Origin of the sequence: Pseudoalteromonas phenolica (genome assembly GCF_044788725.1) — a bacterium.
GTDB lineage: Bacteria > Pseudomonadota > Gammaproteobacteria > Enterobacterales > Alteromonadaceae > Pseudoalteromonas > Pseudoalteromonas phenolica_C.
Genome location: NZ_CP173161.1, coordinates 1,037,370 through 1,095,040, shown reverse-complemented (window position 1 = coordinate 1,095,040; position 57,671 = coordinate 1,037,370). Strand labels below are relative to the sequence as shown.

The 57,671-nt window shown below is 42.5% G+C and carries 45 protein-coding genes (1 of these 45 only partly in view); 20 read left to right on the top strand and 25 right to left on the bottom strand.

Going from position 1 to position 57,671, the window contains the following annotated elements:
• Positions 1-15 precede the first annotated feature (15 nt).
• The 14 genes from ACH784_RS05075 to sbnA all read right to left on the bottom strand — a co-directional run bounded on the left by ACH784_RS05075 (position 16) and on the right by sbnA (position 21,135).
• Positions 16-1,254, bottom strand: a complete 1,239-nt coding sequence (locus tag ACH784_RS05075; RefSeq protein WP_404393903.1) for a hypothetical protein — start codon at positions 1,252-1,254, stop codon at positions 16-18.
• 491 nt (positions 1,255-1,745) lie between these two features.
• The gene (gene greA / locus ACH784_RS05070; protein ID WP_058030556.1) at positions 1,746-2,222 is read right to left on the bottom strand and encodes a transcription elongation factor GreA; all 477 of its coding nucleotides are present in this window, start codon (positions 2,220-2,222) and stop codon (positions 1,746-1,748) included.
• Between the two features lie 115 nt (positions 2,223-2,337).
• On the bottom strand, positions 2,338-5,556 hold the full coding sequence (gene carB / locus ACH784_RS05065) for a carbamoyl-phosphate synthase large subunit (protein WP_404393902.1): 3,219 nt from the start codon (positions 5,554-5,556) through the stop codon (positions 2,338-2,340).
• A 16-nt stretch (positions 5,557-5,572) separates the two neighbouring features.
• Entirely contained in the window at positions 5,573-6,706 is a 1,134-nt protein-coding gene (gene carA, locus ACH784_RS05060) for a glutamine-hydrolyzing carbamoyl-phosphate synthase small subunit (RefSeq protein ID WP_138568079.1), read from the bottom strand.
• Between the two features lie 211 nt (positions 6,707-6,917).
• The gene (gene dapB, locus ACH784_RS05055) at positions 6,918-7,724 is read right to left on the bottom strand and encodes a 4-hydroxy-tetrahydrodipicolinate reductase (protein ID WP_404393901.1); all 807 of its coding nucleotides are present in this window, start codon (positions 7,722-7,724) and stop codon (positions 6,918-6,920) included.
• A gap of 326 nt (positions 7,725-8,050) precedes the next feature.
• The gene (locus ACH784_RS05050) at positions 8,051-10,150 is read right to left on the bottom strand and encodes a TonB-dependent receptor (protein WP_404393900.1); all 2,100 of its coding nucleotides are present in this window, start codon (positions 10,148-10,150) and stop codon (positions 8,051-8,053) included.
• Between the two features lie 49 nt (positions 10,151-10,199).
• Positions 10,200-10,613, bottom strand: coding sequence for a ParB N-terminal domain-containing protein (locus tag ACH784_RS05045; RefSeq protein WP_404393899.1), 414 nt, complete (start codon positions 10,611-10,613; stop codon positions 10,200-10,202).
• 71 nt (positions 10,614-10,684) lie between these two features.
• On the bottom strand, positions 10,685-11,863 hold the full coding sequence (locus ACH784_RS05040; protein ID WP_404393898.1) for a type III PLP-dependent enzyme: 1,179 nt from the start codon (positions 11,861-11,863) through the stop codon (positions 10,685-10,687).
• Positions 11,860-12,633 carry an HpcH/HpaI aldolase/citrate lyase family protein gene (locus ACH784_RS05035; protein WP_404393897.1) on the bottom strand — a complete coding sequence of 258 codons (774 nt, stop codon included), beginning with the start codon at positions 12,631-12,633 and terminating at the stop codon, positions 11,860-11,862. Before ACH784_RS05035 ends, ACH784_RS05040 begins: the two co-directional genes overlap by 4 nt.
• Positions 12,626-16,042, bottom strand: a complete 3,417-nt coding sequence (locus ACH784_RS05030) for an IucA/IucC family protein (RefSeq protein ID WP_404393896.1) — start codon at positions 16,040-16,042, stop codon at positions 12,626-12,628. Before ACH784_RS05030 ends, ACH784_RS05035 begins: the two co-directional genes overlap by 8 nt.
• On the bottom strand, positions 16,039-17,232 hold the full coding sequence (locus ACH784_RS05025; RefSeq protein WP_404393895.1) for an MFS transporter: 1,194 nt from the start codon (positions 17,230-17,232) through the stop codon (positions 16,039-16,041). Before ACH784_RS05025 ends, ACH784_RS05030 begins: the two co-directional genes overlap by 4 nt.
• Positions 17,219-18,892 (bottom strand): IucA/IucC family protein, encoded by a 1,674-nt coding sequence (locus ACH784_RS05020; protein WP_404393894.1) that lies wholly within the window; start codon positions 18,890-18,892, stop codon positions 17,219-17,221. Before ACH784_RS05020 ends, ACH784_RS05025 begins: the two co-directional genes overlap by 14 nt.
• 231 nt (positions 18,893-19,123) lie before the next feature.
• Positions 19,124-20,137 carry a 2,3-diaminopropionate biosynthesis protein SbnB gene (gene sbnB / locus ACH784_RS05015; protein WP_404393893.1) on the bottom strand — a complete coding sequence of 338 codons (1,014 nt, stop codon included), beginning with the start codon at positions 20,135-20,137 and terminating at the stop codon, positions 19,124-19,126.
• 14 nt (positions 20,138-20,151) lie between these two features.
• The gene (sbnA, locus tag ACH784_RS05010) at positions 20,152-21,135 is read right to left on the bottom strand and encodes a 2,3-diaminopropionate biosynthesis protein SbnA (protein ID WP_404393892.1); all 984 of its coding nucleotides are present in this window, start codon (positions 21,133-21,135) and stop codon (positions 20,152-20,154) included.
• A 418-nt stretch (positions 21,136-21,553) separates the two neighbouring features.
• Here sbnA and ACH784_RS05005 point away from each other — a divergent pair, with 418 nt between their 5' ends.
• Both ACH784_RS05005 and ACH784_RS05000 read left to right on the top strand, forming a co-directional pair.
• Complete coding sequence (locus ACH784_RS05005; protein ID WP_138478064.1) at positions 21,554-22,867, top strand: Na+/H+ antiporter NhaC family protein; 1,314 nt, start codon at positions 21,554-21,556, stop codon at positions 22,865-22,867.
• 95 nt (positions 22,868-22,962) lie between these two features.
• Complete coding sequence (locus ACH784_RS05000) at positions 22,963-23,742, top strand: nucleoside-binding protein (protein WP_404393891.1); 780 nt, start codon at positions 22,963-22,965, stop codon at positions 23,740-23,742.
• Between the two features lie 45 nt (positions 23,743-23,787).
• Here the strand turns inward: ACH784_RS05000 and ACH784_RS04995 are convergent, their stop codons facing one another.
• Both ACH784_RS04995 and ACH784_RS04990 read right to left on the bottom strand, forming a co-directional pair.
• Complete coding sequence (locus ACH784_RS04995; RefSeq protein ID WP_404389461.1) at positions 23,788-25,119, bottom strand: IS4 family transposase; 1,332 nt, start codon at positions 25,117-25,119, stop codon at positions 23,788-23,790.
• 127 nt (positions 25,120-25,246) lie between these two features.
• Entirely contained in the window at positions 25,247-26,797 is a 1,551-nt protein-coding gene (locus ACH784_RS04990) for an AbgT family transporter (RefSeq protein ID WP_404393890.1), read from the bottom strand.
• 189 nt (positions 26,798-26,986) lie between these two features.
• Between ACH784_RS04990 and ACH784_RS04985 the strand changes: the two genes are divergently transcribed.
• Both ACH784_RS04985 and ACH784_RS04980 read left to right on the top strand, forming a co-directional pair.
• A complete protein-coding gene (locus tag ACH784_RS04985; protein ID WP_404393889.1) occupies positions 26,987-27,841 on the top strand; it encodes an HDOD domain-containing protein in 855 nt (284 codons plus the stop codon).
• Positions 27,842-28,018: 177 nt separating this feature from the next.
• Entirely contained in the window at positions 28,019-29,992 is a 1,974-nt protein-coding gene (locus ACH784_RS04980) for a collagenase (RefSeq protein WP_404393888.1), read from the top strand.
• 79 nt (positions 29,993-30,071) lie between these two features.
• Here the strand turns inward: ACH784_RS04980 and ACH784_RS04975 are convergent, their stop codons facing one another.
• The 6 genes from ACH784_RS04975 to fadI form a co-directional block, all read right to left on the bottom strand.
• A complete protein-coding gene (locus ACH784_RS04975) occupies positions 30,072-30,521 on the bottom strand; it encodes an MBOAT family O-acyltransferase (protein ID WP_404393887.1) in 450 nt (149 codons plus the stop codon).
• A gap of 267 nt (positions 30,522-30,788) precedes the next feature.
• On the bottom strand, positions 30,789-31,064 hold the full coding sequence (locus ACH784_RS04970) for a YfcL family protein (RefSeq protein ID WP_138478076.1): 276 nt from the start codon (positions 31,062-31,064) through the stop codon (positions 30,789-30,791).
• Positions 31,065-31,072: 8 nt separating this feature from the next.
• Complete coding sequence (locus ACH784_RS04965) at positions 31,073-32,200, bottom strand: ATP-NAD kinase family protein (RefSeq protein ID WP_404393886.1); 1,128 nt, start codon at positions 32,198-32,200, stop codon at positions 31,073-31,075.
• Positions 32,190-32,759, bottom strand: coding sequence for an elongation factor P hydroxylase (locus ACH784_RS04960; protein ID WP_404393885.1), 570 nt, complete (start codon positions 32,757-32,759; stop codon positions 32,190-32,192). Before ACH784_RS04960 ends, ACH784_RS04965 begins: the two co-directional genes overlap by 11 nt.
• Positions 32,760-32,951: 192 nt before the next feature.
• On the bottom strand, positions 32,952-35,189 hold the full coding sequence (gene fadJ / locus ACH784_RS04955) for a fatty acid oxidation complex subunit alpha FadJ (RefSeq protein ID WP_404393884.1): 2,238 nt from the start codon (positions 35,187-35,189) through the stop codon (positions 32,952-32,954).
• A complete protein-coding gene (gene fadI, locus ACH784_RS04950) occupies positions 35,189-36,499 on the bottom strand; it encodes an acetyl-CoA C-acyltransferase FadI (RefSeq protein WP_404393883.1) in 1,311 nt (436 codons plus the stop codon). Before fadI ends, fadJ begins: the two co-directional genes overlap by 1 nt.
• Before the next feature lie 302 nt (positions 36,500-36,801).
• Between fadI and ACH784_RS04945 the strand changes: the two genes are divergently transcribed.
• From ACH784_RS04945 to ACH784_RS04910, 8 genes are read left to right on the top strand one after another with little or no spacing between them, the layout of a single operon-like run.
• Positions 36,802-37,758, top strand: coding sequence for a MoxR family ATPase (locus tag ACH784_RS04945; protein WP_130255485.1), 957 nt, complete (start codon positions 36,802-36,804; stop codon positions 37,756-37,758).
• Between the two features lie 2 nt (positions 37,759-37,760).
• Positions 37,761-38,708 (top strand): DUF58 domain-containing protein, encoded by a 948-nt coding sequence (locus ACH784_RS04940; RefSeq protein ID WP_404395193.1) that lies wholly within the window; start codon positions 37,761-37,763, stop codon positions 38,706-38,708.
• 3 nt (positions 38,709-38,711) lie between these two features.
• Positions 38,712-39,146: a DUF4381 domain-containing protein gene (locus ACH784_RS04935; RefSeq protein WP_404393882.1), complete on the top strand. Its 435-nt coding sequence runs from the start codon at positions 38,712-38,714 to the stop codon at positions 39,144-39,146.
• Complete coding sequence (locus ACH784_RS04930) at positions 39,139-40,137, top strand: VWA domain-containing protein (RefSeq protein WP_404393881.1); 999 nt, start codon at positions 39,139-39,141, stop codon at positions 40,135-40,137. Before ACH784_RS04935 ends, ACH784_RS04930 begins: the two co-directional genes overlap by 8 nt.
• A 2-nt stretch (positions 40,138-40,139) precedes the next feature.
• Positions 40,140-42,026 (top strand): VWA domain-containing protein, encoded by a 1,887-nt coding sequence (locus ACH784_RS04925; protein WP_404395191.1) that lies wholly within the window; start codon positions 40,140-40,142, stop codon positions 42,024-42,026.
• A complete protein-coding gene (locus tag ACH784_RS04920) occupies positions 42,020-43,651 on the top strand; it encodes a BatD family protein (protein ID WP_404393880.1) in 1,632 nt (543 codons plus the stop codon). Before ACH784_RS04925 ends, ACH784_RS04920 begins: the two co-directional genes overlap by 7 nt.
• 53 nt (positions 43,652-43,704) lie before the next feature.
• Positions 43,705-44,220: a sigma-70 family RNA polymerase sigma factor gene (locus ACH784_RS04915; protein WP_058030590.1), complete on the top strand. Its 516-nt coding sequence runs from the start codon at positions 43,705-43,707 to the stop codon at positions 44,218-44,220.
• Positions 44,220-44,933 (top strand): DUF3379 family protein, encoded by a 714-nt coding sequence (locus ACH784_RS04910; protein ID WP_404393879.1) that lies wholly within the window; start codon positions 44,220-44,222, stop codon positions 44,931-44,933. Before ACH784_RS04915 ends, ACH784_RS04910 begins: the two co-directional genes overlap by 1 nt.
• Before the next feature lie 54 nt (positions 44,934-44,987).
• On the opposite strand, the gene ACH784_RS04905 is transcribed toward ACH784_RS04910, so the two are convergent.
• The 3 genes from ACH784_RS04905 to dinB all read right to left on the bottom strand — a co-directional run bounded on the left by ACH784_RS04905 (position 44,988) and on the right by dinB (position 49,855).
• Positions 44,988-46,520: a M17 family metallopeptidase gene (locus ACH784_RS04905; RefSeq protein ID WP_404393878.1), complete on the bottom strand. Its 1,533-nt coding sequence runs from the start codon at positions 46,518-46,520 to the stop codon at positions 44,988-44,990.
• A gap of 73 nt (positions 46,521-46,593) precedes the next feature.
• Positions 46,594-48,285 carry a carbon starvation protein A gene (locus ACH784_RS04900; protein WP_404393877.1) on the bottom strand — a complete coding sequence of 564 codons (1,692 nt, stop codon included), beginning with the start codon at positions 48,283-48,285 and terminating at the stop codon, positions 46,594-46,596.
• A 511-nt stretch (positions 48,286-48,796) separates the two neighbouring features.
• Positions 48,797-49,855, bottom strand: a complete 1,059-nt coding sequence (gene dinB, locus ACH784_RS04895) for a DNA polymerase IV (protein ID WP_404393876.1) — start codon at positions 49,853-49,855, stop codon at positions 48,797-48,799.
• A 156-nt stretch (positions 49,856-50,011) separates the two neighbouring features.
• On the opposite strand from dinB, the gene ACH784_RS04890 reads away from it, so the two are divergent.
• The 8 genes from ACH784_RS04890 to ACH784_RS04855 all read left to right on the top strand — a co-directional run.
• A complete protein-coding gene (locus tag ACH784_RS04890) occupies positions 50,012-51,064 on the top strand; it encodes an aldo/keto reductase (protein WP_404393875.1) in 1,053 nt (350 codons plus the stop codon).
• 128 nt (positions 51,065-51,192) lie between these two features.
• Positions 51,193-51,702, top strand: coding sequence for an NUDIX hydrolase (locus ACH784_RS04885; RefSeq protein ID WP_404393874.1), 510 nt, complete (start codon positions 51,193-51,195; stop codon positions 51,700-51,702).
• Positions 51,703-51,763: 61 nt separating this feature from the next.
• A complete protein-coding gene (locus ACH784_RS04880; protein ID WP_404393873.1) occupies positions 51,764-52,033 on the top strand; it encodes a hypothetical protein in 270 nt (89 codons plus the stop codon).
• A gap of 235 nt (positions 52,034-52,268) precedes the next feature.
• Positions 52,269-52,457, top strand: a complete 189-nt coding sequence (locus ACH784_RS04875; RefSeq protein WP_404393872.1) for a PA3496 family putative envelope integrity protein — start codon at positions 52,269-52,271, stop codon at positions 52,455-52,457.
• Positions 52,458-52,585: 128 nt separating this feature from the next.
• Positions 52,586-53,407, top strand: coding sequence for a hypothetical protein (locus tag ACH784_RS04870; RefSeq protein WP_404393871.1), 822 nt, complete (start codon positions 52,586-52,588; stop codon positions 53,405-53,407).
• 227 nt (positions 53,408-53,634) lie between these two features.
• Positions 53,635-54,396 (top strand): hypothetical protein, encoded by a 762-nt coding sequence (locus ACH784_RS04865; protein ID WP_404393870.1) that lies wholly within the window; start codon positions 53,635-53,637, stop codon positions 54,394-54,396.
• 306 nt (positions 54,397-54,702) lie between these two features.
• A complete protein-coding gene (locus ACH784_RS04860) occupies positions 54,703-57,384 on the top strand; it encodes a GNAT family N-acetyltransferase (RefSeq protein WP_404393869.1) in 2,682 nt (893 codons plus the stop codon).
• Positions 57,385-57,387: 3 nt separating this feature from the next.
• Positions 57,388-57,671, top strand: the start of a protein-coding gene (locus tag ACH784_RS04855; RefSeq protein WP_404393868.1) for an ion transporter. Its footprint extends 661 nt past the window's final position; the window shows 284 of its 945 coding nt (coding positions 1-284); it begins with the start codon at positions 57,388-57,390; its stop codon lies off the right edge, out of view.

Genomic DNA, 57,671 nt, shown 5'->3' with positions numbered 1-57,671 from the left:
CGAGTCATTTCAATTCTAGCTTATCTTTTTCAATACTTTGCAATGTAAAATATCTTCACTAGAAACGGTCATTGGGTCGTGACTAAGCAACAAGTATTCACTTGCTTTACTCTGTCTGAGCGTGTCATTTTCAAAATGACGACTAAGTTCGGTCACAGCCTCTTCCCTTTGCAAACAACTTTTACCAAATGAAGTTGAAAGGATGCGCATTGGAGACAAAGGCTCGAAAGGAAAGTTTACTTGTCGAGGCTTAGTTATTGAGTAATCAATACGGTCAAATTGTTGCTGTTCAATAGTTATTGGCAAAGACAAAGATTGGTAATAATCAATAATGCTTTGAGAAAATACGTGGTTGTCATTTAAAAACAGGTGAGTAATACCTAACTCGCAACATTTTTGCAAATTATCGTCAATGGTCTTCATGATCCGATAAGCATACTGTTGGATCTGCTCGCAAGGCAATGCTTCAACAAGCCAGAGTAACTGTTCATCAAATAAGCCACCCTGCTTTTTAAGTAATTTGTCGAAGGTTGCCCTATTTTTAAATGCACTTTGCTTACGTTTTGACATTACATCAAATATCAACTCAGCAGCAATATCATTAATATACGCAATCGGTGCATGGGCATCTAAAATCACAATTGGACGACATATGTCTAATTGGTTCACTAGACAATTTATAGAAGGCTCTGTATCTCCTTTTGGAATTAGCTTTGAATGAACCCCGTAGCCCAAAAGCCATTCATTAGTAGATAAACTTTTATCAATGTATAACAGCGCTTTAGCTATATAATTAGCATTGTAATTTGGCATTTCGGTTAACCACTCCACATGAAATCCAAATGGCCCAAAGTTAAACCATTGCTGTAAAAGTGCCGAAAGGACAATAGAGTAATCTCGTTTACAAAAACTTGGAAAAACAGCTTGCTGCTCATCTAATTGCACGAAAGATGCTGTTATTCCTTTTTCTTTTAAGTAAGCATTGATGTTTTCAAGCGACAAAAACCTCATGCCGCTCTCAGGACAAACAAGCAAAGCCTCAAATTTTTCATACTGCTCACCTACGCGCTGATAAATGTTAGCACCCAGATATACGACAGGACTTGCAGTTATTGTACTGTCATGCAATGAAAAACTGCGGGGCTGATGCGAAGAAGTCAGTGTCTCAGCAGAAATAGATCCCGATACTTTATCAAGTAATGCATCAAAAAAATGATGTTGTAACGAAAATTGAAGGTGAGTATTTGCAACCATAGTATACGTTCCCTGTTACACCAATTGTCTTAATAAAATGCGTTATCAGAAGCAAATAAAACTTATCTTTAACAAGCTGAATACTTGCTATTTAATTGTGCTTTTTTATTGCTTCTACATTGCTCTATCTACTGCATCCATACAGTGTTGGATAGGCAATTTCTAATACTGATTGTGACCGCTTTGATCCCTAAAAATGATTTAGTCTTTTATACCAATCCGCTTAAGTAAGTGATCTATTTTGAGGCAAGAAAACCTCGTTGATAGCAAGGCAAATATTTCGTTATTTAGTTGTTCTAAATGAGAAATCTTTAACGCCGCTATCATCAGGTTTAATCCCTCAAAATGATTAAGTGTTATTGCGGATTGGTATTAATTATTGATTTTTACGCTTTAACTTTAAATCATCTTGTAGATTTAGCAATTACACGTGATTACACATAAAAAAAGCCAAGCTAATGCTTGGCTTTCAGAGTATCTAGAGTAAGAAATTAGATGTACTGAACTTCAATAATTTCGAATTCAACATCACCGTTTGGTGTTTTGATGGTTACCGCATCATCTAACTCTTTACCAATCAAACCGCGTGCAATTGGCGAGTTAAATGAAATCAGATTGTTTTTGATGTCTGCTTCATCATCACCCACGATGCGGTAAGTTGTTTCTTCGTCTGTGTCACAATTCACGATTGTCACTGTTGAGCCGAAAATAACTTTGCCATTATTTTGCATCTTAGTAACGTCAATGATTTGTACAGTCGACAGTTTTGCTTCAATTTCTTGAATACGACCTTCACAGAACCCCTGCTCTTCACGTGCAGCATGGTATTCCGCGTTTTCTTTTAAGTCACCGTGTTCACGGGCTTCCGCAATGTCAGCCACGATCTTAGGACGACGAACTGTTTTTAATTCGTTTAGCTCTTCACGTAGTAATTGCTCACCACGTACTGTCATCGGAGTTTGTTGCATTGTCATTCTTTCCCAGAAGTACAAGAAGTAAAAGCCCGGTAAAACCGGGCTTTAATATTTCAATTAATTGACTAAGTCTATATCACGTTGCATAGACTAGGCAATGCCTCGACAATTAATTTACGCGCTTGTGTAGTTCTTGTACTGAAGAAACCGTTGCACGGTCATCTGCAGAGTTTGCTTTACAGTTAGCAAATGCAGCGTTAAGCGTTGTTGTGTAGTTCACTTTGCCTTGTAGTGCACCACGACGAAGTACTTTAGAATCTTCAATCGCTTGACGACCTTCAGTCGTGTTTACAATGTAGCTGTACTCGCCATTCTTGATACGGTCAAGAATATGAGGACGACCTTCGTAAACCTTGTTTACGCGACGTGCTTCAATACCCGCTTCTTCAAGTGCTTTAGCAGTACCACCAGTTGCATCTAGTTCGAAGCCTAATTCACGCATTGTACGAGCAAGCTCAACAATACGTTTCTTATCGCTGTTACGAACTGAAAGTAGCGCACGACCACCACGTGGCATTACGTTACCTGCACCAAGCTGTGCTTTAGCAAATGCTTCAGCGAATGTGTCACCCACACCCATTACTTCACCTGTTGAGCGCATTTCAGGACCACGCATTGGGTCAACGCCAGGGAACTTAGCGAATGGAAGTACCACTTCTTTAACGCTGTAGTAAGGAGGAATGATTTCTTTCGTTACGCCTTGGCTTGCAAGAGACTGACCTGCCATACAACGCGCTGCTACTTTAGCCAATGCAACACCCGTTGCTTTAGATACAAATGGAACAGTACGTGCTGCACGAGGGTTAACCTCGATTAGGTATACTTCGCCATCTTTAACAGCAAACTGCGTATTCATCAGACCCACAACACCAAGCTCTAACGCCATACGTGTTACTTGGTCACGCATGCGGTCTTGGATTTCAGGGCTTAGAGAGTAAGCTGGTAGTGAACATGCTGAGTCACCTGAGTGAACACCCGCTTGCTCGATGTGCTCCATGATACCACCGATGATAACTTGCTCACCGTCACAGATAGCATCTACGTCGATTTCAATCGCGTCATCTAGGAAACGGTCAAGTAGTACTGGCGCTTCGTTTGATGCTTGTACCGCTTCAGTCATGTAACGACGTAAATCGTCTTCGTCATATACGATTTCCATCGCACGACCACCAAGAACGTACGAAGGACGTACAACCAGTGGGAAGCCGATTTCAGCTGATTTAGCAATTGCTTCTTCTAGTGAAGTAACCGTTGCGTTTTCAGGCTGAAGAAGATCTAAACGCTCAACCATTTGCTGGAAGCGCTCACGGTCTTCTGCACGGTCGATTGCATCTGGAGAAGTACCAATGATTGGCACACCATTCGCTTCAAGTTCACGCGCTAGTTTAAGTGGTGTTTGACCACCGTACTGCACGATAACACCTTTTGGCTTTTCAACACGTACGATTTCTAATACGTCTTCTAACGTGATTGGCTCGAAGAATAGACGGTCTGATGTATCGTAGTCTGTAGAAACAGTCTCAGGGTTACAGTTAACCATGATAGTCTCGTAGCCGTCTTCGCGCATTGCAAGGGCTGCGTGTACACAACAGTAATCGAATTCGATACCTTGACCGATACGGTTAGGGCCACCGCCGATAACCATGATCTTGTCTTTGTCAGATGGGTTCGCTTCACACTCTTCATCGTATGATGAGTACATGTAAGCCGTGTCTGAGCTAAATTCTGCAGCACACGTATCTACGCGCTTGTATACAGGAAGAACTTCTAGCGTATGACGCTTCTTACGTACTTCAGACTCACTTACACCTAGTAGTTCAGCGATACGTGCATCAGCAAAACCTTTACGCTTTAAGCGGCGTAAGAAATCTTTGTTAAGGCCAGCCATACCGCCTTCAACGATTTTTGCTTCATCTTTGATGATGTCTTCGATTTGCACTAAGTACCAACGGTCAATCTTAGTCAGTTCGAATACATCTTCAACGCTCATACCATGACGCATTGCATCAGCAACATACCAAATACGCTCTGCACCTGGCTCACGAAGTTCACGTACGATTTTTTCATTTGCATTCGGATCGTCAAGCGCAACAATTGGGTTGAAGCCAGTTGCACCAACTTCTAAACCACGAAGTGCTTTTTGAAGTGACTCTTGCTGGTTACGGCCGATTGCCATAACTTCACCTACCGACTTCATCTGAGTCGTTAGACGGTCGTTAGAACCTGCGAATTTTTCGAAGTTGAAACGAGGGATCTTAGTTACAACGTAGTCGATTGACGGCTCGAACGATGCAGGTGTTGCGCCACCTGTGATGTCGTTTTGAAGCTCGTCTAACGTGTAACCTACTGCTAATTTTGCAGCGATTTTCGCGATTGGGAAACCTGTTGCTTTTGAAGCAAGTGCAGATGAACGAGATACACGCGGGTTCATCTCAATGATAACCATACGGCCATCAGCTGGGTTTACACCAAACTGTACGTTTGAACCACCAGTTTCAACACCGATTTCACGAAGAACTGCCATCGATGCGTTACGCATTAGCTGGTATTCTTTGTCAGTTAGCGTTTGTGCTGGTGCTACAGTGATTGAGTCACCTGTGTGAACACCCATAGGGTCGAAGTTCTCAATAGAACATACGATGATACAGTTGTCGTTTTTATCACGAACAACTTCCATTTCGTACTCTTTCCAACCTAGTAAGCTTTCATCAATAAGAAGCTCGCTTGTAGGTGAAAGGTCAAGACCACGTGTACAAATTTCTTCGAATTCTTCCATGTTGTAAGCAACACCACCACCGGTACCACCCATGGTGAAAGAAGGACGAATAATACATGGGAAGCCGATACGCGTTAACGTGTCACGTGCTTCATCCATAGAGTGTGCGATTTCTGCGCGAGGACACTCAAGGCCAATGGCCTTCATCGCTGCATCAAAACGCTCACGGTTTTCTGCTTTGTCGATAGCATCTGCTGTTGCACCGATTAGCTCAACGCCGTGCTTTGCAAGTACGCCGTGCTTGTCTAGGTCAAGTGCACAGTTAAGCGCAGTCTGACCACCCATAGTAGGTAGTACAGCATCTGGCTTTTCTTTTTCAATGATACGTTCAACAACTTCCCAGTGAATTGGCTCGATATAAGTCGCATCAGCCATTTCTGGGTCAGTCATGATAGTTGCAGGGTTTGAGTTAACTAGGATAACTCGGTAACCCTCTTCTCTAAGTGCTTTACAAGCTTGCGCGCCTGAGTAGTCAAACTCACACGCCTGACCGATAACGATCGGGCCTGCACCTAAAATTAGAATACTTTGTATGTCGGTACGTTTTGGCATGGTTACTCCGCTCTAATTACGCTTTACGTGCTTGCATTAGTTCAATGAAATGGTCGAACAGTGGCGCAGCGTCGTGAGGACCTGGGCTCGCTTCTGGGTGACCTTGGAAGCTAAATGCTGGCTTATCAGTACGGTGAATACCTTGTAATGTGCCATCGAATAACGATACGTGCGTCGCACGTAAGTTTTCTGGTAGGCTTGCTTCATCTGCTGCGAAACCGTGGTTTTGCGCAGTGATCATAACAACATTACGGTCTAGGTCTTTAACCGGGTGGTTACCACCGTGGTGACCAAACTTCATTTTCACCGTTTGCGCGCCTGAAGCTAGGGCTAAAAGCTGGTGACCTAAACAGATACCAAAAATTGGCGTGTCTGTTTCAAGGAAAGTTTTGATTGCTTCGATTGCGTAAGTACACGGCGCTGGGTCACCAGGGCCATTTGAAAGGAAGATACCATCTGGGTTTAGTGCTAACACGTCTGCAGCGGAGGTTTCTGCAGGAACAACTGTTAGTTTACAACCACGGTCTACTAGCATACGAAGGATGTTTTTCTTCACACCGAAGTCATAAGCAACAACGTGGAATTTTGCATCTTCATCAGCAAGTGTTTTAAAGCCCTCGCCAAGCGTCCAGCTTGTCTCGTTCCATGTGTACTGCTCTTTTGTACACACAACTTTGGCTAAATCCATACCTTTTAGGCCCGGGAAAGCTTGTGCAGCTTCTAGTGCCTTTTGCTCGTCAATATCACCAGCGATGATACAACCGTTTTGCGCGCCTTTATCACGTAAAATACGCGTTAACTTACGTGTATCGATATCTGCGATACCTAAAATATTGCGCTGCTTTAAGTAATCATCTAGTGATTGCTCGTTACGGAAGTTACTAGCAAGCAAAGGTAAGTCACGAATTACTAGGCCTTTAGCCCAGATTTTGTTCGCTTCTTCATCTTCGCTATTAGTACCCGTATTACCGATATGTGGGTAAGTCAGAGTTACGATCTGTTCTGCGTACGATGGATCAGTCAAAATTTCCTGATAACCAGTCATCGAAGTGTTGAATACAACTTCACCAACTGACATACCGTCAGCACCGATAGCTGTACCGCGGAACACTGTGCCGTCTTCTAGGACTAACAGAGCGGATTTAGTCAAGTTAACCTCCTAATGGTAAAAAACGGGACCCAGCCAACAAAGCCGGAATACCCGTTTAAAAAGCGCTTGGTAACACGCCACTTATAAAAATTTGGCAAATTCCAAGTATTTTAGATGAAAACTTGAGAAAGGTCTATGAGAAAACCTTAAAAAATTAAAAATATCCCCTTTAACTGTTTTTTTACTTGAAACGGTTAAAAAAGTAACTTTTCTATCTAAATCCTAGCACATCTTGCATAGTATAAAGTCCAACAGGCTTGTCCTTTAACCAGGCTGCAGCCCTTACAGCGCCTTTAGCAAAGGTCATTTTAGAGCTTGCTTTGTGCGTTAATTCAAGTCTTTCGCCTTCTGCAGCAAAATAAGCCGTATGTTCACCTACTATGTCACCGCCACGCATGACAGAATAGCCAATCTCTTTTTGAGATTTTTCATGCTCATCTTGACTACGATCAAAGATAGCAACTTCATCATGATCCCAGCCTTTAGCCTCAGCTATCGCTTCACCAATCATTAAAGCAGTCCCCGATGGGGCATCGATTTTATGTCTGTGGTGCAACTCGAACACTTCAATGTCTACATCATCGCTCAGCGTTTTTGCAGCTTGTTTTACAAGGTTTTCTAATAAGTTAATACCCACAGAGAAATTACGTGAGAACACGATAGGAATATGTTTCGCCGCTTGTTCAAGCTCAGTCATATCTTCAGCGGTTAAACCTGTTGTGCCAATCACTAAAGGTGTTTTACGCGCTAGCGCTGTTGCTAAGTGCTTTTTCATACCCGCAGGTAAAGTGAAATCAATGGCTACATCGACGTCTTCGGCAATCACAGCTTCTGTTGAGAAAGCAACGTTCGTTTCACCCTGATTAATAAAATGCTGCACTTTAGAGCCAATTAAATCATGTTGGTCACGTACATAAGCCGCCGCGAGTGAAGTATTACCTGAAATAAGCGCTGCTTCACACAACACTTTGCCCATTCGGCCATTGGCGCCAAAAATTGCGATGTTAGTCATATTCATCCCCATTCAAATTTTCTGTGTTTATACAGATTTTGTAGCCATAAATCATCTTTAAAAATTTCATATATTATGTTTTCGCCAAAACTAAAGTTAACTTTTTAACCTTCATCTCAATGTAAAACTGAACTTCGATAATGAAGAGTTAGTTTAAGTAAATTATTCACTTTGATGGATTGAATTTAGAGAAGTGGTAAACAATAAATGCATTTTTTAAAAATAAAAAAGCAAGCTTTACAACAAAGTAAAGCTTGCTTCTAGTTATGCTATTGCTTTTACAATAACCTTAAAATTGATGAAACATCAAAGTTATTCTGCATGAATAGCAATTACCAATTATAGGTGTACTTCATCGAGAAAGTGCGGCCTCTACCCGGGATCGAGCTGGTATTGTTACCATTTCTTTGTAGCTGACTATAAACAGGGAAATACTGTTTATTGAACACATTTTCAATACCAAAAGTCAGTACGCCTTGTTCCAACTCTAACTGGGAATTGAAATCAACAATGGTGTAACTTGTTACTTCTCTGCGACCAAATGCATTTTTCGCATCAATTCGGTAGTCTTTCTCACCACTGCGCATCACTGTTAAGTTAGCTCGCCACGCACTAGAAATGTCATAATTTAGCTGTGCGGTGAATTTGCTTGGTGGAATGCTAAAACCGTTCATTTGCTGAAATGCATCGGCATTTTGGGCTTTTTCGTCACCATTTATTTTGCTGTAGCTAAACTCTGCGCTTAAATCTTGATTGATGTCCCAAGCAGAAGTTAATTCAACGCCATCAATTTCAACCTCGTTTCGGCTGACTGACAAGCCCATACCTTCACTTTTCACTCTGCCTAGATCAGATTCAGAGATAAAGTAAGCGGCACTAAAATCGAATGCACCAATTTCACCTCGCCAACCAATTTCTCTATCTGAAGACTCTATTGGTTTTAGTGAGGATTGGCTCAAATCAAACTGACTTGAAGCATAACGAATTTGCAGACCTATATCAGGCAACTCATAACCTTCATTAAATGCAGCATAAACGGTGTGGCTGTCATTGATGTCATAGGTTACACCTAAGTTATAAACGGTTGAGTCATATTCATAACTACTGCCTGAGATAGCGATATTTTTGCCAAGTGTATTGAAGCTATCAAAGCTTGCATCTATTCGCTCGGTTCTTACACCACCTTCTAGACCAAATTCAGACGTCAACTCAGCTCTAACCTGAATAAAGGCAGCAGATGTCTGGTGACTAATTTCTGGTACGAATGCTTTGTCACCCGTTTCTTTGAACACCAAGAAACCACTATTGTCATATACCTCACCATCATATGTGGTGACGGGCATCTCACTGCGCTCATCTTGAAGATCAACACCCCAATCAAGTTCAATCGTATCGCTTAATTTAGAATTAACCGTTAATTTTGCACCGAAGTTTGAGCTTTCAAGATAGGTTTGTGCCAAATGGTTCCAGGTTGCAAATGGTCGACCATCGAATGGCGCAAAGCGCGCATCATAATCTCGATAATACAAATTTGCAGAAAGTGCATGTTGCTCAGTGAGTTGGTTTTGATAACCGATATTAAAAACCAAATTATTAATTTGGTTTTGCTTGTCTAACTGTAAACCTTTAATCGATTGTGCCTTGTTGATATAAGGTAGACTTTTAATACTTGGATCTGAGGCAAAATCAGTATCTTGCTCCAGCACATAACTCAGTAAAGACATTGATAGTTGTTGCTGATCCCACGACTTACTGACCTTGATATCGAAACTATAAATATCGCTATCGAATGTATCACCCTGACTCGGTTCAACGGCCAACCTATCACCTTCTGCATCTGAGAAGCTATCTACTTTTTCATAACTCCCCGCGACACGATATAACCAGTCGTTAACTTGTCCTGACAGTGATTGAGAAAGTGTAAATGCGCCATTTTTCAGCTCTACACTCGATGTAGCCTCATTCTCTTCTTGGCCACTTTTCGTGTAGATATAGATTACGCCACCCGTCGCACCACTTCCATATAGTGCATTACCGCCGCGGAAAATTTCGACTCTCTCTACTTGCGAAGGGTGAAGATTATGAAGATCTCGAGAAATATTGCGATTGGTATTCATCGGCACGCCATCGATCAATACCAATGCGTTACGACCTCTCAGCGTTGTACCAAAATTGGTCAATGCTGGAGTAGGAGGTGCCATTCCCGGCACCGTTTTAGCCAACACTTCTGCTATGTTTTGTGCACTTGAAAACTGCGTATTCAGCATTTCTTCATCAATCACAGATACATTTCGTGCTATCGAATTAAGATCCGAAGCCATACGTTCAGCTCGAATTTCGATATGCTCTATGTCATCTGCATGAACATGTTCTGATGCACTTGCTAGTAATAAAGAGATGCTGATACATAGCAGAGATTTTTGGTAAATCATTTTAGTCCTTAAAAATAAAAAAGATTATTATTTATATTTCGGGGACATACTATTCTAAATAAGAAGCATTATCAACTAATAGATTAAGAGAAATATTGCAATTCGGTAAAGGACGCGAAAATTGGTGACGCGTACTTTTAGGCGGTAATCGCTTCCCGGCATTCGCATGTTCAATGACACATTTAGGCGTTAACGCTCGACTTGGGTGAGTGCTAATAAACTTCACTTCATCGTAATCTAATAAGATGCATGGCACTTTCGCTAAACCCAAGCGGCATGCAACCAAGTGGCGATGATGACCATCCATAATCGAATTAGTCTGTTTGTCTACAGTAATTGGCACTCTCCATAACTGCTCTTGTTCTACCTTCTTTTGCAACCAAACTGCTCGTTCTGGTAACACTTCTTCGTTAGGTTTTAGATCATGTGGAGATAAGAAATGAATCGATTTATTCAACGGCATACGTTTTTCCTTAAAATTTATATTTCCGGTAAAAGAGCTACCACTAAAAAAAGCGGTAGCTCCATGAATAACTATAAGTAAATACGCTCAGGATGAGGGTGTGATAAAAAGTCATGATGAGAAATATGCCAGCCATAAGCGCCAGCCTTTTCGAACATGACAACATCACCAACCCTAATATTTTCTACTTGTACTTGTTTTGCTAAAACATCTTTTGGCGTACATAACTCACCACATAAAGTGATAGGTGAATCAGATAGCTCTGGTCTAGCAAATGAGAAAGGCCAAGCTTCTCGAGGAATTATTTTGAATGGATGATTGTGTTGCCACGAGGATGGCAGCCTAAAATGGTGGTTTCCTCCTCTGAGAACTGCAAACGCTTCACCATGATTACTCTTAATATCAGTAACTTCAGCTAAATACACACCACAATAAGCACTTACAAAGCGACCACACTCCATAGCAATGTTTATAGACGGATAATCCTTTAACAAAAGGCTCAGTTGCTCACAGTAATGAGACCAATCAAAAGCCCTTTGTTCAGGTTGGTAGGCCACGCCTATTCCCCCGCCTACATTGATCGTGCTCAACGATAAATTGAACTGCTGCTGCCATTGCAAAGCGGTGTCAATATACTTTTCAACAGCTTTAATATGGGTTGTTTCATTCAGATTGTTAGAAATACAGTGAAAATGAAAACCGATAATATTCAAGTGTTCAAAGTCAGCTACCTTTTCGAGAAGTAGCTCTAACTCAGGTTGCTCAATTCCAAATTGTGTTGCCTTACCTGCCATTTGCAATGTGGCATCTGGCAATGAAAAGCTAGGGTTTACTCTTAACAGGACATCAATGACTTTACCTTGCTGTTTAGCTAGCCAATTCAGCCTATCAAGCTGAAGCTGGCTTTCTAGATGAAAGAGCGATACATTGTGTTCTAGTGCAGCTTTGAGTTCAGTCAAAGTTTTGCCTGGCCCCCCGAACGCGATGGGGACATCTTTACTTATTGACCTAACTTTTATGATCTCCCCCATAGAAGCGACTTCGAATCCATATACATGCGGTAGTAAAGCTTGAAGCATTTGTTCATCACTATTGGCCTTAATTGCGTAATAAAACTGTACGCTTTCTGGTAATGGATTAAGCAACGATGAAATATGCTTATTTAAGCCCTCTAAGTCGTAGATAAAAGCGCATACTTCTTCTGATTGCGCTGCAATGTAGCGCTCTACTTTTTCTATATTAATAGTCACTTGTTAAGTTCCTTTTTGAATTCAGCGATATGGGCTTTATGGGCGTTGCGTAAAATTGATCTGTCATCCCCTAGCACAAAATTGCTTACTTGCTTTGCCTGCCAAAAAGCCATCATTTGGGTTGTTCTAGGAATAGCCAGAAATGCGCACTGCTGTGCTTCACAAGCTTCTGCTATTTGCGTCACTGCATGACGAACATCTTCATGCTGCGTTTGCCAAGGCACTCCTAGTGACTGAGAGAGATCTGCAGCACCTTCTAATAGCGCGTCTACTCCTGGTGTCGCTGCAATCAACGCGGCATTCTCAACACCGAGTGTTGTCTCTATCATTGCTACCACAACAACGCTTTCATTCGCTTCATTTAAACTTTGCGATAAATCACGTGTGGCATATTCATTAAGTCTTGTGGAGTTAAGCCCTCGTTTACCATAAGGGTGGTAATAACAACGTTCTACCAAAGCTTGAGCTTCTGACTGCGTTTCCACCATTGGCGCGACTATGCCTGTTGCGCCAGCATCAAGTAGTGGCGCAATTAAATCGAGTCGACCAGATGGTATTCTTACTAAAACATCGAGTGAGGCAGAGCTTGCAGCCAGAAGTACACTTTCAACATCCCGCATGTCATGCAAAGTATGCTCTAAGTCGAAAATAATAAAGTCGTACCCTGCCAGTGCTAACTGCTCAATAGCGACAGTACTTGGTATGGAGTTAAATACTCCAAAACACCTTGAGGAACTTTTTAAGCGTAATTTCAAAGACGTTTTAGTCATTCTTGCCCCCAGCTCGTGCTAATGGGTTTGCAACCGACATGACCCTCAAACGCTGCTCTGGTAAAAAGCGACGACTCGCTAACTGCTCAACATCTATTTTTGAAGCAAAGAAATCAAATACTTCGAACCTTTCACTTAAGTGAGTATGAATGCTCTGATAGCTTTCTATTCGGCTTTTCACCAGAGACCAAAAAGCAATACCATCTAGTTCAAAATGACGTTCTAAGAACCACCCCAACTCAGCCAAATTCACAAAACACAAAGCATCTTGCGTGAAATCTCTCAATTCATCTTTACAATCGGTTTGTAAGAACGAGTTTGGATTTACTCTGGCATGCTCTTTGGGTGATTCAATTAAGTTTGGTAAGAGCTCTGGCTTGTCTAATAACCCAACACTAAACCTCACGCCATCGTGAAAGTCTTTTAATGCCACTTGTACAGGCAAGCCTTGCTTATGGATCAGCAACATATTTTGCGCATGAGATTCCATAGCAATACCGTGTTGCCAAAGCATATGCATTACAGGGATATATACTTTATCAACGAGCTCACTCAACCAAGGAATTAGGCCATATTGCTCAATCCAAGGAGATATTAGAGGCTGGCCATCCACATCAACTTGCATCAGCCCTGTGACCGGCACCGCCGATTCGTCATTATTAATGTACTTAAAAATACTCTCACGCCAAATACAACCTAGTGCACCATACTGGGCTCTGAGTAATGGGTTCGATTTAACACTTGCCCCTGCAACTTCTCTGAGAATAATCGGCTTTGCGACCGCCAACCAAGCATCACTTTGCGCCACTAAATTACATAACCAATCGCTTATCATGCCAGCATTAGCAATGGTATGAGGTGCAAGTACGCGCGATGTCGATGTATTTGTAATACTTAGTGCCAGTTTGACCGATAAAGCTTTCTCATCACTAAAATCACTTAAAGTACGAATTGATTGCTGTGGTAAATAACGATGTCCCTCTACATCAAGCGGATAAACCCCTTTATTAGCAACGAAATAAAGTTGTGCAATATGCTGCCACTGCCAAGGGTGAATAGGTATAAGCATGACTTTTTCAAGGCTCGTGTTGTAACCTTGAAGTTGAGATTCAATCTGTAAAAGCTGTCCATCATTAAAGTGATTTTTTGCTAATGCGTAAGGATTATACCCTTCACCAAAATTGGCACTTAACTCAGTAAGCTCAATCGCTACCCATTTCAAATTGAAAGGCTTGGCAAGCTCAGGGCCATACAGTGCGTTATCTTCTAATGTAAAGCCAAGTCGCGATTTAAAGCTTGGGTGGTATAAGTGACCATTCGTTATTTTGGCTTCGCAATGTGCGTAATCCATTTCCCTTAAAGGCGTAGTTTGGTTTTCTGTAGCAGCCAATACTTGCGCATGCTTTTGCATTGTATGGTGTAACTCATCATAAAATCTGAGCCATACATCATTTTCAGCCAGTTCCAGTTCAGCTAAATCTGTCATAACTTGCTTTAAAGAAACAACCTGCGTTTGGCCTGCTTGGTGGCGAGTTAACGTATCAGACTCAATACGAATTCGCTCAAAATGTGCTGTTTTTTTGGCACACATTTCATATTTAAGCTGTTCACTTAATTCAATTATGAGCTTTTCATCTTGCCATTTTTGAACAAGCACTTTTTCATAAATGAGTGCCTCAATTAATTGCGTGACGACGCGTCCTTCTGACTCAGCAAGCGCTCTTGAACCTCGACTTTCTTCTAGCTGTAAAGGGTTTTTAATTTCAATCCACTTAGGTGTTTCTCCGCATCCATGTAACGTACTAAGCAAATTGCCTTTGGCTGGTAATGTGTCACTGTTTAGTAGCGCAACCGCCAATGATTTTGCTTCATCATGACTATCAACTTTCTCTAAGAAATGGCGAGTTGCTGACCATAAAGTTTGCTCTGTAATAGCATGATTACGCGCTAATGCAGATAAAACATGCGCAATATGATTGATAACTACATAATATTTAAACCGGAACCAAGACTCTTCTTCCGAGTAACTTGCTGCACTATTTACGCTTAAATTTGGTTGCTTGCCTTGGGAGATACTGCATCCTTCCATATCTCTTACAACCAACATACTCGGCCAGCCATTCTCAAAGCACATCAACGCATTTTGCAAATGCGCTTCTAAACTCACGCCTGATCGAGCAAATAGTCTTAATGTCGGTAATAAAGACGCTTCTAAATAAGCGCTCCACCATTGGCTTAGAAAAGACGTATTAAGCGTAGTGTTTCGGGCCAAAGCCGCTTCTTTTAGGAAGTCGGTTAAAGGCATTTGCCCATCAATCGGAGACTCTTCAACTAGCGCACCAAGTATTCGAGTTTGTGAGCGTAAAGTGTCATTAAGGCCCTGACGATAAAGCACAGCAAAAGATGCAGCCAATGCGTCATTCTCAATCGTTTGATATGCCAGTTCTGGCAATAACTTCAATCGTGAGATCCCATCTTCAAGATTTTGTTGAACAATAACTTCACTGGCATCTAAAGCCCTCTCTAGATGGCTAGGCGGGTTGTTTCTAATAAAGTTTGTGATCCGAACATCTAAAGCCAGTTTAATGAATAACCCTTGCTCAGGTGCAAATACTGTTCTCACAGAAGATGTTGGCCAAACGGTTTCCCCCATCGGCCCAAGAGAGATCATAAGGCCATCATTCAGGAAAGATTTTACCTGCTCATTTTCTAACAAATAATTAGCCTGCCAAGGGTGACAAGGCAGCAAATGATACTTTTCAAACTGCTTACCGAGTAAAGCCTTTGACTCTTCTAACATGATTGGATCGAGAGGAATTTCGTAAGACTCAATCACTCTTTGCTTTAAAAACTGTGGCGCCACTGCGAAGTAATGCAACTTAAACGATGCGCCCATTTCAGGGCTGTATCGAGTCAGGTCGTCAGCATCAAACCCCTGACAAGCTTTTGAGGTCACATGGAATGGGTGACCAAGTAACATGCCTTGCTCTGCGACAATAAAAGCCTCTCTTGTTTGCTGAGTGCTCAGCTCTGTTTTTGTCCCCTTAACATATTGCTGGCAGTGGTACACACTATTACTCACCTTTTCATAAAATTGACTCGCTTTCTCAGATGAACTGATAACTGCAAGTGACTGACAAAGGTGTTTGAGTAATACATCAATCTCTTCAACTATTGTCGACTTTTTTGAGTCAAGAATAGCGATTGGCATGCTGTAACTGTGGTAACCCGTTAACGAAAAATGCTGAAGATCAAACAGTACGCATATGTTGTCGTGGGCAAGCCTTAAAGCATATTGGTACGACCCTTCATAAGCAGACTGATGAAGGTCTATTTCTAATTCTCTGATATAAGTATTTAGATACTGTTCAACCAGTTTTGTTTCAAGTAGTGTCCATTGAGTGTTCATTGAGTTTTTACCTTAAAATTTACTTGTAGTGACCATAATAAAAAAGCCACTAGAGCAGCTGCGGCTATAAAAAAGCCTGCGGTTATCCATAAGGCGCTTTCGGCGCCGAAATAAGAAAAGCTAAGTGCAACAGCGAAGGGGCCTAAGAGCTGCCCGACGACTTGCGCGCTTTTAGCAAAACCTAACGCTTTTCCTTGTTGAGCTTGAGTGCTCATATCATTTATTTGTGCAATAAAACACTGAGTTTGGGACGCGAAAAAGCAACCTTGAAGTATTCTTAAAACAGCGATTATCCAAAGCGCAGGCGCAATACCGATAAGAATGATGCACAAACCACATCCTAATGCCCCTAAAGCAAAACTTTGAGCACTTAACTTTTGCTCTATTTTGCGCCCCCAATACCCTGCTAATGCGAAAGTGCCACACCATGAAAGTGCATGGATCAAGCCTATTTGACTCGCCGTATCAACGCTTTGCCAGTTTTGTGTCATAAACAATGCAAATCCGACAACCAGCGCAAATGCACCAGCATGAGATAAAGCCCCCGCGATTAACCAAACCCAGATCTGCGAAGATAAAGGTGCTTTTTTTGCAACTTCAGTCTCAACTTTCTGGTCTTCATGGTCATAAGACAAAGCCCTACTTTTCAGCAGAAATATTGATATTGTTAGGCATATCAAAGATAAATAAGCGACACCCCATAACACAGTTCCCATTCCAACAGACTGCAAGCTAAATCCACCGACAATAGGGCCTGTTAAACAGGCCAATGCAATGGCCTGTTGCTGTAGCGCTAATTGACGACCCTGGCTAAGTGTCAGTTCCCGGCTGAAATAAAGAGTAAGAATTAAGCCGACACCAGACAACCCCAATAAAAATCGTGCAGCAATAAAAAGCGCGATAGAATCGGACCAAGCCATGGTAAATAAAGACACCAAATAAGCAGTGAGTGAATACATAAATACAGGCTTGTATGGAAACTTATCAGCAAACATGCCAATCATGGGGGCACTGAGTAACGCACCGATAGCTGGCGCTGATAATGCCATTGCTGACGCAAAACCCGATACCGAATTAGATTGCGAGAGCTGCTCCAAATATATTGGCATCACAGGAATTAGTACCATTAGTGAAAAGGCCACTAAGAACTGAGTTGCCAGTACGATACAAAGTTGCTCAGTGCGCTTCACAACTTTGCTCCGGTTTTACCGTGTTTAGCTCGTATAACGGGTTCGCAATGACAGCCATTGAACTGGGCATACCTGTGACGTCATCTGAAGCACTAAATAGCGGCGCTAAAATTTCTTTAAATGGCCAACTAGGCTGTTTAATAAAATTAGACTCTGCCCAGTTACTAAACACAGCATTATTAAGCTCCGAGAGCGCTTCTTGAATATCTTCTGACAATTGCTGCCAAAACTGCGATTCTTTTTCGTAAGGAGAAAACGCTTGCGACAACGCATATAGATTTACCTGCAACCCAAGTGTGATGAAATATTTAGATAACTCAGTTAAATTTGGTAACACCAGCGTGTTTGGTGTTTGCCAATTAATTTGATAGTCAGGCAAAGTAAGTTGATGGACAGCTAACTGGTCTGGGCAAATTCTTAAAGAATCATGATCACGTAAGACAAAAACAAAATCATCTTCACTATTAATGGCGATTGACACATTCTGCCCATGACATTCAGGCGCTACCCCAAAATATAAGAATTCCAGCCCCATTTTTACAAAGTATCGACAAACATTTTTGAAAAGTGTTGTTCGACAAATTCCTTCTTGCTCAATGATATGCCAAGACTCAGGGTGATTTAACGCCGCCATTGAAAGCGTGAATTTCTTACCGCATTTTGGAAAACGCCTTATCTGGAAGCCAATCTCGCCTTTGCATTGCAGCATGTCAGCATTTTCGCCTAGACTCCACCAAGCCTGTTCATCACACAAAACAACTCGATCCGATAAAAACGTCGAGCGGCTTACAATTTGCTGTAATAACTGAAAAGCACAATCTCCATTATATAAATAACGGGGAGGCATGGTTCTCATTGCCCCTAAAGGAGTGGCAATGCTCGCTAATTTAATGTGAACTGAAGGGTCATCTTGATGACAAAAGGTTCTTAGTGAACTTGTTGCATACCCAAGCTGTGTTACTAAACACAGGTCATGGGCATCTTTAATTTTTAATGCACTGGCTGTCTGACTGGGCAAAAGAGGAAGTGCAATATAGTCCCCTTGTAATTCAGCTAACTTGTGATTGATTGCCGCAGCGTCATGCTGCCCAAGTAATGCTTTTACAGTATCTTCATCGTTGCGAGTGAAAACGCTCGCCTTTGGAAAAGCCCACCAGTGAATATTCTGGCCGTGCCAATGCGTTAGAATGTCCTGAAGGCTGGCTTTGGCATGTGCGAAGGGGTGATTGGGTCTATCAACAACAACCGCTAACCATTCAAGTAATTCTGCATGACTTTGAACAGGTGCAGGCTGAGCCAAAATATTTACAGTTGATAAAACTTCTTGCCACTTTGAGATGATCCTTTGGCTATCTGAGTTTGGCCACCAATCTGCACTGACAAAATGGCTCATTAGCGAATCAAGCTCAATGGCTGTGGCTGGATGCGCTTCACTCTGTAACAAGATCTCATTACCAACAACCTGAAATGGCACCATCTGCTCTTTGTGCTCAACGCAATTGAATAATAGGCTATTTGTTTTGTTCAGGCTTACCTTTAGGTAATGATTCTTAATAAAGCTATGGCTTCGAAAATCACCATAGTTTTCTAAAAAAAGTGCACTAACTAGCTTTTGAATTAAAGCTTTATGAGGGTCATACCGTTTAACCGATATAGTCATTTCTACTCCTTTATATAGCAAAGCGTTTTATAACGCTTCGCTAATAAATGCGCCCTAGTACTTATACTTTTTGTACTCGCATTCGCAGCTGTCTCCCTGACAATCAATACTCCCTATTACATAGCGTTTCTATGCATTCAAAACGTCTATTTGTTGCCGCTTAACTACAAGTATGTTGGCGTTTGTTAAATGGACTTATCTTTCGTAGACAAGTCCAAATTTATGTGTGATTTAAAATAAAGGTAACTTTGTACCAACATCTCTAGAAATAGCGGCTTGGTAGAACCAACGCGCACAAACTATGTCATCAATAGCCATACCCATCGGATTTAAAAGAATGACTTCATCGTCATTCTCTCTGCCACAAACTTGCCCGAGAATAATTTCACCTAGTTCAGCATGTAACTGTTCACGACTGAACTTACCCTCTTCTACGAGCTGATTAATGACTTTTTTCTCGCGATTCGATTGATCCCAATCATCAACAATCACCTTGTCTGCTTTAACAAAAACGTCTTTTTCGATATCCATAATCGAAATATTAGAAACAAAACATCCTTTCTTTAACCACTCATAAGGAATATAAGGCGCATCTGATACGGTACATGTCACGAGCACATCCGCTTTTTCTACCGCGGCTTGTGCAGAAGGGTGAATTTCAAATTTTACTTGTGGATATTCTGGCGCAAACTGCGTGATTAATTTATCAGCAGCAACAGCAGATAAGTCGTATAAGTGAATTGTCTTAATTGATTGATATTGCTCAAGTAGCGTTTTCACTTGCATTTGAGCAATCGGACCACACCCAATAATCGATACATCACTAAAATCTTTCTTTGCAAGATATTTAGTCGCTACACCAGTTATTGCTGCTGTACGCATAGCACTGATCAGACTGGCCTCCATAATTGCGACAGGATAATTTGTTTGCGCATCATTTAGGACTATCACCGCACTGGCTCTTGGGATCTCATATTTTGTCGGGTTGTGTTGTCTTGAACCTATCCATTTGATCCCAGCAATTGGGTTGTCACCTCCTAAGTAACAAGGCATCGCAATAATGCGATCTGCAATATGAGGGGCATCAGGCCACCTTAAGTAAGGTTTAAGGGGTTGCACAAACTCATGATTTGCATGGAGTTTAAGCCCTTCTTCAATGGCTTCAACAAATGCATTGCTGTGATCTGCGCCCAACAGCTTAAGGTCTGATTGACTTAAATATCTTAACTCAGCTTGAATTGTCATTATGTTTTCCTTAATTAGACGATTGATTGTAAAGAGGGAGTTGATAAGTGGCGTTGCTTTACCATATCGAACCAAGCTTGGTCATAGACCAAATCTAAGTATCGGTCGCCTCTATCGGCAAAAAGGGTTAATACAACGCTATGTTTTGGAATGTGAGGTAATAATTTTTTAATGGCTGCTATTGCTGAACCACTTGAGCCACCAGCAAAAATGCTTTCTTCTTTTACTAACTGGCGGCATGCTAATGCTGATTCGTAATCATCGACGTAGATCACCTCATCGACTTCACTTGCATCTAACAATTCAGGGACTCTGCTGGCTCCAATTCCGGGCAACTCTCTTGGGCCTGAATGGCCGCCAAATAAAACAGAGCCTTTAATATCTACAGCAATAACTTTTAGGTTTGGATTTGTCTCTTTTAGCCTGCGGGCTACACCCATCAAGGTGCCTGATGTACTCGCACCAACGACCAAGTAATCGATATTACTTCCTATACTGTTGACGATCTCTTCGGCTTCACCGTAATAATGGCTTCGCCAATTATCTGGATTAGCGTATTGGTTAATCCAAACAGCATTAGGGGTTTCTTTAACCAAACGTTTCACAGTATCGATACGTGTAGCTAAATACCCATTATTTTCATCTTTCTTTGTGACTTGAACAATATTCGCGCCGTAAATCTCTAACAACTTTAAATTTGTTGGCGAGATCTTCGGGTCAACAACGGCTGTAAATGGCAGTGAGTGCTGCTGACAAATCATGGCTAGCGCAATAGCTAAATTACCAGATGAACTTTCGATTATATGGCTGTAGGGTGTTATCTCCCCTCTTTTCATACCTTGCTCAACCATAAACTTAGCAGGTCTATCTTTTATACTTCCACCTGGGTTTAACATTTCTAGCTTCGCTAAAACTGTATGCTCTTGCAGGGGGAATAACTTTTTAAGTTTCACAGTTGGTGTATTTCCAACACATGAAAGTATGCTGTCGTAAATCATTTTCCTTTGCCTCAACAGTGATATATGAGGCGGCAAGAATACACCAAACACAAATAAGATCAATTATTATTTGCATTATCATTTAATGAAAATAATACAATAATCTACTCCGTGTAAAGTCTTGAATCATTGCTATTTAAGTTGTGTTTACGAAGATATTCCTACAAATAAAAGCTAGAAAAACAGTCTTTTTAAACTCAGTTAAATCAATTCTTTCGTTTTTGACAGCAATACATTTAAACAATACGTGTTTTTTTAAACAAAATTTAATCAAACAACATAATTCTTGGATTAAGTTTGACAAAGCATCTAGCCATCTATACATTCACACATCCTTTATTTACCCTTGAATTATGCACGTAATTGTGTGAACAATGACTGCATAATAAAAATAACTATTTCTTAATATGAGGTTTACATGCAGGCGTCTGTAAACAAGGTAGCAGCCAAGTTGTCGCTACTGCCTTTACTAACCTTTGTGGCACTCTTTTTAGGTGCAGGCTTATACCTACAATCGCAAGGCGTAGATTATGCGTTCTACCAGTTGCCTGCACCTGTAGCAATTTTACCTGCCATCGTTATCGCATTTTGGGTTAACCGCAAACCGATCAATGACAGTGTTGAAACCTTTATAAAAGGTGCAGGTCATTCAAACATCATCACCATGTGTTTAATCTACTTACTAGCAGGTGCGTTTTCTGCTGTTGCTGGTGCAACCGGTGGTGTTGATGCGGTTGTAAATGCCGGTTTATCGCTTATTCCACCTTCAATGCTACTACCGGGCCTATTTTTAATTGCTGCCGTAGTGTCAACGGCGATGGGTACATCAATGGGTACCATAGGTGCCATCGGTCCGATTGCGTATGCCGTATCACTTAAAACAGGTATCGACCCAGCGCTAATGGCGGGTACCATAGTTTCGGGTGCGATGTTTGGTGATAACTTATCGATTATTTCTGACACCACCATTGCAGCAACGCGCACGCAAGGCTGTGAAATGAAAGATAAGTTTAAAGAAAACTTAAAGATTGCCATCCCAGCAGCTATTTTAACTATCGCGCTACTGACTTTCTTAACTCCTGAACCACAGGCAGTAGAAACCAAAGACTTTGATTGGTTATTAGTATTGCCTTATGCGTTTATTTTAGTGCTTGCGGTTGCCGGTCTGAATGTATTCGTGGTGCTATTTAGTGGCATTATCTTCGCTGCAGCAATGGGTTTTACAGCGAATTATGAAGTCGGCAGTTTCGCTAAAGACGTTTATAAGGGCTTTAGTGATATGCAGGAGATCTTCTTGCTGTCTATGTTTATTGGCGGTCTGTCTGAATTTATCCGCGTGAATGGCGGCCTTGATTATCTTGCACATAAAATCCAAGGTTTAACGGCGTTTATTGCAAAGTTTCACCGTAAAGTAGCTGATCAATTAGGCATTGCTGCATTGGTACTGACCTCTAACCTATGTATTGCTAACAATACAGTGAGTATCATTGTTGCAGGCCCGGTCGCTAAGAAGCTAGCTGAAGATGGTAAAATTTCTGCGAAACGCTCAGCAAGCTTACTCGATATTTTTGCTTGTGTAATGCAAGGTTCGTTACCTTATGGTGCGCAAGCACTATTACTTGGCGCGACCTTCAAGATCAGCCCGTGGGATGTCTCAACGTCATCTTTCTATTGCTTCATTTTGGCATTCACCGCCATCACAGTTATCTGTTTGCGCAGAAATAAAGCATAAAGACGATTAAAAACCACTTTTCTTGATTTATAGCCCCAATTTCTTTGGGGCTATTGCTATAATTCGCAATATCTACCCTCTGCGAATAATTTATCATGAATCAAAACATCCGCTTATTTGCCTCTCTCGCGTTATGTAGCTCTTTTTCTGCTACTGCAGCGAATTGGAGCGACACGCAATTTCACTTTAACTCTGGCGATGTAAAAAACCCATTTAGCCAACAAAGTGCGCAAACGCAAATTTATTCTGTGCAGCATGCATCGGGTTATGACTATGGTGATAACTTCTTTTTTATCGACTTTACTAAAGATGATTTAGATGATGGATTTAATAACAACGACTTTTATGGCGAGTGGTATTCTAGCTTTTTAATGCCAAAAGCCTGGCAACCTAATGCAAGTTCAGTAATTCAAAGTGCCAGCTTTGTAGCGGGTATCAATGTATCTGGCGATGCCAAAGTCATTAAGTATTTACCGGGCGTAAAGTTAAACTGGAAGGCATCGGGCTTTGATTTTCTTTCAACGACTTTGACTGCGTACATTGATGACAGTGAAGGCGTTGCAAAAGGTGGTGCGCCTACTCAAACCGACAGCTGGATGCTAGATGTTGCTTGGGGCATGCCATTTAATATTGCTGAACATAAGTTTTATTTCACCGGTCATGTGGAATACATTGCCAGTCGTGAAAATGAATTTGGCAATGACGTGAAGGGTTGGATCTTAGCTCAGCCTGCAGTGCGCTGGGATATTGGTCACGCTTTAATGGGTAAAGAAAAACAGCTTATGCTTGGCCTTGAGTGGCAATGGTGGCGTAACAAACTTGGTACAGATGTCACTGAATCTTCACCGCAACTTCATGTGGTTTGGCATTTCTAGATTAAAATCATGCTATAAAAAACGCGCCTATTGGCGTAATGCCAGTCAGTTAAGAATTGACTGGCATTTTCTTTTATACGGATATTTCCTTGGTTTCTTTCTAACCTCTCTTGGGTATCTCCTATCAGGAAGCCGGTCTGGTAATACAAACAATCTTAGTGTTGTCAGCAGCTCTTCATAATGTACTGGCAACTTACTCGCACTGTGGATAGGAGTGAGCATAAAAAATGCGATGATATGGCGCATACATAAACTAAAACTAAGTTGTCTGGGTATCAGGATTTCTTCCGCTTTCGTTGCATCAATCATTGCAATGCGGATTAAGTTGTAAGCTAACAGTAGTCCCCATAACTCTTGACGTACCATATCTGGCTTTTTACTTCGTAATGCATGTTTAGACTGATGCAACCCTTGTTTCATTTCTCTAAAGCCCAACTCTATTTCCCAACGCTGAGTATAGACTTCTGTTAATTCATCATATGGATAACGCATGGGATCGATTAATGAACTCAGTACACGGTAGCTTTTCCCATCAACTTTATACGTAGTGAGTCGGGCGGTTATTTGCTCTGGTAAATCTTTAAATTTACTTTTAGCTTGAGGGCTAGTATGTAAAGAGATTATTTTATCTTCATCGCTGATATGACGTTCAACTTGGTATTGTAAATCCTTGCGAGCTGGTAACATCCAATGTGTATTTTTACCTTGTCTTTGCCACTGATATAAAAGGCCTAAAGAGTAATAGCCACGGTCAAATAGCGTTAAAGAGTCATCTGGGACAGACGATAAAAGTCTTTTGGCAAGTGTCATTTCCCCTACATGGCGTGCATCAAAGCTACTATCCAGTAATAGATGGCTTGATACCTCCATCAAACTACACATCCTGATTTGAGGATAACTGCCTTCACCAAATTGATTACTGTCACTACCAAACGCAATACGATTTTCTTCGTTATCTTGAGTTCTAAAGCTCACTCCATCAACAGCTAACAAATTCAGTCCACACCACTGCTCAAAGGCATGCTTGTAAAATGCTCTTTGGGCCAACAATCGAAACGAGTGACACACTGCATCAACCCCTAAACGTTGACGGCCTTGAACCAAAGCGCTGGGCGCAACCAGTTTATTTTTCCCCGGCAGCGTAATATCTAATCGGCTTGCGATATCCCATACTGTTTCGTTACGAAATAGGCTCATACCAATGACTGACCACATTATAGCTTCTAACGGCAACCTTCTTCGACGCACGGTTGCAACTCCAGCATATTCGAACGCCTGTTCAAGTATATCGGCATCAAGGACATTCTTTAGTTTATCCAGGGTGTGTACATCATCTAAAAACGAAGTTAGGTCGTCACAGTGATTAGAAAGAGGCATAAAAAAATCCGATATTAGTTTCCTAATATCGGATTCTGAACCCTTTAAAAGATCGGTCAACTGATCTATTTGTTTCTTAACTGATCAGCATTGCGCCTATTGGCGCGTTTTTTATAGCTCTTAAACTTTAACCTGGGTAGGTGTAGCTTGATTGCAGACCTAGTGGAATGCCAAGACCCCAGTAAGCTAATAAGAACAAGCTCCAACCAATTAAGAAAGCAATAGAGTAAGGTAGCATCATCGCAATCAATGTACCGATACCCGTGTCTTTCACATACTTCTGACAGTATACAACCACCAGCGGGAAGTAAGGCATCAGCGGGGTAATGATATTTGAGCTTGAATCACCAACACGGTAAGCCGCTTGACTTAAGTCTGGTGAAATACCAAGTTGCATTAGCATAGGTACAAAGATTGGACCTAATAACGCCCATTTCGCTGAACTTGAGCCAACAAATAAGTTAACAAAAGCGGTTAAGAAAATAATACCAATCACTGTGATATAACTTGGCAGTGCCATTGCTTTTAATACTTCCGCACCTTCGATTGCCAATAACGCACCTAGGTTTGACTGACTAAACGCCGCAATAAATAACGCACAGAAGAACGCCATAACAATGTAATAAGCCATGCTTCCCATAGCTTTACTCATTGCATCAATCATGTCCTTGGATGACTTAAAGGTACCAACCATGAAACCAAAGATGGCACCAGGGATCCAAAATAGTAAGAAGATAAGTGGCACGATTGATTGCATTAATGGTGCACTGAAATCGGTTAATGATCCATTCGGGCTACGAAGTGCTGAGTCTTCACCGCTTGATGCATAGGCTAATAATGCAAGGCCTGCAATCATCACAGAAGACGCAACTAGGAATGCTTTGCGCTCTTTAGAAGTTACTTCATCAAAAGAAGGAAGGTTGTCAGTGTCGCCATCTACTTTTGTTGATTGTAAACGTGGCTCAATGATTTTATCAGTAATGTACCAACCTAGTAGGATGATAAATACGCTCGACGCTGAGGTAAAGAACCAGTTATTTAACGGGTTTACCGCAATCGTTGAGTCGATGATTTGCGCAGAGCTTTGTGTGAAACTTTGTAGTAATGGGTCAATGCCTGATGGTACGAAGTTGGCACTGAAGCCACCACTTACGCCCGCAAAAGCCGCTGCGATACCCGCTAGAGGGTGACGACCCATGGCATAGTAAATTACACCCGCAATTGGAATAACCAAGACATAACCTGCATCAGTGGCTGTGTGGCTCACAATCGCGATTAAAATAATTGATGGGGTTAATAATGCCTGCGGCGTGCGCTTTAGCATCATTTTCAAGCCAGCATTAATATAGCCTGAGTGCTCAGCAACACCCACACCTAACATAGCCACTAGTACAACACCTAATGGTGCGAAGCCTGTGAAGGTTTTAACCATAGAGGCTAAGAAGCCTGCCAATGCATCACCGCTTAACAAGTTGTGTACGACGATTGCTTCACCTGTACGTGGATCGATTGCTTCGAACGTGGTACTTGAAAATAACCAAGAGAGTAACCATATAAGTAACATGGCAGATAAAAAGATAATGGCTGGATCAGGCAGCTTATTACCTACCCGCTCAATGCCATTAAGAAACTTGGCCACAGCACCTGTTGGCTGAGCCGTATTCGCTTGTTGAGTCATGCTTTCTTCCAATAAAACAAAATTACTTAACCTTAACTTAGAACACTAGCCTCAGGCAAGACAACGTCCCCAAAGGACATACGGTTCGGCTAGTTAATAACCAGAAAATTATTTTTTTGCGTTAACGCAATAATTTGGAATAAAAATTCCACTATCATTAAGCAAATCATTAAAGGGATCCGACTTACCATGATAGATATTGATGATTCAGTGCTTAAAGATATTAAAGCTGGGTTTAACCTACCCCCAAAACCTGAGCTTTTGACAGAACTCCAACAAACACTTAAAAACCCTGAGCCAGATTTAAATCACATCGCGAACCTCATTTCGACCGATGTCGCAACTTCAGCAGCGGTACTAAAAGTCATTAACTCACCCAGTTATGGCCTTGCTAGAACCATTACCGATATTCGCCAAGCGGTGATGTTTTTAGGTTTAAACAGTATTGCCACGCTAGTAACGGGGTTCTTACTTAAACAGGCTTTCGATAACAAAAGATGTTGTATCAAACTTGAACGTTTTTGGGATACAGCGACTGAAATTGCGGATGTTGCCACCCTAATCGGCAAGAAAATAAAGTCCAAAGTGCCAACTGAAAACCTACATATGCTGGGTTTATTTCATGATGCGGGCATTCCAGCGCTTGCAGTAAAATATGACGACTATGTAAGAGTACTCGGTGCAGCAAATCGTGACTATGACAAAAACCTTGTACAACACGAAGAAGAAGCTTACAAAACTAACCATGCCGTCATTGGCTTCTTTTTGGCGAGTAGTTGGCACTTACCTAAAAGTATCTGTCAGCTTATTTTGCGACACCATGATGCCGAATACTTTACCGAAAAGCACACTGACGAAGAGCACATGACCCTCGCGACTCTGAAAATGGCTGAAAACCTGGTACATACGCAAAAGCGCTTTATTGCCGACCCTGATTGGCCATTTATTAAAGACAAAGTATTAAACGCGCTGCAACTAGATGAAGATGATTACCAAGACATCAAAGAAGATGTTGAAGATTATTTTCAAGAGAAGTTTGGTTAGTTTTTAAAAGCTAATTATTTCAATGTTTAGAGCTGACAATTCAGTTAGCTCTACTCCTCTCCCTTCCAAATATTAAATTCACTTAACCAGAACTTTAGTTGTTTTATCCCAACAAGGTTTCCTACTACCACAAAAATATGTATATTGTATCCAATATTTATTATTGAGCAGATAACAATGAAAATAAGAGCACTTGCATTAGCGACCAGTGTCGCACTTGGCCTTGTTGGCTGTAATACCCTTGATACTAAAAACACATCAGATGAATCAAAAACGCCTATTGTCGCCGTAAGTGATGAAGCCCAAGTTGCGGTGCAAAACATTGTTAACGCCGAGCTTGATACTTTATGGACCACTCAATTTGATCATCACCAAGCCGGTTTATTGCTTGCGGTTTCAGAAGCCATTCGTGAAGAAGTGAAACAACACGGGTTAACGAGCCAAAAATTAGAGCGCTTAACCTATTACCTGCGTATTTTTAGTAGCTTTGGCCCTACTAAAGACTGGCAAGCAGGCACTGCTGAATCATTAAACCAAGCATTACTTGCCATTGTTGAACATAGTGACTTTTACACCATCGACGAGACGGTTGCTCGCATTCATGAAAACTACGCCACTGCGCTATTTCGCTTGTACTTTAATGAGGCGCTACAGAGTAAAACTGCCGAGCATATTCAACCACTCAGCCAGCTAATTACGCTTTACGGCGAAAATGCGTTACCTCAAGGCAATACATCTAAGGGTAAAGCCGTCGATTATGCGATGTGGGAAGTACTTAGAGCCGGTGCGGTACTGCCTTATGAAGCAAGACGTAAAAACAAAAAAGCATTCTCGGATGCCGTTCAACAACAAAACCTTTTACAAACTGCATTGGTCAATTTTATTAGCAGTAAAAATGCAGTGCGAGAGGGAGATGACTGGCCTAAGCAACATGCACTATGGGCATTGGCTCAGCATTACAACTTATATGTTACGCAATATTGGAATGAATACTACACACTAGACGAAGAAGCCCAAAAGAGCCTAAACGACGATAAAACCAGTTTGCCTGTTGAAGCGGAACTAGAGCAGCTCGACAACCAAGTATGGCAAGCACTTAGCAAAGACGGCACGCTCACAGAGCTTGAAAAACAGACCCTTTACAGCATTCCGTATGTGGTAACGTCGTTTAGAGGTAAGTCAGAGTGCAGTGAAGCGCCGTTAGCAGGTCGTTGTATTGAGCCTAAAATTGCCGATATATTACCGATTAAACATGAATGCTCAAAAAGTGCTTACATCTTAGCGCAAGCAATGAGCGACAAAGAGCTGAGTGATTCATGCAAACGCTTAAACGAGCAAGTTGATACCTTCCATGAAAAACTTGCAACTCAACGCCAACCGGTTGCAAATGATTTCAACGACCAACTTCGCATTGTGATCTTCGATAACCATGCCGAATACAACCGCTGGGGCCAACTTATCTTTGATATTCATACCGATAACGGCGGTATGTATATCGAAGGCACAACCCAAGACCCTGATAACATCGCAACCTTCTATACTTTTGAGCACTTCTGGGTGCGCCCTAAGTTTGCGGTATGGAACCTAAATCACGAGTTTGTGCATTATTTAGATGGCCGTTTCAATAAATACGACACGTTTAACCACTTCCCAAGCAACATGGTGTGGTGGTCTGAGGGCTTAGCCGAATATATTGCTGAAGGCGACAATAATCCACGTGCATTTAAAAAAGCGTTTGAGCTTGATGAGAAAGACTGGCCGAGCCTACAAGAGGTGTTCGACACAGAATATAAAGATGGGCAAGACCGCGTATATAAATGGGGCTATTTGGCCGTGCGCTTTATGTTTGAAAAGCACCGTGAAGAGTATTTAAAGCTGGCGCACTTCTTACGTACCGACTTCTTCGATGGCTATAAAAAGCTGCTAGATGAGTCTGGTGAAAAATATGGCACTGAATTCAAAACTTGGTTGCAAGCACACAAAGCCGAGCAAACAAAAGACGACGCGAAAACAGATCCGAAAAAGCCGCGTCAGTTTTATCGCTATACGTACAAAGACTACTTACAACCTAAGCATTTAGTTGAAGACAAAGCACATATGCATTGGCAGTACTGGCATGAAAATGCGCTAAAAGCTGAGCAGCAAGATTAAGCAATTTCCCTTTGAGTTAACATTGTTCATTACAGTGTATTCAAGGCCATCTTCGCAAGTAGATGGCCTTTTTTACTTTTTAAAGCACCAAATTCAATAATTGCTTAGCGAAATAAAAACCAGCACCTATAAAGCCTATGTTTATCAAAGCTCGAACAAACCAAGCCAATCCGCCATATCTCAGTTTTACGGCTTCACTCAGAACGACAGTTAGCCCCATGAAAGTAAACCACGCCGTAAGCAAAATACTGCTTTGTTGTTTTACCAGCATAATAGCCAAATCGTGTAAAAAACCACTGACGAAGAAAGTCGCAACTACCGCAATTGACTTGCCAAAGAAGCGTTTAATTGGCTGATAAACAAATTGAGATAAGTAGTAGCCCCACACTGGATTCCAATATTGCCAGAACTGAGCAAAACAGCCTGCCCCGAGTGAGCGAGATAACATGTTTTTTAATGAGTCAGCATGGCCTAAGGGTACGCCATTACGTAGTTTTACAAACTGCGCCAAAGTGATTTTAGTTGCCATTTAGTCCCCTACTAGGCTCTATTACAGACTCTACCCTATCGCAAAAGTAAAAAACCGCGAAATGATCGCGGTTTTTTATTTTAATCTGACAGTTATACCAATCCTCTTAATTAAGTGACCTATTTTGAGGCAAGGAAAGCTTGTCGATAACAAGGCGAAAATTTTGCTATTTAGTTGTTCTAAATGATAAATTTTTAACGCGGTTAGCGGCAGCTTTAATCCCTCAAAATGATTAAGTATTATTGAGGATTGGTATTAAAACTCAGATCAAGCTAAGGCTTTAACCTGCTCCCAGATATTAACAACGTGAGTTTTGTCATCATCTGTTAGCTCGCCATTACGATACGCTTTGACTAAGCTTTTTTCGATTTGCTCGTTTAGCTCTTCCGGTGTTAAATCTTCACCTTCAACCTGTGCGTAACCGACAGCCAAGTCAAAGTGACCACGCAGGTAGCCACCAGCGAATAGTTCATCGTCACTGGCTCTATCTACTAAATCATCAAAAAACTGCTGCGCTGACTCTACGTATTGTTGAAATAACATCTTATCTCCTAGTTTAATTCTTCGTGGCCAACGGCATACATCACATGGTCGTTATAGCCTGTGATCACTTTGATGTAACCACTTAATTCTTTATCTAATGCTTCATCACCTGTATCGGCGATAAGCGGTCTGCCATTCAGCGCTTGCAACTTGGTCTTTGTTGCAATGACCATAATATTCTCTTTGCCTATTTTGCGAATAAGCGCTGGGCTTAATTGCTGATTACCACGGCCAAAGATGTGGCCTTGCCCACCTATCAAGGTGATCACTAATTTAGTTGGCATTTTTTCTGCGGCAGCCAATAAATCTGCGGCGATCATGTCTTGACCAATCAACTCATGATCACAGATAAGGTCTACGCCTAATAAGGTGTTCTCAAGGCCAAGCTCTTCCATAACCGCTGCAACTGTTGAGCCAGAGCCCATGATATATTGCTCGTCATCTTCCATCTCGCTGATCACGAAAGCTGCAATATCGGCAAGCACTAATTCATCGCTTTCTTTGCCACCATTTTTAACGCTTTGCACATAGCGCAACTCGCTCGGTACTTGCATTTCACCGTAGCGTTTCGCTTTTACCGTACCTTGACGAAATGCCTCTTCGTCAATGTCCATGACGTCGGCTTCACCAAGCGTGACAAGCTCGCCTTTTACAAGCATATCGACGACACGGCCCGCAGCTTTTGGTGTGATTGCATATACCCCAGAGTGAATTTTACACCCTGCTGGTACACCTAAAACAGGAATTGAGTCATCGACAGCAGCACAAATATTACGAGCTGTGCCATCGCCCCCTGCAAATAGGATCATATCAACACCTTCGGCTAACAATGCTTTTGCCGCAGCTTCAGTGTCTTCTGGTGTTGTCGGAGTGGCACTTTGATAAGCAACGTGAGTCTCAAAGCCCATTTCTTTAGCCAGTCGCTCACCCATTTCACCATTTACGGTATAAATATGAATGTTTGCTTGGTTCTCTTTTAGTTGTTCCAGAGCCAATGCAGTACGCGCATTGGCTTTTGGCTCAGCACCTAATGCCATTGCCTTGGCTGCAGTATCACTACCATCACTGCCTTTTAGTGCTACACTGCCACCCAATCCTGCAACTGGGTTAATGATCAATCCTAGTTTAAACTGCATCTAAAAACTCCTCTGGGCACTGCCAATCAAACTGCGCTTCAGTTAACGGCCATGGGGTTTTATAAAAGTCACTCAGTGCTTTTAATAATTGTTCGGTGCGAATGTTAAAGCCCTTTTCTAATAGCTCGAACACTTGCGCCTGTACACGCTTTTGAAAGCTAAAACGACAGGTTTGCTCACCATTTAAATTGTCGACCGACACATTAAAGTCAAACCCAGCAGCTGCGCTCAACGCCCATTCAATCGCCTGCGGTTTGATTTCTACTTTTTCAAATTCGTATTGTTGCTCAGCACTTCGACCATCAGGACAATACCAATACCCATAATCTTCAAGCTCACGGCGACGCTCTCCTGCCACTAACCAATGGGCGATTTCGTGCAGCGCACTGGCATAAAAGCCATGGGCAAAAACCACTTGGTTGTATGGGGTGTCGGCATTTTCAGGTAGATAAATCGGTTCATGCTCACCTTTTATCAAGCGCGTGTTGTACGCTTCAGAGAATAAGCCATCAAAGATTTGCGTTAGATCTGAAATGTGATGCGATATTGGGTTTGTCATTGGGTGTATCAAAGGGGCTAGAGATCCAAAATGCTGGTGTCGATAATTGCGCCGCATTGTAAGGTTTTTTACCGTGAAAGTAAAAATGAGCCTCATCCATTTCTGTTAATATGAAAAAAGGCGTCTGACGACGCCTTTAGATTCAAAACAATGTAGGGAAATAACTGTTTGTATAACTTAGTTATCTTGTTATTAAGCTGGCTTTTCTGTCGCCTTTAAGTTGTCATCAGCGCTAGATTCATCCGCTTTTACAGCCTCTGGCTCCGCTTCAACGTTTACTTCTTCAGTCTTTACTTCTTCAGTTGGCGTTTCGGTAACGTCTTCTGCTTCAGCAACCACTTCAAGTTCAGGCTTAGCAGTCTCTGCTGGCATTAAGCACTCCGCTGGCGTGAAAACCGGGTTGTCGTTTGCAAACGTTGCTAACTGTGAACACAGGTTTTCAATCCCCATTTTGTTCATGTAAGTGAATGGGCCGCCTAAGAATGGTGGGAAACCAATACCAAAGATTGCACCGATATCACCATCGCGCTCGTTAGCAATAATGCCTTCATCTAAACAGCGTGCAGCTTCATTTAGCATTAAAGACACACAGCGATCTGCGATTTCTTTCTTATTCAAGCGTGGGCTTGGCGTTACACCAAGTAACTCGTAAACAGACTCATCGACTTTCTTGCCTTTTTTGTCGTACTTGTAGAAACCACGACCTGTCTTACGACCTAAACTTTTGCTGTCGATTAAACGGTTAAACGCATCGGGTGCTTTAAAGCGATCGCCCAGTTCTTTTTCAAGAATTGGTGCAATCTTAGAGCCAATGTCGATACCAACTTCATCAAGTAGTGCCAGAGGACCAACAGGGAAACCAAATTCAACCAGTGCGGCATCAATCTTCTCAATTGGCTCACCTGCTAGCAATAGATTTGCCGCTTCATTCACGTAAGGCGCTAAAATACGGTTTACATAGAAACCTGCTTTGTCTTTTACCACGATAGGCGTTTTGCCTTGCTTACGGGCAAATTGAACCGTACGCGCAATGGTTTGCTCAGAAGTGCCATCATGAGGAATGATCTCAACCAATGGCATTTTTTCTACTGGTGAGAAGTAATGTAAGCCAATGATGTTCTCAGGGCGCTGTGCTTTTTCAGCAATTTGCGCAATCGGCAGTGACGACGTGTTACTAGCAAAAATAGTCTCAGGTGAACAGTTTTGTTCAATTTCTGCCACCATGCTTTGCTTAAGGTTTAAGTCTTCAAACACCGCTTCAATCACCATATCAACGTGCTTAAAGCCCGAATAATCGGTTGTGCCCGTAATGCGGTTCATAGTTTGCTGCACATCGGCATGAGACATGATGCGACGCTTCTGACGCTTAGATAAAATTTTGTAGCTGTAGTTAAGTGCATTACTCACACCTTGCTGCGCCACATCTTTTACGCGCACTAAGGCTTTCGCTTTAACCGCACTCACATGGGCAATACCTGCGCCCATTAAACCACCACCAAGTACAGCAGTACGCTTCACTTTTGCGACATCGTCTTGGTAGTCTTTTTTCATTTCAGTGGTCGCAAAGAAAATACCACGTAGAGATTTAGACACCTCGGTCATTACTAAGTCAGCAAACCCTTCTGCTTCTGTTTTGTAAGCTTTCATTGGATCAAGCTCTACAGAGGCACGCACGGCTTTGATGATATTAATCGGTGCAGGGTAATGGCCGCCGGTTTTCTTTAATACACCTTCTTCAGCTTTTTTGAAGATGATGTTACGACCGAATGGGTTTGACTCAAGCGCCCAGCTTAACTTATCTAGTTTTGGCTGAGATGGTTTTGCTTTGCCTTTTGTAGCAAACTTGGTTGCTACATCAAGCAGAATACTTTGTGGTACACAATCATTCACAAGGCCTGCTTTTTTAGCTTGCTTAGCACGTACTTGCTTACCTGTAAGCATCCATTCTAGTGACTTTTGAATACCCACTAGTTTTGGTAAACGTTGTGTGCCGCCACCACCAGGTAATAAACCAAGCTGTACTTCAGGTAAACCTAGTTTTGTGATGTCGCTGTCTGTACATACACGGTAATCACAGGCAAGAGCAAACTCTAGGCCACCACCTAATGCTGCACCATGGATTGCAGCAACCGTTGGGTATGCTTGATTAGCCATAGTGAAGAATGCTTGCTGACACATTTCAGATAGCTCTAACGCATCGTTACGCGTTTTTGCACTATCCAGCATCTTGATATCAGCACCTGCGATAAAGTTATCTTTTTTACCACTGATGAACACCATACCTGTAATGTTGTCATCACGGCCCTGCTTTAAGATTGCCGATAGGTCATCAGCAAAGCTTGCGCGCAAGGTATTCATTTTCTCATCGGCAACATCAATGGTTACTACTGCAACCTTGCTATCCGTTAGCTCATAACTAAATACTGACATTATGCACTCTCCAATACGAAGGCCGCACCTAGACCACCTGCAGCACATGCAGTTGTCAGTGCTAACCCGCCACCACGGCGTTTTAATTCATTTAAGCTCTGTGTGATAAGACGTGCGCCAGTCGCTGCAAATGGGTGACCATAAGCCAGTGAACCACCGTTAACGTTAAACTTATCCATATCAATTTCACCGATCGCTTTCGAGCGACCCAGTTTTTCTTGCGCAAACTTATCACTGCCAAACATCTTCATGTTCGCAAGTGCTTGCGCAGCAAATGCTTCGTGCATTTCAATTAAATCTAAATCTTGTAAGGTGATCCCCGCTCTGTCTAACGCGATAGGCGTTGAGTGCGCTGGACCCATTAGCATATCTTCGTGTACGCCAATTGCTGAGAAACCAAAACTACGAACATAGCCAAGGATCTCATAACCAAGTGCCTTGGCTTTGCTTTCACTCATCATCAGTACTGCTGCTGCGCCATCTGTTAATGGTGTTGCGTTTGCGGCAGTTACAGAGCCGTGTTGTCTATCAAACACAGGACGAGGCTTTGCATAACCTTCAATGGTTGAGTTATGGCGAATGTTGTTATCTTGATCGATAAAAGACTTGTAAGGTGGTACATGTGCCGCCATCACTTCATCAGCAAGTAGACCATCGTTCCAAGCTTTACTCGCTAGTGAGTGTGAACGGTGAGCTAATGCGTCTTGATCCGCACGGCTAATACCATGGGTTTTAGCCATCTGCTCAGCCGTTTGGCCCATTGATAAACCAGTTGAATACTCAGCCACAGCTGGCGGTACAGGTAATAAATCTTTAAGACGAAGTTTGCTGAAGATTTTCAGGCGTTGGCCTAATGTACGCGCTTTGTTTAAATCAACTAAGCTGCCAGCTAGCTTTTTACTTACACCAATTGGTAATACAGAAGATGAATCTGCACCACCTGCAATACCAACATGGGCGTTACCCGCCACAATAGACTCTGCGACGTTGGCAATGGCTTGGAAGCTGGTCGCACACGCACGAGATACTGAATAAGCATCTACCGATACTGGCATACCTGTGCCTAATACAATTTCACGCGCGATGTTTGGCGCTTCAGGCATTTGTACTACTTGACCAAAAACCAGTTGATCAATTTCATTTTTATCAAAGTTAAGACGCTCAAGCATCTCATTAACGACAAGTTTGCCTAAGTCTAGCGCTGGAACATGGTGGAATGCTGTTGCCTGCTTGGCAAATGGGGTACGAAGACCGCTGACAATCGCGATTCTATCGCCTTTTCTTGTTTTTAGTATGTTTTGTTCAGACATTGAATTTGCTCTCCCGCTGACAGGTCTGACCTGTTAAATTTACATCGATTCTAAACAACCAACAAAAATATGCCAATAAAAATTTTAATTCGGCTATAAATTGAGCACCAAACTCAACCCTAGATGTTTTTTTGACCAGACGCAAAATATCTTTACAAAACAAGGGAACTATTTGATGTAGCGCAGTCTAATCAATATCGTAATCTTCCTTTAAATTTCGTGTTTATTGATAGCAAACACTTGAGAAGTAACGATAGAATCCTTATAAATTAAGCAAAAATTTTGTCAGCAAAGGACAAACCATGGCAGTAAATGAATTCTCAGCTCTGAAAAAATATTTAGATACGCAGATTATTGGTCAACCAGAACTGACCCAAGCGCTACTTATTGCGATGCTTGCAGACGGCCACTTATTGGTTGAAGGCCCGCCGGGACTTGCAAAAACCCGTGCTGTTAACGCCCTCGCTAAAGGCATAGAAGGCACCTTCCAACGTGTGCAATTTACCCCTGACTTATTACCAGCCGATGTCACAGGTACTGACATTTATCGTCAACAAACCAACGAATTCGTTTTCGAAAGTGGCCCGCTATTTCACAACCTGATCTTAGCCGACGAAATTAACCGTGCACCAGCCAAAGTACAATCAGCGCTGTTAGAAGCCATGGCCGAGCGTCAAGTGACGGTTGGTAAGAACACTTATCCGCTGTCAGATCTGTTCATGGTGATGGCAACGCAAAACCCGCTGGAGCAAGAAGGCACATATCCGCTGCCAGAAGCACAATTAGACCGCTTCTTATTGCATTTAAACATCGACTATCCGGGCGCTGAAAACGAACTTGCCATCCTACGTTTAACCCGAGGCGAAGCACTAGAAGAGCATCAAGCTGATTTCACCGCCATTAGTCAAAACACCTTATTTGAAGCACGTAAGAAAGTGTTATCGATGCATCTTGCCGAGCCGCTAGAGCAGTATCTTGTGCAACTGATTATAGCAACTCGTGAAGCTGCAAAACTTGATGAGCAACTGGGTCGTTGGATTGAGTTTGGTGCCAGCCCGCGTGCCACTATCGCCCTTGATAAATGTGCCCGCGCACACGCATGGTTACATGAGCGTGATTTTGTGACGCCAGATGATATTCAAGCTGTGCTACATAATGTATTGCGTCACCGCATTATTTTAAGTTACGAAGCACAGGCTGATGGTATCAGTAAAGACCAAGTGATCAGCCGTATTCTTGAACTTGTCCCAGTGCCATAATGATGCAGCAAGCCGTATTCGATACCGCGCAATGGTTAACTCAGTGCCACAGTAATGGCGCCGAGCTCGACTTAAAAGAATTGCTTTACTACAAATCTAAAGCGCATCTTTTGTCGTTAAAACCGAAAAAGCGCATTCAAAGCAGCCAAGCAGGCCAATACCTTGCGCCACACAAAGGCCGCGGGATGGAGTTTGCTGAAGTTCGCCAATATCAATATGGTGACGACATTCGCGCCATCGACTGGCGTGTCACAGCCCGTACAGGCATCACTCACACTAAGCTCTATCAAGAAGAAAAAGAGCGACCGGTGTTTGTGTTTACCGATTTATCAAACAGTATGTTGTTTGGCTCGCAGCTGTTACTGAAATCTGTGCAAGCCGCACATTTAAGTGCGCTTGTGGCTTGGTCAGCATGTCAACGTGGTGACCGTTTAGGCGGTATTGTATTTAGTGAATACGCCCACCATGAATTAAAACCCACTGCACGCGACAAAGGCGTGCTGTCATTAAGCCATCAATTGGTCGATATTCACAAACAAGCCTTTGCTAATCGTGAACAAAACGCTGAGAATCGCTTTTCCGATAACTTAAAACGCTTAACGCACTTAGCCAAGCCGGGCAGCTTAATTTACCTCATCTCTGACTTTAATCACCTGCAAGAAGCCGACTTCAAACAGCTTGAACGTCTAGCGCGCCACTGTGAACTGATTGGTTGTCAGATAAGTGATCCGTTCGAACATCAATTACCTGCCTACCAAGATGCCATCAAGGTCGATGCCGAAGGCCAATCTTGGACGTTGCCACTGATGAACAAACAATTTAGAGACAAGTTTGCTGAGCAAACCGCGCAAGTGTTTAACCAGCGCTTTCAACGATTACAACGCACAGGCATGAGCATGTTGAACTTTTCAGCAGCCCACCCTATTGAACAGCAAGTAGTGAGACTTTAACCGATGCAAGCTTCACCACTCGACGCACTTCATGATGTTTTACCGCCAGAGCAAGTGGCTTGGTGGCCATTTTCGCTGCCAACTTGGGCGGTAATAATCACTTCACTTATTTTGCTCGTCACGCTTGGCATGTGGCTTTATAAACGCCAGCAATTTTTAAAAGCCAAAAAAGCCGCCATAGAGCTGGCTAAGCAACAAAGTGATGATGCGCAGCAACTACATATAATCCTAAAACGCCTCGTAAAACATTATTACGGTTCGCCTTTGACTTCATTGCCTACTAAAAAGTGGCAAAGCATTTTAAATAAACTCAGTGGTGAAGATATTTCTGAGCAGGCGTTACACAGCTTATATGGCCCAAAGAACAACCCTGAATTAGCCAAGCAACTCTTTAACGCCATCAAGAATCTAAAACTCAAGGAGGCCATTGATGTTTGAATTTAGCTGGCCTTGGGCGTTTTTACTGTTACCCCTACCTTGGATTTTAAGGCGATTTACCGCCAGTACAGAGCAAGCCAAACAAAGGCTGCGTATGCCTATGTTTGCTCAGTTTTCTAAACTGGCGCCTAGTCTCAAAGAGTCAAAACAAAAAACCAACTGGTTCGAAGCCCTAGTTTGGGTATGTTTGGTCATTGCTGCGGCTAACCCACAATACTTAGACGACCCTGTTACTTTACCTAATGAAGGTCGCGATATTATGCTCGCCGTGGATTTATCAGGTTCGATGACTGAGCAAGATATGGAATACCAAGGCCGTTATGTCGATAGGTTATCCGTGGTGAAAGCGGTTTTGGGTGACTTTATCGAACAGCGTCAGGGCGATCGCCTTGGTCTGATCTTATTCGCCGATACCGCCTTTTTACAAACGCCCCTTACTCGTGACTTAGATACGGTGAGTCAAATGCTCAGTGAATCACAAATAGGCCTTGTAGGTCGTGCCACTGCAATTGGTGACGCTTTGGGTCTAGCCGTAAAACGCTTCAGCCAAAAGCAAGACAGTAACCGTATTCTCATATTGCTGACCGATGGTCAAAATACCGCAGGTAACCTGGAGCCTGATGAAGCGCTTATTTTAGCGCGTGAAGAAGGCATTAAAGTTTACACCGTTGGCGTTGGCTCGGATGGTCGTGGCGGCTTTAGTCTATTTGGTATGGGCGGGATCGGCGGCAGCAGTATTGACGAAACAACGTTAAATAAAATTGCTACCGAAACTGGTGGCTTATATTTCAGAGCGAAAGACGTCGCAGGGCTTCAGCAAATCTATCAAGAACTAGATAAGCTAGAGCCTATCAGCGACGAAAATGAAACCTTCAGACCGCAAATCGCCTTGTTCTTTTGGCCTCTAGCAGCGGCGCTGGCATTACTGATGCTTAATCAACTGTACGTTAATCTTACCAGACTGTTTTCACGTTCGGGTAAGGAGGCTTAATGATGGAATTTGAATTTTTAAGGCCCCTACTGTTACTTTTGATTATCCCTTGGGCCATTTTAACTACGGTACAAGTGCTAAATAAAAGCCGTAACAATAAATCTGGATTAATTGCGCCGCATTTAGCCCATGCGATACTAACCGAAGGTAAAGCAAGCAAACAAGCTAACCCGTGGCTGCTGGCGCTATTTACCTTGTTATGCATTATTTTTATTGCAGGCCCTAGCTTTGAAAAACAAGAAGTGCCGGTATTTAAGTCAAAACAAGCGCGTGTGGTTGTGATGGACATGTCTTATTCGATGTTTTCCACCGACATTAAACCCGACCGACTCACTCAAGCGCGTTTCAAAGCACTCGATATGGTTGAGCTGTTTAAAGAAGGCGAAACCGCATTAGTTGCCTACGCAGGTGATGCGTTTACCGTGTCTCCACTGACTTCTGACGCCAGTACATTAAGTAATTTAATTCCAAGCCTTAGCCCAGAGATTATGCCTAGCAAAGGCTCAAATGTGTATGCAGGTATCGACCAAGCTATGCAACTCTTGTCTCAGGCCGGTTACTTACAAGGCGAGATTATTTTAATTACTGACGGACTTGAGCAAAGTGATGTCGACGAAGTCCGAGAAGCCATGCAAAGCAGTAAGTTTACATTAAGCATCTATGCCATCGGCACCGCTCAAGGTGCGCCGATTGCATTACCAGAAGGCGGATTTATGAAAGGCCGCAGCGGTGAAATAGTCATTCCAAGGTTGAATGTAGCGCCCCTTAGAAACCTTGCTGCCATCAGTAGTGGTCAATTTTCAGCATACACACCCGGCGCTGAAGATATTCAAGTGTTTGCGCCAACAGCGAGCTCCAACGAAGCAGATCAAAACGATGAAGAAAACAAAATACTTTGGCGTATTGATGCAGGTAAATATGGCTTAATTTTATTGATCCCATTGGCATTATTACTCCTACGTAAATCGGCCTTGGTATTGTGTGCAATGTTCTTTGTGCTGCCTCTGTCTCAACCTGTTCATGCAGCAGATTGGCAATCATGGTTTAAAAACACCGACCAAAATGCCTTATCTGCATATCAATCTAAAGAGTTTGAAAAAGCGGCTATCGCAGATAACACTGACTTAAAAGGCGCAGCACTTTATAAACAAGGCCAGTATGAGCAAGCCGCCGCCGCATTGAAGAACAGCCCTTCGGCTATTGGTCAGTACAATTATGGTAATGCCCTTGCCCAGCTTGGCAAACTGGACGAAGCCATTGCCGCTTACGAGCAAGCACTAAAGCAAAATCCTGATTTTGACCAAGCCAAAGAAAACAAAGCCCTGCTCGAGCAAATGAAGCAACAGCAAGAGCAGCAACAACAGAATCAATCTCAAGATGGAGAGAGTGATCAAGATCAGCAATCAGGTGAGCAGTCTGATCAACAAGGTCAATCAAACAAGTCTGAACAAGGTCAACAAGACCAGCAGAAAGGCGAATCTGGTGAGCAATCTGACCAGCAACAAGGCGAACAATCAGAGCAAGATGCCGAACAACAAAACTCGGGGCAGCAAAACTCTGATCAGCAGAACAAGCCTGATATGCAAGCAGACGCTCAACAGCAGCAAAATCAAGCTGAGCAAAAAGACGGCGAGCAATCTGAGCAACAAGCCCAGCCTCAGCCGCAACAAGCCACAGAAAACAATGAACAACCAGGTCAGCAGCAAATGATGCAATCGGTTCAAGCTAAGCCAATGACCCCTGAAGAAAAAGAAAAAGCGCAGCAGTTAAACCAGCTACTCAGGAAAGTACCTGATGACCCTGCCATTCTATTACGAAACAAAATGCGCTTAGAGGCCCAAAAAAGAGCCCAACAACGTCGCCTTGGAGGATCTAAACAATCATGGTAACCCGTTTTTATATTGCCTGTGTATTTTTACTGTTTAGCACAGCGAGCGTCGCTTTTGACAAGTTAACCGCATCGGTAGACAGAAACCCTGTTTTGGTGGGTGAATATTTTACGCTGACTATTTCAGCGGATGGCCGTGTATCTGGTCAGCAGCCTGATACCAGCGCTTTAGCGAGACAATTTGTGATGGGCCCAATTAATACCGGCTCAAGTACCCGCATCATCAATGGTCAAGCAAGTAGTGAAACCACTTGGCAAATGCAACTCATGTCGCGTAAAGCGGGCGACATTACGATCCCTGCTTTCACTGTTTCTGGTAAAAGTAGCGACCCAATCAAACTAAAAGTGGTTGCACGCAGTAACGATGCCGATGAACAAAAAGACATCTTTATCAAAACTGAGTTAAAGCCAAGCAAGCTGTTTGTTCAACAAGCTGGTCTTTACACAGTTAAACTTTATTTAGGTAAAGACTTATTAGACGGGCAACTATCTGCGCCCGCTATGGAAGACGCGCAAGTCACACTTCTTGGTAAGCAAAAAGAAGACTATGAAGTACTTGATGGTCGCCGCTATATGGTCATTAGCCGAGAGTATTTAGTGCAGCCTCAAAAAAGCGGTGAATATACTATTGAGCCGCCCATTTTTAATGGCCAAGTAAGAGAGAATTATCGCCGTATGTCGGTCTCAGCCATGGGCGAAGCTGAAACTATTGACGTGCAACCTGTGCCTGAAACCTACAATGGCGCATGGTTACCCAGTGAATTAGTCAATTTAAGTGAAGAGTTTCAGCCTATCTCTGATGAAGTCGTGGTTGGTACACCCATCACGCGTACTATCACCCTGACTGCATTAGGCGTGACCAAAGAGCAGTTGCCTGAAATTCGATTACCAGAAGTCGATGGCTTTAGAAGCTACCCAGATGAGAGCGAGCGTAATCAACTTGCGCGTGATGGTCGTGTTATCTCTCAACTTGTTAGCTCTTACGCGTTGGTGCCACAAACACCGGGCACTTACACCCTACCTGAAGTAAAACTGCCTTGGTTCAATACAGTGATTAACCGTGTGCAATATGCAACCTTGCCAGCTCGTACACTGACCGTTATTGCTGATCCGAATCAAACTGCGCCAGCTATACCAAACATGACAGCACCACTGCAAAATCAACAGGCAATCGAGCCAACGATTGTTGAAGTTCCCGTTGAAAAGACATTGCTTGATTGGGGCATTTTGGTATCGGGCTATGTGCTTTGGATTTTCACTTTGATTTTTGTTTGGCTTGGTTTTATCGGTCGAAAAAAACCAGCGATTGAAACTCAAACCAATGACACATTTAAACCAAGAATGAGTTTGAGCTTGCTAACACAAGCGGCTAAAGCGAACGATAAAGCGCGATTTTATCAGTTGTTGAGTGAGTTTGTTACTACTGAGCTCACTACAACCTCTTTTAGCCAGTGGCTAAAAGAGTTAGATAACGCTGAGCTAAAAGCAGAAATTGTAAACTTACAAGCAGCCCTTTATAGTGAAGGGACGGCTTCTGCAAATCTTGAGAAAATTGCTAAGCTCATATCTCAAATTGAGAAAAACCAAGCAGATCAGAAACGTAGCTCGCTACAGCCTCTGTACTGAAATTTTTTATAAAAAGTGTGTAAGAAAAACTTACTTACTAAGGTCTATTGGGTATGACCAAAAAACAACAACGCTACGAAGAGTTGGTTAAGCAGTATCAGACGGAGCTTTATCGCTTTGCCTACTGGCTTAGCAAAGATCCGACCGTAGCAGAAGACTTAGTACAAGAGACGTTTTTGCGTGCGTGGCGAGCTTTAGATTCTTTACAAGATGAGAAAGCGGTAAAACCTTGGTTATTAACCATAGTACGTCGCGAAAATGCGAGACGATTTGAACGTAAACAATTCGATTATGCTGATGTCGACAACGACACCATAGTCGATAACCAAAGCACCACGTTAGATTCAGAGATGGAACAAACTGTGATCCAAAGGCAAATTAGTCAGCTCTCAATTGAATACAGAGAGCCGCTGCTTTTGCAAGTTGTCATGGGGTGCTCTGGTGATGAAATAGCTGAGATTTTAGAGCTGAACAAGAACACTGTAATGACGCGTCTTTATCGCGCACGCAACCAATTGAAAGAGGCATTAATGTCTCAACCACAAACCATGACGGGGGCCACAAACTGATGGATGAATTAGAATTTCGTCGTCGCGCATTTGCCGATCCCAACGATCCAGAAGTCATTGCGTTTGCACAGCAAAACCCTGAACATCAAAAGCTGCTAGATGAACTAATGATATTAGACGACAAAATAAATTTAGCACTTGATATACCCATGCCACCAGATCTTACTGAAAAGCTGATGACACAAACCAAAGATGCGCCTGCAAGCAATGTGACGCAGGGCTGGTTTGGCCGTTTTAACAAGCCTTTTGCGACCGCAGCATCAATCACACTAGCGGTCAGCTTATACTTCTTAAGTGTGGGAGGTTCAAATGACCTTCAAGCTGGTGAACATGCATTGGCGCATGTTTATTATGAAGTAAAAGCGCTAGAGCGCGACAAAGAGGTTGGCCTACAAGCGGTCAACGAGAAGCTTGCCATGTTAGGAGGGAAATTTGAGTCTTTACCTGGCAAAGTAACCTATGCGACTTTTTGTCATTTTAAAGGACAACGCAGTTTACACTTAATCTTTCAATCTGATCACGGCCCTGTCACTGTGTTTGTTGTACCGCACTCAGGTGACATTCAAGACAAGCAACTGGGTGATTTTAATGATGCGCGTTTTACAGGTGTGATCTCAAATGAAGATAAAGCCAACATGATTTTGGTTGCTGACAGAAATTCACCGGTCAACGACTATCAAGAGGACGTACAACAAGCGCTCCGCTGGTTATAGGCTTTATACAAAAACAAAAAAAGGCGCATAATGCGCCTTTTTACTTTTATCAATTTATAAACAGTATCTAGCAAATAAACTCGCAACTGTTGCGGCCGTTGGCTTGCCATGCTGCCAATCACCGCCTTCAACACCAGAACCTGCAATGTCCATGTGCACATAAGGTAATGGTTGCTCTGAGTCTAAGCCGTGCTTGTCTAGACCACCCACTAGCGCTAAGAACGCCATTGGGAATTGGTGACCACGTGCTGTAACCGCTGATGGCGCATTGTTACTTGAAAGTACATCATCGGCTAGCGTGCGCGGCTGAACGAAGTCGTAGTCTTCACGACGGCTACGATTTACTTCTGCTGCATCTGCCCATAAGTCACCTAAGTCAGCAATCTGGCGAGATACATTAGCTGCGCGAGCTGGACCATTCTCAACGTACGCACTGTAAGGACCCACAGCACGAGCAGCGTGACCGGTTAATGTTGCCACAGTAAATAGCTCTGGGTTTACTTCATTCTTCGCAAGGTCTTTCACTTCACTCAGTAGATCACCCATTGCCAGACGGCCTTCTGCATCTGTATTACCGATGCGAACGCGTAACCCTTCACGACATGTGATGATTTCATCTGGTACGAAACAATCAGAGCCAATTGAGTTACGAACCACTGCTAAATAAGCGATTACTTTAACGCCTTTCGGCTGGTAATCAGCTACTGCTTTCATGAAGCCAGCCACCGATGCTGCACCGCCTTTGTCACGGCTCATACCTGCCATGAAACCACCGACTTTAAGGTCTGCACCACCTGTGTCATACACTAAGCCTTTACCTACGAACAGTAAGGTTCTTTCAACGCTTCCTTCAGGCTCGTAGGTCATTTTCACAACACGAGGATGATGGCGCTCTACCGCATAAGACGCGCGCGCAACAGTCGCTAACATTGGATAGTCTGTGTTGATTGTGTCAATGCTATCGATCACTTCAACATCAACGACAGAGCCTTTTAACAGCTCAACACAGTAATCAGCAAATTTAGGTGGTGCCATACGCTCAGGCTCAGTGCCACATAAATCTCTTGCCGCATACTGACCTGCCGCAATGGCATTTAGCTGTTTAACTTGCTCTTCGCTAGCCCCCGCTAAAAATACCTGCTTAACCGGCTCGATGCTTTCGCCGTGATATTCTCTAGCTTCGAGAGGCTGCCATAACGCTTGGCACATGCCTAAAAATGCAACTTCTAAAGCTTGTGAGTAACGCGCATCATCAGAAATAGAGGCAAGCTGCAACACAGGCTGAGTAACACCTGCTGCTTTGGCTTCGGTGATAGCGCTTTTAGCTGCTTCGAAGATACGACGTACATCATCATAGTCACGTGTTAATGGCCCAGTTGGTGCCACAATAAGACGTTTGCCAGGCAAGTTCTCTGCAAATAGTAATGATGCTTTTTGTTTAATACGCGCATCAATTGCCAGTGCAGGTGCAACAATTTCATTTAGTTCTGCTTGACCTAAATCTTCAACATTGCCGGTGATCACAATGACAGCATCTGCGTCAGTTGGAAGATTACCGTTAAAAGCAATCGCGAGAGGAAAAGACATAAAAAAGGCCCTTATTGTTATTCAATTAGGGCCAATTATCGGATAAATAAAGCTGTAAAGCTATAAACTGCGATTAATTCTCAATTTCGCCTTCGTCACTGGTTTTATTCTGCTTGTGTTTGCCTATTACCGACCAAGCTTCAAGCATCACCAAGACACTGACAACCAACACAATTAAGTCTAAGACCACCAGTAACCAGTTGCCTTTCTCGTAATATTCCACCAGCTTAATTAAGCCCGCGAAGAAAGCCATCAAGATCACAAAGACCATAGGAATAAGCGTATATTTAGCTGGTCGACCTAGCTTGATTAGGTACACAGACAGCACGAGTAAAGTTAGGCTTGCTAAGATCTGGTTGGTCGAACCAAATAGCGGCCATAACACCATACCGCCCGTACCCGATGCGCCACCGGCACCGAATGCAAGCAGTAAACAACATGCTACTGCAACAAAGGTTGCGACTAAGCCATTCTTAAGCACGCTAATGTTATAAATATCGCCCCACTCTTGGATGATATATCGCTGCAAGCGCACGCCAGAATCCATGGTTGTACCCGCAAATAACACCACCATTACTGCCAGTAAAGTCGCTGCAATTTCAGCTGAAAAGCCCCAGCCTTCACTGATAAGATTTGAACCACCTGTAATAAAGGCGCTGACGCTTCCCGCCCCTAAATGGCTGTATATCTCGTGCCATTCTTCAGGTGACACAGCCAACATCACACCACTAACCGCAACTAACGTGATCAGTGCTAAACACCCTTCACCTACCGCACCTAAGTAGCCAACAAAGCGGCCATCTGTTTCTTTGTCTAACTGTTTAGAACTCGTACCCGACGACACAATACCGTGGAAGCCAGATACGGCACCACAGGCGATGGTGACAAACAACAGCGGAATAATACTCGGCGTATCGATGGCGGTTTGAGTATTAAATGCAGGCGCGGTGATATCTGGCATCACCACAAATACGGCGCCATAAAGTAACACTAGACCCACTAATAACTGCATGCCATTAATAAAGTCACGCGGCTGTAATAACATCCAAACCGGTAACAGAGAGGCAACTGCCGCATAGATGAATAAAATGACTATCCAGTTCGCTTTGTCGGTTAAGCCAAACATTTCAGTTGGTAATGACACCGGCATTTCTGCGCCCATAAAAATCGTCGCGTAAAGTACTGCAACACCAATCACACAAAGTGGAATAAGTGGGATTTGACGCTTTAATAACTGCCCGATAATAAGTGCAACAACAATGGCCGCCCAAGCAGGCACTACTGCACTCGGGTTTGCGACTAATGAGTTGGCAATAACCACACCAAATACCGCGTTAACCATAAGCAGTAATAAGAACACAACTATCATGAACAATACGCGTGTACGTTTACCTATAACGCTTTCAGATAGTGCGCCCATTGATTTGCCTTTGTGACGCGTACTGGCCCAAAGAGCGCCCATATCATGCACACCTGCAAAGAAAATCGTACCAAATACTACCCAAAGTACGGCTGGCACCCATCCCCAGTACACTGCAATGGCAGGCCCAACAATCGGTGCGGCCCCTGCTACTGACGTGAAATGGTGCCCCCAAAGTACCAGCTTATTGGTTGGCACATAATCAACCCCATCGTTAAGCTCGTGGGCCGGGGTAACAAAGTTATCGTCCATTTTAAAAATCTTCGTGGCGATGAACTTAGAATAGACAAACCAGCCAAATAGCATGCCGGCAATACCAAATAATACAATCAAAATAGACTGCATCAGATACTCCTTTTCTCAGTTTTAGTTATACGCTCACCCAACCTTAACACGAAATTTACATATTCAAATTAAGATTTTAGTCACTTTATAAATCATAGGGTTATTATGCGGTAGCACCGACTTTATGTCTGATGCGGTAATCGGTAATCGGTAATCGGTAATCGGTAATCGGTAATCGGTAATCGGTAATCGGTAATCGGTAATCGGTAATCGGTAATCGGTAAGATTTTAGTGAGCGAGATTAAAGTTAGCGAGTGAATAAGTAAAAAGCACCGTCACTCTGAATTTATTACAGAGTCTATTAGGTAAGTTGCAAAACCCATACTCTTCTCGGTAGCACCGACTTTATGTCGGGTCATTATGTGATAAGCGCTAAGCTTTAAGTTAGCGAGCGAATAAATAAAAAACCGCCACTCTAAGTTTATTAGGTGAATTGCTAAACCCTTACTCTACTCGGTAGCACCGACTTTATGTCGGGTAAATAGATAAAGAAATAACTTAGATAGAACACTTAAGAAAACAAATGCATTTGGTTTTGGCTTGTTTCTTTCGCCGATAACCCCACCTGAATGCCTATTAAACGCACGGCTTTGTGCCCCTGATTACGCTCGAGTAAATCGGTTAATAATTGGCAAAATAACGCACTGTCTAACTTATCAAACTGGCACTCTTTACTAACCAATTGAAAATCAAAGTATTTCACTTTGACACCCAATTTTATAATATGTTGCTCGTCTAGATATTTACTGGCTCGAACTTTTAACTCAGGTAATAACTGCTTGATAATACGCATTTTCAACACGTCAATATCAGCAGTGTCTTGTTCAAATGTGGTTTCTACTCCCACAGATTTGCGCACACGGTCGGTTTCGACCCGCCGCTCATCAATACCATGACACCGGCGCCACAACATATCGCCTAGTTTGCCGAACTGTTGTTTTAATAAGGTTTCATCGGCATTTTTAATATCACGACCAAATTCAAAGCCATGGGCAAGCAACTTTTGCATCGTCACTTTGCCTACACCGGGGATTTTTTTAAGTGGTAGGTCTTCAATAAATGCATCGACTTTATCTGGGGTGATCACAAACTGGCCGTTGGGCTTGTTTTCATCGCTGGCAATTTTCGCCAAAAACTTTATCGGGGCGACCCCAGCCGAGGCAGTTAAGCCCGTTTCTTTAAAAATCTCATCGCGAATTTGTTGTGCAATTAAGGTCGCGCTGCCTTTGCATTGGGTGCAATCAGTCACATCAAGGTAGGCTTCATCTAAAGACAAGGGTTCAATTAAATCAGTATAGCGAGCAAAAATAGCTCTGATCTGCTGCGAGATTTCTTTATAGAGCGACATTCTCCCCGGCACGATGCGTAAATGCGGACATAGCTTTTTCGCCTGATAATTCGACATAGCAGCACGCACCCCATATTCACGAGCAATATAGTTTGATGTCGCCAAAACCCCACGGTTACTATTGCCGCCAATCGCCATTGGCACTTTAGCCAACTCAGGATTGTCGCGCATTTCCACCGCGGCATAAAAGCAGTCCATGTCTATGTGGATAAATTTACGCATATATGAAAGACTGTATATAAACACAGTTATTATGGCGCAACTTCTGCTTTTATTGCAACTGTTACTGCGCTTTAAGATCAACTACACTAACTACTTAATAAAAAGTAATGTCTCAGTTTTTTAATACACTCTGAGCAATTAAATCAAGGAGCGCACATGCAATTTAGTCGTTTAGGCAGCAGTCAAATCGATGTTTCTCGTATTTGTCTTGGTAGTATGACATGGGGCTTACAAAACAATCAGCATGATGCCGATGAACAAATCAATTATGCCCTCAGTCAAGGTATCAACTTTATTGATACCGCTGAAATGTACGCTGTTCCACCTTCACCAGAAACCTATGGCAAAACTGAGGCCATTATTGGTAATTGGCTTGCACGTCACAAAGAAAAGCGTGAGCAAGTGGTGATTGCCACCAAAATTGCAGGCCCAGGTTTAAGCTGGGTTAGAAATGGCGGGCCTATTACACCCGATGCCATTTACAAGGCCATTGATGATTCACTAGCAAGGTTAAATACCGATTACATTGACCTTTACCAACTGCATTGGCCAAATCGTCAATCTCCGCATTTTGCACAGCACAAACCTAATGGTCACAACTTTGTAGATGTCGATACACAGGCTGAAATTGCCAGCATGGAAGCCATTCTTGAAGCGCTAACAAAGAGTATCAAAGCTGGCAAAATCCGTCATTGGGGTTTATCTGACGACACCACATGGGGCATAAACACGTATTTGCGCCTTGCTGAACAGCATAACTTAGTAAAACCTGTATCAATTCAAAACGAATTCAGCTTATTGCATGCCAAAGACTGGCCATACTTAATTGAAAACTGCTGGCATGAAGACATAGCTTACTTACCTTGGTCACCGCTAGCCGCGGGCATGCTAACCGGTAAATATTTAAATGGTGCTCGCCCAGAGGGCAGTCGTTGGACATTGGTTCAGCGCCAAGGTTTATTCAGAGACACTGAACAAGCAGGCCTTGCCACAGCTGAGTATGTGGCTTTAGCGAAAAAGCTAAATATCACCCCAGCACAACTAGCTCTTGCATGGTGCGACCAAGTCAAAGGCGTGACCTCTACAATTATTGGCGCAACCAATATGAGTCAATTAAAAGAGAACATCGCCGCATTTGATATGCCTCTTTCTGAAGAAGCATTAAATGATGTGGCTGACATATTCAGTCGCTACCCTGCGCCTTTTTAATCCGAATTTAGATTATTTTAAGGGCTCTTTCTGAGCCCTTTTGTTATTCCCAAATATTGCCTCAAAAGCTGTAATCACTCGCTCTAATCGTTATACTGGCGACCGAAATTTTAAAGGTCAGTTTTTCAATGCAGTTACTCAATACACCACCTCTCAAACCTGAAGGTTCAATCTTCACTCGTCATACCGCACGCGCCATTGTTTTAAAAGGTAACGACATTCTATTACTCTTCACAGAGCGTTATGACGATTACACGCTGCCCGGTGGTGGCGTTGATGAAAACGAAGTCATTGAAGAAGCTTTGCTACGTGAGTTACAAGAAGAAACCGGCGTTAAAAGTATTACCCAATGTAATGCATTTGGTCGATTTGAAGAAGTTCGTGCTTGGTACAAAGACGATTTCGACTATGTGCATATCGTGTCTGATTGTTATGTGTGTGAGATCTGCGGAGAATTTGATGAACCGCAAATGGAGCACTACGAAGTCGCCAACGGCATGCGCCCTGTTTGGGTCAATATTGATGATGCCATTGCACACAACAAACAAACTTTGGCGCAAAGCGAAAAGAAAGGTCTGTCGATTCAAAGAGAGATTTTTTTGTTAGAGATGATTAAAAACAAAATAAGCTGTAAGTAAAGGTCTTTACAAAAACAAAATCATCACATATTGTACCTAAGTTTTTTACAAGGAGATGAAAATGAAAAACATTTCAACACTTATTAGTTCTTTATTAATTACTGCAGCCACTGTAGCTACTTCTGTCAGTTTTGATACCTCAGCTTCGAATAACGGTACTCTTTACACTGCTTGTGAATATGAGTGGGTAGGCTCAGACCCGACTTCAGAAGGTTCTTCACGTGGATTTAACTTTGTAAATTATCACGAAGGTGATATTCAATGCCGTGGACCTATTATAGTTAATGGACATAGATATACTTTAGTAGGCCAATGGTCTGTATGGCGATAAGCTAAAGATTTCAAGTTAAAGTAAGTTTTTCAAACTTACTTTAACTTATTAGTTATAAAAAAATACAGACCCTTCATTTTTACAACCCATAAAAAAATTCTAACTTCACGATAAAAATAAATCATTTTTCAAAAATAAGATTTCACGGTAAATAGTCACTTGAAAACGTCAGAGCCAAATCCGTATGCCGAGACATTCAAAACAACTATTTATTTACCTATTTTTGGAGTGAATTGTGGGTAAGACATTTTCTTATGACGCCCTTGATAATGACGATTATGATGTAGAAGAAAGTAGCTATAACGATCGACATACACAAAGCGCAAACAAGCGAAAAGTCAAAAGAAGACTCGACGACTATTTAGAACAGCGTCAGTTACGTAAAAATCTAGGTGACGACGACTTTAATTACCTAGGTTACTAAAATTTTTAGAAAGAGGCTTAGGCCTCTTTCTCTCATTAAAACAAACTATTCTGTTTGTTCTATTTCATTCTTTGTGAACTTTTTTCATCTTTTACATTCCAATGAAACTCATTCATTGAAGAGGAAAAGTGTTGTTAAAAGGATGGCTTAAAGCACTCGCTATATCATTATTACTTCACCTCATACTTGTGTATATTTTACACAAGCGATTCGTGTTACCTATTCCACAAAAGCCACAACCTACGATGAAAACCTACCTTGTGATTGAAGCGCCTGAGAGCAAGGTCGAGCCTGAGACCAAAATAGCGCCCGAACAAGCCGAACAAGCCGAACAAGCCGAACAAGCCGAACAAGCCGAACAAGCCGAACAAGCCGAACAAGCCGAACAAGCCGAACAAGCCGAACAAGCCGAACAAGCCGAACAAGCCGAACAAGCCGAACAAGCTAATAAAAACATGGCATCTGAGCAAGCACAAGTCACTTCATCCCCCCCTGTCGTGCAAACTGAAATAATAGAAACGCAACAAGCAGCAGAAGCAATTCAAGTGCATGACACAAACAAAAATAATTTAGAAAAACCGAGGATAGATCCGTTCAAAGCACTCGATAACATCCGCTCAGGTGACCATGACTATTTCTCGTCGCCACAATCAAATAACACAGCTCAATCCGTTGACCGTTTTGGCAATGGCCGAATTTCAACACCTAAAACACACAAAGAAGCACGCGAAAATAAAGACATGCCAAAAATGGTTTATGAAGGACCAACCTATAAGGAATTCAAAAAAGGCGCGTATTGCTATAAAGAAAACCAAATAGATCCAAACAACCGTTCTATCGACTCAAGCCTGCCGACCACTTGGCAAAGCCTGCCTTATAAGTGCGATAAAGATAAAATTGAAAAAGCTTTTGATGCAGCGATGGAAAAGTGGTTGCCTAAGAAAAGATAGGTTTATTGTAAGAAGTACATTTTAAGCTAACGTGTTCTACATGAGATTTTGCTTTTATACACCGACTCAATCTTAAACCTAAGCGCCTATAAAAATCATAAATGGGATTATAAATTCTAGCGTTCGATAATTTACTCTTTTAATTCTCCTTAACTATAAAATACTTTTTCCCGTGTAAATTTTTAGATACCATAAAAGGTACAAAGAATTACAAAATCATAATAAAAATGAAATACAAAGAAGCACTCTTAATCATCAGCACCGCACTTCTTTCTGCATGCGGCTCAAAAGATAGCGATACAACGGATGTCAGCGACTTCTCTTATAACGTTACATTAGACGTTGTAAGTGACCAAAAAAACTCAACGAGTGATATAGGCCTAAGTCAGTCAGTAGACTTATACTCGAAAGATGGTGCGCGGATAAAATTGAATAATGGAGATCAGTTTAACATTATATTAAATAATCAAGTTCATCGAGGTGAGAATTTTGTAAAATCTTTACCAACTGAAACTGTATGCTGTGTCGTTGAGGGTGAGCCTTCAACCATGATCAAAACTGACGAAGAACATATACTTCAAGCGGAGTTTGTAAGAAATAATGAAGTGACAGATTCTTTTGAACTTTCTATTCCACAAGTACCAAACTTTATCGACATTGCTGACACTACTTTTGTTTATAACCTCAATGAAGGACAAGATATAAAGATTGAATGGGAAGCGCAATCAGAAAACTTTTCTGACATTTCGTTTGAAGACCCTTCTTTCTGCATTGATATTGAAACGAACTTCTTCAACCTCGAACCTAACCAAACCTCAGTCACATTACCTGTGAAAAATAAAGATATATGCGGTGTAGAAGAGTTTTCAGTAACAATCTTAGGCGCAGTGACTTCGAGTGGAACTAAGGAAACTGAACTCACTAATGCACCTGTAAGCTTTTTAATTACCCATGAAAAGAAAGTCGAGTTTAAGGTTAAATTTAATTAATTGGCATACCCGAGATTTATTAGTACTTTTTAGAACTAGGTACTCGTTTTTTCATCAGATTTCTGATTAATCATAACCCCACTTTTTCAGTGGGGTTTATTTTTTAAAACAAAATTTCATGTCCATCCCTTTATTTTCTTCAGAAAGGCCCGTTTTAAGATAAAAAACCAAATAGATTCAAATAAACTCTCGAGAATTAGACTTTGGTATAAAGTCAGTTATTTAATGACAACGCTAACTTAAATCAACTTTTCTGTGCCCTGTTACGTGTTAAAGTTATAAAAAATGTTTGGTAAGGAACAGAAGATGAGTGTTAAGCGGATCAGCCAGTTTTTTAATCCTAAGTCAGTTGCAGTCATAGGTGCTTCAAATAACGCGGGGCGAGCAGGCTTTGTGGTCATGCGCAACTTACTTCAAGGTGGCTTTAAAGGGCCGATCATGCCTGTTTCTCCAAAGCATAAAGCGGTGCATGGTGTGCTTGCCTACAGCAACATTAAAGCGCTGCCGCAAACACCTGATCTTGCTGTTATCTGTACCAACAAAAATACCTTAGAGCAGATCATCATCGAACTCGGTGAGCTTGGCTGTCAACATGCGATTATTATTGCCTCGGGTGCAAACCAAGCCCAAAAGACGGCCCTCAAACAAATCGCAAAAGAAGCGGGCGTGACTCTACTTGGACCCAACTGTTTAGGCTTACTTATTCCTCACTTAGGTTTAAATGCCAGCTTTTCGCATACTGTCGCTGAGCCAGGCAAATTGGCGTTTATTTCACAATCGGCTGCGGTATGCTCGACCATTTTAGATTGGGCGCAGAATAAACGTATTGGCTTTTCGTACTTTATTTCTGTCGGCGACTGTATTGATATCGACTTTGATGAGTTACTGGACTTTTTAGGCCGAGATGCGAAAACCCGCGCGATATTACTGTATATCGATAACATTGATGACGTTCGCCGTTTTATTTCAGCCGCACGAGCCGCTGCATTCAGTAAACCTGTATTGGTAATTAAAACAGGTCGCACCCGCGCTGGTGCAGAGGCTGCGTATATTCATACTGGCGATCAAAGCAGTGACGATGCGGTGTACGATGCCATGTTCCAACGTGCGGGTATGCTAAGGGTAAATGATTTACGTGAGCTCTTTGCTGCCACTCAAACCTTGGCGCTTCACCCTAAACTGTTACAAGTAGAACAGTTGACCATTCTCACCAATGGCGGCGGCCCGGGTATTATGGCCGTTGATACACTTTTACAAGGCTCAGGAAAACTGGCTGAGCTGAGTGATCAAACTCGTGAAGCATTAAATAAAGTCATTCCTCAGGCTGAGAAAATCTATAACCCCGTCGATTTATTTGGTGACTCATCACCAAAACGCTACCAACAAGCGCTGGAGATATTACTTAAAGCGCCTGAAGTAAAAAACTTATTGATCATCCACACGCCTTCAGCCCTTGCACCGAGCGAAGAATACGCAGAGATCATTGCCAACGCCTTAGAAAAAATTACAAAAATGGCTCGTCCTTATGTCATGACCGTATTTATGGGTGAGTATGCGGCTTATGAAGCGCGCTATGTGTGTGCGGAACATTCAATTCCGACCTACCGCACACCCGAAGGCGCTGTTGGCGCATTTATGCACTTAGTGAGCTATCGCCGTAACCAAAAGCATTTAACACAAACGCCGGAGTCGATCAGTAGCGACCTATTAATCAATAGCCAAGCGGCAAAGCATGAGATTGCAGAGTTTATCGCTGAAGGCCATACTCACTTATCAACACACCTTGCCAGTAAAGTTTTATCTCACTATTCAATTGAGTGTATTCAAACTGAAATTGCGCTCACACCAAGCGAAGCAAAAGAGCAAGCTGAGCGACTTGGCTTTCCTGTGGCGTTAAAGCTTATCAGTCCGTCTATTCCTTCAAAGTCTGAAGTGGGTGGCGTGGTACTGAATTTAAATGATGGCAATGAAGTCGAGCAAAATGCCTTTGCCATCTTGCTACGTATTAAAGAAGCCTACCCGGATGCCATTATTGAAGGTTTTTCATTGCAGCGTATGGCGCCAAGAGCGGGGGCACAAGAGCTGCGTATTGCCATCAAAACCGAGCCAGGCTTTGGTCCTGTCATATTATTAGGTGAAGCGGGTACAGGTCTTGAGTTCTCTCAAGCAGCGGTAGCCCTCCCTCCACTTAATATGAACTTGGCAAAATATTTAATCGCCGCAGCGCAAGACAAGGGCGTGCTAAAAGAGCGCACCCTACCTGATAAGGTTGATAAATATCGTCTATGTGCCCTACTGACCCGTATTTCACAATTATTGGTTGATCAACCCGATATTTATAATTTAGAGCTTAACCCTGTGCTTGCCAGTGAAGGGCAATTTTTAGTGCTAGACGCCGCGATACAGCTTCGCCCTTATCAGGCCAAAGCCAATCGTAAACGTTTAGCTATTAAGCCTTACCCGAAAGAGTGGGAGCAAAAAGTAACCTTAAAAGATGGCCAAGCTGCTGTTTTAAGACCCATTCGTCCTGAAGACGAACGCGCACACCAAGAGTTTGATCAATCGCTGACAAAAGAAGACAGATACAAACGCTTCTTTGGTGAATTGCCTGAGTTCAACCATGAGCAATTGGCTAAAATGACGCAGATTGATTACGACCGTGAAATGGCGTTTATTGTCTCTGCCCCGCACAAAAGCGCTTATCGCACGCTGGGAGTATCTCGCGTATTAATGGACCCTGATAACCTGTCTGCAGAATTTGCTGTTGTCGTTCGCTCAGGAAGCCAAGGTCTAGGACTTGGAAAACTGCTTATGAATGCAGCCATAGAGTACTGCCGCAGCCAAGGTGTGGGTATTGTTGAAGGGATAACTTTACCCGAAAATACCGGCATGATTGAGCTTTCTAAGCGCCTAGGCTTTAAAGTAACTCGTGACTTTGAAGAGGGAACCATTAATATGGTTTTGAAGTTAGATGAATCACAACAATAAATTATGCTAACAACCAGACAAAAAGTTGCTGAATTACTTGAAAGTAGCGGCCGTCACCAAAAAGCCGGTCACATACTCGATGTATTTTTGATCTGTTTAATCATGGTTAATGTGATCGCCATTGTTTTAGAGTCAGTCGCGTCACTTGCTCAGGCTTATCACACTGTGTTTCTCGCCATTGAAGTTGGCTCTGTCGCAGTGTTTACCATCGAGTATATTGCTCGTATATGGTCTTGTGTAGAAAAGGTTGAATACAAACAGATCCATGACTCTAATACACAAAAGCG

Excerpts from the sequence above, each read along its gene's own strand:
- ACH784_RS05075 (WP_404393903.1), bottom strand. The coding sequence starts at position 1,254 with ATGGTTGCAAATACTCACCTTCAATTTTCGTTACAACATCATTTTTTT.
- greA (WP_058030556.1), bottom strand. The coding sequence starts at position 2,222 with ATGCAACAAACTCCGATGACAGTACGTGGTGAGCAATTACTACGTGAA.
- carB (WP_404393902.1), bottom strand. The coding sequence starts at position 5,556 with ATGCCAAAACGTACCGACATACAAAGTATTCTAATTTTAGGTGCAGGC.
- dapB (WP_404393901.1), bottom strand. The coding sequence starts at position 7,724 with ATGAATATGACTAACATCGCAATTTTTGGCGCCAATGGCCGAATGGGC.
- ACH784_RS05050 (WP_404393900.1), bottom strand. The coding sequence starts at position 10,150 with ATGATTTACCAAAAATCTCTGCTATGTATCAGCATCTCTTTATTACTA.
- ACH784_RS05045 (WP_404393899.1), bottom strand. The coding sequence starts at position 10,613 with ATGCCGTTGAATAAATCGATTCATTTCTTATCTCCACATGATCTAAAA.
- ACH784_RS05035 (WP_404393897.1), bottom strand. The coding sequence starts at position 12,633 with ATGACTAAAACGTCTTTGAAATTACGCTTAAAAAGTTCCTCAAGGTGT.
- ACH784_RS05030 (WP_404393896.1), bottom strand. The coding sequence starts at position 16,042 with ATGAACACTCAATGGACACTACTTGAAACAAAACTGGTTGAACAGTAT.
- ACH784_RS05020 (WP_404393894.1), bottom strand. The coding sequence starts at position 18,892 with ATGACTATATCGGTTAAACGGTATGACCCTCATAAAGCTTTAATTCAA.
- sbnB (WP_404393893.1), bottom strand. The coding sequence starts at position 20,137 with ATGACAATTCAAGCTGAGTTAAGATATTTAAGTCAATCAGACCTTAAG.
- sbnA (WP_404393892.1), bottom strand. The coding sequence starts at position 21,135 with ATGATTTACGACAGCATACTTTCATGTGTTGGAAATACACCAACTGTG.
- ACH784_RS05005 (WP_138478064.1), top strand. The coding sequence starts at position 21,554 with ATGCAGGCGTCTGTAAACAAGGTAGCAGCCAAGTTGTCGCTACTGCCT.
- ACH784_RS05000 (WP_404393891.1), top strand. The coding sequence starts at position 22,963 with ATGAATCAAAACATCCGCTTATTTGCCTCTCTCGCGTTATGTAGCTCT.
- ACH784_RS04995 (WP_404389461.1), bottom strand. The coding sequence starts at position 25,119 with ATGCCTCTTTCTAATCACTGTGACGACCTAACTTCGTTTTTAGATGAT.
- ACH784_RS04990 (WP_404393890.1), bottom strand. The coding sequence starts at position 26,797 with ATGACTCAACAAGCGAATACGGCTCAGCCAACAGGTGCTGTGGCCAAG.
- ACH784_RS04985 (WP_404393889.1), top strand. The coding sequence starts at position 26,987 with ATGATAGATATTGATGATTCAGTGCTTAAAGATATTAAAGCTGGGTTT.
- ACH784_RS04980 (WP_404393888.1), top strand. The coding sequence starts at position 28,019 with ATGAAAATAAGAGCACTTGCATTAGCGACCAGTGTCGCACTTGGCCTT.
- ACH784_RS04975 (WP_404393887.1), bottom strand. The coding sequence starts at position 30,521 with ATGGCAACTAAAATCACTTTGGCGCAGTTTGTAAAACTACGTAATGGC.
- ACH784_RS04970 (WP_138478076.1), bottom strand. The coding sequence starts at position 31,064 with ATGTTATTTCAACAATACGTAGAGTCAGCGCAGCAGTTTTTTGATGAT.
- ACH784_RS04965 (WP_404393886.1), bottom strand. The coding sequence starts at position 32,200 with ATGCAGTTTAAACTAGGATTGATCATTAACCCAGTTGCAGGATTGGGT.
- ACH784_RS04960 (WP_404393885.1), bottom strand. The coding sequence starts at position 32,759 with ATGACAAACCCAATATCGCATCACATTTCAGATCTAACGCAAATCTTT.
- fadJ (WP_404393884.1), bottom strand. The coding sequence starts at position 35,189 with ATGTCAGTATTTAGTTATGAGCTAACGGATAGCAAGGTTGCAGTAGTA.
- fadI (WP_404393883.1), bottom strand. The coding sequence starts at position 36,499 with ATGTCTGAACAAAACATACTAAAAACAAGAAAAGGCGATAGAATCGCG.
- ACH784_RS04945 (WP_130255485.1), top strand. The coding sequence starts at position 36,802 with ATGGCAGTAAATGAATTCTCAGCTCTGAAAAAATATTTAGATACGCAG.
- ACH784_RS04940 (WP_404395193.1), top strand. The coding sequence starts at position 37,761 with ATGCAGCAAGCCGTATTCGATACCGCGCAATGGTTAACTCAGTGCCAC.
- ACH784_RS04935 (WP_404393882.1), top strand. The coding sequence starts at position 38,712 with ATGCAAGCTTCACCACTCGACGCACTTCATGATGTTTTACCGCCAGAG.
- ACH784_RS04930 (WP_404393881.1), top strand. The coding sequence starts at position 39,139 with ATGTTTGAATTTAGCTGGCCTTGGGCGTTTTTACTGTTACCCCTACCT.
- ACH784_RS04925 (WP_404395191.1), top strand. The coding sequence starts at position 40,140 with ATGGAATTTGAATTTTTAAGGCCCCTACTGTTACTTTTGATTATCCCT.
- ACH784_RS04920 (WP_404393880.1), top strand. The coding sequence starts at position 42,020 with ATGGTAACCCGTTTTTATATTGCCTGTGTATTTTTACTGTTTAGCACA.
- ACH784_RS04915 (WP_058030590.1), top strand. The coding sequence starts at position 43,705 with ATGACCAAAAAACAACAACGCTACGAAGAGTTGGTTAAGCAGTATCAG.
- ACH784_RS04910 (WP_404393879.1), top strand. The coding sequence starts at position 44,220 with ATGGATGAATTAGAATTTCGTCGTCGCGCATTTGCCGATCCCAACGAT.
- ACH784_RS04905 (WP_404393878.1), bottom strand. The coding sequence starts at position 46,520 with ATGTCTTTTCCTCTCGCGATTGCTTTTAACGGTAATCTTCCAACTGAC.
- ACH784_RS04900 (WP_404393877.1), bottom strand. The coding sequence starts at position 48,285 with ATGCAGTCTATTTTGATTGTATTATTTGGTATTGCCGGCATGCTATTT.
- dinB (WP_404393876.1), bottom strand. The coding sequence starts at position 49,855 with ATGCGTAAATTTATCCACATAGACATGGACTGCTTTTATGCCGCGGTG.
- ACH784_RS04890 (WP_404393875.1), top strand. The coding sequence starts at position 50,012 with ATGCAATTTAGTCGTTTAGGCAGCAGTCAAATCGATGTTTCTCGTATT.
- ACH784_RS04885 (WP_404393874.1), top strand. The coding sequence starts at position 51,193 with ATGCAGTTACTCAATACACCACCTCTCAAACCTGAAGGTTCAATCTTC.
- ACH784_RS04880 (WP_404393873.1), top strand. The coding sequence starts at position 51,764 with ATGAAAAACATTTCAACACTTATTAGTTCTTTATTAATTACTGCAGCC.
- ACH784_RS04865 (WP_404393870.1), top strand. The coding sequence starts at position 53,635 with ATGAAATACAAAGAAGCACTCTTAATCATCAGCACCGCACTTCTTTCT.
- ACH784_RS04860 (WP_404393869.1), top strand. The coding sequence starts at position 54,703 with ATGAGTGTTAAGCGGATCAGCCAGTTTTTTAATCCTAAGTCAGTTGCA.